Genomic DNA, 57,671 nt, shown 5'->3' on the forward strand with positions numbered 1-57,671 from the left:
CTTTTTATTCCCAAACTCTCCTTTGCCATAATCACCAATATTTACACCTGTAAGTACAATTTCCCGGATTCCTTGCTCAGAAATTTCTTTGGCATTTTTTAATACATTTTCCATGGTATCACTACGAGAGATTCCTCTGGCAAGTGGGATAGTACAATACGTACATTTATAATCACAACCATCCTGAACTTTTAAAAAAGCTCTTGTTCTGTCACCAATAGAATAACTACCAACGTAGAAATCAGCATCTTCGATCTCACAAGAATGTACTTCACCAAAATCATTTTTGGTTAAGTCGTTAAGGTAATCTGTAATCTTAAATTTTTCTGTAGCTCCTAAAACCAAATCTACCCCTTCAACATCTGCCAACTCTTCTGGTTTTAATTGTGCATAACAACCTATAGCAGCTACAAAAGCCTCAGGATTTATCTTTTGGGCCTGCTTAACAATAGTTTTAAAACGCTTATCAGCATTTTCAGTAACTGAACAGGTATTAATCACATAGATATCTGCTTTTTCCTTAAAGTCTACACGATTAAACCCTTCGTCTTTAAAACTTCTGGCAATAGTAGAAGTTTCTGAAAAGTTGAGCTTGCAACCTAAGGTATAAAATGCGACTTTTTTTGTTGGATTCATTCTTGTATTTTTACCAAGTTGGCAAATTTACAACTTATTAATTATATGCTAAAGCCCATTAGATTCTTATTCAAATACTTAACACTAATAACACTTAGCATAGTTTTACTTTCTTGCCAATCAAATAAAAAATCAAGTAAAGATCACCTCGTCTTTAGGTATAACGAGCATAAAAACATAGGCTCACTAGACCCTGCATTCTCAAAAGATCTGGCAGATATATGGGCAACACATCAGTTGTTTAATGGTTTGGTGCAAATGGATGATCAACTGAACGTACAACCTTGTATTGCAAAAAACTGGGCAATTTCTGACAGCGCTACAACCTATACCTTTATATTAAGAACTGATGTACTTTTCCATAAACATGAATTGTTTGGAAAGGATTCAACAAGAACTGTAAAGGCGTCTGACTTTAAATACAGTTTCAATAGACTACAAGATAAAGCTTTAGCCTCACCTGGAAGTTGGGTTTTAAATAAGGTCGAAAGCTTTTCTACTCTAAATGATTCTACGTTTCAAATTAGGTTAAAACAGCCTTTTCCTGCATTTTTAGGTTTGCTAACTATGAAATACTGTTCTGTTGTGCCAAAAGAAATTGTTACGCATTATGGAAATGATTTCAGGTCTAATCCCATAGGTACAGGACCATTTAAATTTAAGCGTTGGGAAGAAAATATAAAGCTTGTTTTTAGACGGAATAACAATTATTTTGAAACCGATAGTAAAGGAATACCTCTGCCATATCTTGAAGCTATAGCCATAACGTTTTTACCAGATAAGCAAAGTGAATTTTTACAATTTGCTCAAGGTAATATTGATTTTGTGTCGGGATTAGATGCTTCATATAAAGATGAAATTTTAACGTCTGATGGTAAGCTACGAGCGCTTTATACAGATGATGTTAATATGATTCGCGGTCCATACCTTAACACCGAATATCTGGCATTTTTTATAGAAACCGAAGTTAAAGAGCTACAGGCTCTAAAACTTAGGAAAGCAATTAACTTAGGGTTTGACCGAGCGAAAATGATGACCTATCTTAGAAATGGTATTGGTATTCCTGCGTCTGGTGGATTTATTCCTAAAGGATTACCAGGTTTTGATGATTCTATAGGTTTTAGTTATCAACCAGAAAAAGCAAAACAATTAGTCGCAGAATTTAAGTCTGAAACTGGAATCCAAAACCCTGAAGTGACCTTAACTACAACAAGTAATTATCTGAGTTTTTGTGAATTTATTCAACGTGAGATACAGAAAATTGGAATCAATGTTAATGTAGATGTGATACCAGCATCGAGTTTAAAAGATGCTAAAGCCAATGGGCAATTAGATTTTTTTAGAGCCAGTTGGATTGCCGACTATCCTGATGCGGAAAACTACCTATCCCTGTATTACAGTAAAAATTTTGCTCCCAATGGACCAAATTACACACATTTTAAAAGTAGTGAATTTGATGTTATGTACGAAGCGGCATATCTCGAAACGGACATAACAAAACGAGAGCAACTTTATACCCAAATGGATTCTTTAGTGATGGCCTCTGCCCCTATTGTGCCAATGTTCTATGACGAAGTGGTTAGATTTACCAGAAAAGAGGTTAAAGGGCTTGGGATTAATGCGACGAACTTGTTGGAGCTGAAAGGTGTTAGAAAGTTTAAAACTAGTAATTAAACATATTAACAAATAGTAATGATTTTTAGTAATCACTCCATTCATCGAGTTTTCCATTGTCTATAATCCAGATTTCCACATAATAACTTTCTTCTATGGATACACCGTCCATTTTCAAAATATCAAACTTTAAATCTTTTAATCCTTTTCGAACAGTTTTAAGACAATAATTATACTCTTTCCTATCCCAAAACTCTTTTATTTCATCTCTTGTTTGATATTCTGACATAATAACATCACTTACCTCTCCATCTTTTCCAATTGTTACAATGTATTTTTCTGAACAATCGAAATCTTTTTCGCTATTCCAATTCAACTTGCTAAGTTCATTATGCAATACCTTTGAAACAGTATCATTATATTTTCTATTAATTCTATCTAAGGCATCTACATAATTTTCAATTATAGAAATACTCATGATTTCTCCAGCACCAATATCAATAGATGTTTCTTTTTCAAATGTCTTATGAAAAACTCCATCCCACCTCAATAAGCTTTCTTTTGGCAAGTTCAAACTTCCAGAATACCAGTCTACGAAAACTCTATTATTATTTACTTTGTTTTTAAAAAACTCTTTTAGTCTCTTATTAGAGTCTTTTATGTTAAGCTTATTTCCATCAAATAATTCCCCACAATATATTATATGCTTGACGAATAGGCTGTCGTCATCAATTTCATATACAGCTTGGTATCCACGCCAACAAAATGTAGTAGAACTTTCCCTGAATTTAAGTCCAAATAATTCCCCATTGTTTTCTTTCTTAAGGTTGTCAAAGTATTTTTCAACTAATAGGTTGTAAACAGCTATTGTGTCTCTTTTGAAAATAATGTAATCAGGAACCTGTGGACTGTTAGCATTTACATTTTGTATTAAAGAAATAACAGCTACAATGGAAAAAAATATTTTCTTCATAATTCTTAAATTCTAAATTCACATCTAAATTACTTTTGATACTTTATAGTTAAAATTTAGAATGAGTGAACTATTAATATGAATTAGGTAAACGCCCTTTTTAATGCAGAATAAAAATTATAAACTAAAACTTCTCAAAATAATACAAATCATCACCACCTTCTCCTTTTAATCGTCTCGAAGACAAATAACCAGTCGTTAAATTATCATTTAAGAAAAAAGAAAAATCGTCTCCTCTACTGTTTACAGGTTCATCTAAAGAGACAGGAATCTGATCTTTATCCGTAGAATTTAAGTCATAGACGTAAATATCTAAACCTCCCTTTCCTCCTCGCCTATTAGATGTAAAATACAGCTTGTTATCTGCGCTTATAAAAGGAAAAATCTCTGTACGCGAAGAATTAATAGTCTCACCTAAACTGGTAATTTCTCCATAAGATTTATGGTCAGTAACAGATACCTTATACAAATCAGATTTACCTTTTGCTCCTTTTACATCAGAAATAAAATAGAGAGTAGAACCGTCTGGGCTTAGCGCTGGATGTGCATAATTATTATCTGGTGAGCAAAATGGTAAGGTTTCAAAATTTGTCCAGCCTTGTCCTTCAACATATTCTGCACGCTGAATCTGTAAATTATAGGTTTCAATACCTTTCAATTTGTTTGTACCTTTACCTTGATGATTGGTGGTAAAGTACATGTATTTACCATCTTTAGAAAATGTCGCAGAGGACATATTAAAACGGCCAAGCTCTGTCTTTTCTACAGGTTTTTCATTATTAATCTCTCCATCTTCACTCAATGGTGCTTCGTACATAATATAGATAAATCCATCATATCTATCCTTTATTGGCCTTCCACGTTTAGTCGTAAGATTATGACTAAAATATAGTTTATCACCAACAACACGTGCAGCAAAATGATCGAGTTTGGTATTAACCTTAAGCTTTTTTACCTCAACATCTTCACTTTGTGAAAATCCATAGGTTAAGGTTAATAAAAGTAGTGCTGTAAATTTGGTTCTTAACATAACTTATTCTCTTCTATATTGCTTTGTTTCTTCAAAAACATGCTCTAAAATAGCCTTATCTTTATCTGTAAACTCTTCTTTACGTCTGTCCATAACAACTTGCGCTACTTCAAAAGCTTTATTGGTTTTGTAGGTGACAAAACCTTTACTTCCTCCCCAAGAAAAGCTTGGTACAAAATTGCGGGGAAAACCACTTCCAAAGATATTAGCACTTACACCAACAACCGTACCAGTATTAAACATAGTGTTAATACCGCATTTACTATGATCTCCCATCATAAGACCGCAGAATTGTAATCCGGTTTTAGCAAACCTCCCTGCTTGGTAATCCCAAAGCCGTACTTCGGCATAATTATTCTTTAGATTTGAATTGTTTGTGTCTGCACCTAAATTACACCATTCCCCTAAAACAGAATTTCCTAAAAATCCATCGTGCCCTTTGTTAGAATAGCCAAACAATACCGAATTATTTACTTCACCGCCAACCTTACTATAGGGTCCGACAGTTGTAGGCCCGTAAATCTTTGTCGCTAATTTTAAGGTAGCATTATTACATAGTGCTAAAGGGCCTCTTACTACAGAGCCTTCCATAATCTCAGCATCTCGTCCTATATAAATTGGACCAGAACTGGCATTTAGTGTAGCAAAGTTTACAGTAGCCCCTTTTTCTATAAAAATATGTTCTGGGTTAATCGTATTTACCGTAGCGGGAATAGGCTCAGACTTTCTACCTTTTGTTATAAGCGCAAAATCTTCTTGAATAGCATCACCATTTTTTGAAAAAATATCCCATGTATGTTCTATAGTTAAAACATCCCCATCGAACTCTACAGCATCGAAGTTTGAAAAATCATTAACTTCCTCACCTTCTTTTGTAAAGAATGCAATAACATCTTCTCCTCTAAATAGTGCTTGGTTATGTTTTAAATTCTTTACCAATGCCACAACTTCCATATTAGGTAAAAAAGACGCATTTATCATAATATTATCTTCCATTTCTACCATAGGAAATTTATCGGAAAGATAATCTTCAGTCACAGTAGTTGTTGTATATTCTAAATACGATTCCCATTTCTGACGAATAGTTAAAATACCAACTCTAATATCTGCAACTGGTCTTGTGTAAGTAAATGGTAAAAGATGGTTACGATGTGGTCCGTCGAATAATATATAATTCATTATAAAGTTTGAAGTTAGAAGCCTTAAATTGACTCAATTATAGCATAAAAGTAGCCTAATTATAGAAAACAAAAAAGCCTTTCTGTTATTAGAAAGGCTTTTTCGATTATTGGTAAGCTATGCTTATTTTTTAAACTTAGCATATTTGCTTTTAAATTTATCAATACGACCAGCAGTATCTACTAATTTAGATTTACCAGTGTAGTATGGGTGTGATGTTCTAGAAATTTCCAATTTTACTAATGGATATTCAACACCGTCAACCTCAATAGTTTCATTAGTATCTGCTGTAGACTTCGTTAAAAATACGTCATCGTTAGACATATCTTTAAACGCTACTACTCTGTAATTTTCTGGATGTATACCTGCTTTCATCACTAAATGCTTTAAAATAATTCGATTTTTTCGAGGTGCAAATTTAAGTATTTTTTATAAATGTACAATCTTTTTAATAATTTTTATTTTCAAAATTTGATGTAACAAATCACTACCTTTGGTTACTAACTAAGCAATTAACTAAAAAACCATCTTAATTATGGAAAAATCATTAAAGTCTTCGTCACTAAATTACGGAATGTATCTGGGTTTAATATTATCTGCATTTACCATTATTGCTTATGCCCTAAATATAGAACTCCTTGTTAATTTTTGGATTATGCTTTTACTACTACCATTAGTAGCTATAGTTTTTGGTATTATATCTACTGCAAAAGCTAAAAGTATTCTCGGCGGTTTTATGAGTTTTAAACAAGCATTCTCTTCATATTTTATAACAGTTGCTATAGGCATGATTATAAGCTCATTAGTATCTATTGTTTTATTTGGATTTATTGACCCTGATGCAGCAACAATGTTACAAGAAATAGGCATGGAAAAAGCCAGGGCTTTTATGGAAAGTATGGGAGCGCCAGAAAGTGAAATAAACAAAGCAATGGCAAAAGCAGCAGAAGAAGATGCGATGAGCATTAGCTCTCAATTATACAATATAGCAAAAGGGCTTATTTTCTATGCTGTTATTGGTCTAATTGTAGCATTAATAATGAAAAAGAAAGATCCTGACGCTGCTTAAAAATTTTCTCTATTTTTGAAGTCTAGAATTTTGACCTCATCAATATGAATATATCAGTAGTTATACCGCTACTTAACGAAGAAGAATCTTTAAAAGAACTACACGATTGGATTGTATCAGTGATGCAATCCAATTCGTTTTCTTACGAAATTCTTTTTATTGATGATGGTAGTACCGACAATTCCTGGAAGGTAATCTCTGAGCTCTCTGGTGTTAACCAAAATGTTAAGGGCATTCGCTTTTTAAAAAATTTCGGGAAGTCACAGGCACTACATGCAGGTTTTGCTAAGGCCATAGGAAATGTCGTCATTACTATGGATGCCGACTTACAGGATAATCCAGAAGAAATCCCTGAGCTGTACAATATGATAACAGATAAAGGCTACGATTTGGTTTCGGGCTGGAAAAAAAAGCGTTACGATTCTGTAATTACAAAAAATCTGCCTTCAAAATTATTTAATTGGGCAGCCAGACGCACATCTGGTGTAAAATTACATGATTTTAATTGTGGGCTTAAAGCTTACAGTAATGCTGTTGTAAAACATATTGATGTTTATGGCGAAATGCATCGTTATATCCCTGTGTTGGCCAAAAACGCTGGCTTTACTAAGGTTGGCGAAAAAATCGTAAAGCATCAGGCTCGTAAATATGGTAAAACTAAATTCGGCATGAACCGTTTTATCAATGGGTTTTTAGACTTAATTACGATTTGGTTTGTTTCACGATTTGGTAAACGACCAATGCATCTTTTTGGTGCACTTGGTGTTGTTATGTTTATTATAGGTTTTGGATTTGCCTTATACTTAGGTTTAGACAAATTGTTTTTTAATCCAACTGGTCGTTTAATTACTGATAGACCACAATTCTACATTGCACTTTCTACGATGATTATTGGCTCGCAGTTTTTTATTGCCGGGTTTTTAGGAGAACTCATTCTACGCTCTAAACGTCAACAACAGCGTTATCATATAAAAGCACAGATTAATTTAGGGTAATATCTTTAAATTATAAGGCTAATTTTAAGCTTCAAAAATCGAAATGTTTACTTTTGTACTATAACTACGATTACAAATGATTTATATAAAACCTGAAATTTTAGAACGTGTCAATTCATGGTTAACTCCAACCTTTGATAAGGATTCTCAAGACCAAATAAAACATATGATTGCTTCTGACCCTAAAGGTTTAGAAGAGAGCTTCTATAAAGACCTGGAATTTGGCACAGGTGGAATGCGTGGTATAATGGGATTAGGGACCAACCGTATTAACAAATACACCCTAGGCAAAAATACACAAGGTTTAAGTAATTATTTAAAACAATCATTTCCCGATAAACAAGTAAAAGTAGCCATAGCTTACGATTGCAGACATAACAGTAAAACGTTTGGCAAAGTAGTTGCCGATGTCTTTTCTGCTAATGGCATACAAGTATACCTCTTTGAAGACTTAAGACCAACACCAGAGCTGTCTTTTGCATTAAAACATTTAGAATGCCATTGTGGTATTGTGTTAACCGCATCACACAATCCACCAGAATATAATGGTTACAAGGTTTACTGGCAAGATGGTGGACAGTTGGTTCCACCTCAAGATGCAGAAATTATCGCAGAAATCAACAGTTTAGATTATTCCGAAATTAAGTTTGAAGCTAATAATGATCTAATTAATTATATAGGAAAAGATGTTGATGATGTTTTTATTGAAAGTTCTGTAAAAAATGGAAGTTTCAACACTTCTTCTAAAGCTCGAGAGAACCTAAATGTTGTCTTTACATCATTGCATGGCACATCGATTATGTCTATTCCTGAAACTTTAAAGCGTGCTGGCTACACAAAGGTTAATATCGTTGAAGAACAAAAAGATCCTAATGGAGATTTCCCTACTGTAGTTTCTCCAAACCCAGAAGAACCTGAAGCATTAAAAATGGCCATGAAGTTGGCAGAAAAAGTGGATGGAGATATCGTTATTGGTACAGATCCAGATTGCGACCGCCTTGGAGTTGTGGTTAGAAACCTCGAAAATGAATTAGTGATTCTTAACGGTAATCAAACCATGATTTTGATGACGGATTTTCTATTAAAGCAATGGAAAAGTTCAGAAAAAATAAATGGTAACCAGTTTATAGGCTCTACTATAGTATCTACACCAATGATGTCGGTTTTAGCCAAGGCTTATAATGTGGAATGCAAAATTGGTCTTACAGGTTTTAAATGGATTGCTAAAATGATAAAAGATTATCCAGAGCTGGATTTTATTGGTGGTGGTGAGGAAAGTTTTGGATTTATGGTAGGCGATTTTGTTCGTGATAAAGATGCTGTAACTTCTACACTTTTGGCATGCGAAATTGCTGCGCAAGCAAAAGCCGAAGGAAAAACACTGTATAAAAAGCTAATCGATTTATATATTGAGCATGGGTTTTATAAAGAACGTTTAGTATCGTTAACCAAAAAAGGCATTGAGGGAGCTAACAAAATTAAACAGATGATGATTGATGCACGTCAAAATCCTTTAAGCGAAGTTAATGGATCTAAAGTAATACGTGTTGAAGATTACCAATTATCTATAGCAAAAGACAGGATTAATGGTATAGAAGAAACAATAAATATTCCTAAGTCCAATGTTTTAATCTATTACACTGAGGATGGAAGCAAAATTGCTTTAAGACCTAGCGGTACTGAACCAAAGATTAAGTTTTACATAAGCGTGAATACAAACCTTGACAATGTGTCTGCTTTTAAAGAAACGGAGCAATTGTTGGAAAGTAAGATTGATGCTATCCTTAAGGATATGAATTTATAATCAATGAATTACATAAAAAAGCTTATACCTTTTGCGTTACCATATAAGAAATATGCGTATCTAAATATTTTCTTTAATGTTCTATATGCTCTTTTTAGCACGCTATCTTTTATTGCCTTAATTCCTGTATTTAAAGTCATTTTTAGTGATCAACGTATAATAACCAAAGAACCTATATGGAAAGGATGGTTAAACTTAAAAAAATATGGCGAAGAATATCTAAATTATTTCATAGTAGATAACATAGAAAAATATGGTGACTTCAAAGTCCTTATGATGATGGTAGGCATTATAATAAGTATGTTTTTACTTAAAAATATTTCTAATTATTTAGCCATGTATTTCATTACATTTCTAAGAAATGGTGTACTAAAAGATATCAGAAATAAACTTTATGACAAAATAGTAAACCTTCAATTAGCATTTTACTCTGAAAAAACAAAAGGCGATACTATATCTAGAGTAAGTGCTGATGTAAACGAAGTAAGGAATTCCTTTTTGGCGATCCTTGAAATGATTGTGAGAGAACCATTAACCATATTGTTCTCTCTAATCACTATGCTTGTTCTTAGTCTAAAACTAACACTATTTGTTCTGATTTTTATACCTATTTCTGGTTTAATTATTTCTAGAATTGGCAAATCATTAAAAAAGGGGTCTTTAAAGGTTCAAAAAGAACAAGGAGTATTCTTATCCGTTTTAGAGGAAACTATGGGGGGTCTAAGGATAATTAAAGCTTTTAACGTTGAAAAAATGTTTGCTAAAAAGTTCGAAGACAGTAACAAAAGATACTACAAACATTCTAATAAATTATTAAACAGGCAAAATCTTGCTTCACCTTTAAGTGAATTATTAGGAATAATTGTCATCGGTGTTTTATTAGTTTACGGTGGTTATCTTGTTTTTGTAGATAAAACCATGGATGCAAGTTTTTTTGTAGGTTATATAACTTTAGCTTATAACATCTTAACACCTGCGAAAGCTATAGCAAAAGCGAGTTATAGAGTAAAACGGGGTGATGGAGCAGCAAACAGGATTTTGGAGTTTATTGAAACCGAAAATACAGTACTAGAAATAGAAAACCCTATTGAAAAAGAAAGTTTTGAAAATCAAATGTCTCTAGACAATGTTTCTTTTAAGTATGAAAATCAATACGTCTTAAAAAACTTTAATTTAATAATCCCAAAAGGGAAATCGATAGCACTTGTAGGACAATCGGGAAGCGGTAAAAGTACTATAGCAAATTTAGTGACTCGTTTTTATGATGTAAATAAAGGAAGTATTACTATTGATGGTGAAGACATAAAAAATCTTTCTAAAAAATCTCTCAGAGGTTTTATTGGCCTGGTTAATCAAGATTCAATATTGTTTAACGACACTATAGCAAATAATTTAAAGGTTGGCAAAGAAGATGCTACTGAAGACGAAATCATAGAAGCACTAAAAATTGCCAATGCGTGGGAATTTGTAAAAGACTTACCTAAAGGCATTCATACTAATATCGGTGATTCTGGAGGTAAAATTTCTGGTGGTCAAAAGCAACGTGTTAATATTGCTCGTGCAGTTTTAAAAAATCCACCCATCATGATATTAGACGAAGCTACTTCTGCTTTAGATACAGAAAGTGAGCGTCTGGTGCAAGATGCTTTAGAGAACATGATGAAAAATAGAACCTCTATTGTTATCGCTCACCGATTATCTACTATTCAGAATGCAGATTTAATTGTAGTGATGCAAAAAGGTGAAATCGCAGAGCAAGGTACGCACGCAGAACTCATATCAAAAAATGGTGTGTATAAGAAACTGGTAGAAATGCAGAGTTTTGACTAGTTCTTCTTTACCTGTTGAATTTCCATATAAGTTTTTCCTGAAAATCCATCGATATCAACAGCATTACTTTCTGCTCTGATTCTTACTTCAACAGTATTTGTGGCTGAGAGAAAAACTAAACAATCAACCTGTCTCATTACATCACCTGTATTATGATGATTATATGTAGATTCAGCTTCTAATGTACCATTAACATAAATAGCTATCCCATAATAATTTGTGTTAGATTGGGAAGTCGTATGATAACTTGCATTTATACGATAATAACCTGCTGTACCAGCAGTAAAGGTATTGGTTGCTGTATTAAACTCGCCATTAGTATCAAAATCTTCAGTATCAAAATCAATATTAGCCCAACCTGCACCTGTTGCGGATTGATTATAAGTCCCAGAAAGATGAGCTCTAACCAATGATAAATCAGAGTTATCATTTTTGTCCTCCCAAGTTACATTTCCAGTAGCATCAGTTTGCATAATTTGCTCATCTGTTCCTCTGCTTTCAGGCAAAATATAATTATCTGTAGTTGTTTGACCTATAGAAAACTTACCTCCTAAAAAGTACCCTGAATAAATATCGTCATTAGCGGCTGTTCCATTCACTGTACTATATACACCATAGATATTTGCCGTATTGCCGGCATTTGTTATATCTGCATATAGTCCATAGCTATTACTATTTACACCTGTAGACTGCCCAAGTGCTGCATAAACGCCATACATATCTGTTGTTGTTGCCCCAGAGGTGGGCTTAAATACCTCAGTAAATATACCGTAACGATTAGCAGTACCTGCGCCCGAAACATTATTATATATACCAAACTTCTCTGCTGCTCCTCCAATTGCAGGAGTACTTGAGTTTGTTAGATGAAGTGAAAAAGTGCTTTGAGTCGTAGATGCAGAAGTACTATTAACATCTACCTGTAATCCTTTTCGTTCTGATGTAGCCGTAGCGTCTGTAACTACATCTAACTGCGCACCTGGTGTTGTGGTACCAATACCAACTTGAGCAAAAATGAACATAGGAAACATCATTGAAAAAAGTAGGGAACGTATTTTCATCGCAATTAAATCTTATAATATAACAGCCTAATGTACAATATTTCTATTGTATACTAAAAATAAAATCGTGATAACTGCAAATATATCAGCTAAATAGATACCGTTTTAAAAATCAAAAAAGGGTGCACTTTTACATGCACCCTTCTCATTTTGTTACCAGATTTGGGGAAACTGATAACAGTTAATAGGTTAAGCTGTGTCAAACATATAATAAATAATGCTACTAAACAAGAAAAAAATGCTTTTTATCGTGTTTTTTTGCTTTTAATCGAATTAATTTTTTATAAAACACTGATAATCAATCAACAACATATTGCGCTTAATTTGAAATTTTTATACATTAAACTTTTAGTAATTTAACCAGTCTAAATACCAAAGCAAATTACTTGATTAACGAATCAGAATTCATATTACAACTTCAAGACCCAAAATCTAAAGAAGCAGCTTTTAGAGCGCTTATGAAACTCTATAAAGAACGCTTATATTGGCATATACGAAAGATTGTAATAACTCATGACGATGCTGACGACGTACTACAGAACACCTTTATTAAAGTATACCGAAGTATTGATAAGTTTAAAGGTGAGAGCAAACTGTACTCTTGGTTATATAGAATAGCTACCAACGAGTCTATTACGCATATCAATAAGAATTCTAAGCGCTTACATATTACAAATGAAGAGCATCAAAATTACGCCATTAACAATTTAACTGCAGATGTATATTTCGAAGGAGACGAGATTCAACTAAAACTACAAAAAGCTATTGCTACTTTACCTAAAAAGCAGCAAATAGTCTTTAACATGAAATATTTTGATGATTTAAAATATAGAGAAATAGCAGATATTTTAGAAACTAGTGAAGGTGCACTAAAAGCATCATACCATATCGCTGTAAAGAAAATAGAAACCTTTTTAAGGTCTGATTAAACTATTTTACTAATTTATAGTCATAGAATTATAAACATAAAAGATTTCCTATAATCAGGAAAGCGGCCATGAAAAAAGATAAACTACATAATATAAAAACTACTGGATATAAAACACCTGACGACTACTTTGAGTCCTTTGAAAATAAACTCTTTGAACGTCTATCTGAAGAAGAACCTATAGAAGGTGTTAAAGATTCTGGCTATACTGTTCCGAAGAATTACTTTGATTCTATTGAAGATAAGGTATTTAATACAATAAGCACTAAAGAAATACCAATTGTAAAGTTAAGAGCTAGAAAATATTTTTATTACGTTGCTGGTATTGCCGCATCTTTAGTGTTACTTTTTGCCATATTCTTTCAAGACACAGATTATGAATCGTTATCTATAGAAGTTGTAGAAACCTATTTAGAAGATAGAGATTTAGACAGTTATGAGTTGGCACAACTTTTATCTGATGTAGATTTGTTAGAGGATGATTTTATAATCACTGAAACACCATATGAAGAAGATAACCTGGAAAATTATCTTTTAGAAAATACAGATTTAGAATCCTTTTTAGAATAAAAATAAATACTATAATAATGAAACGATTAATCCCAATACTATTACTATTTTTTAGCATATCTAGTTTTGCTCAAGGAGGTGAAAAAATGAAAGAGCGTATTAAAACGCAAAAAGTGGCATTCCTTACTGAAAAATTAAGCTTAACTACTGAAGAGGCTCAACAATTTTGGCCTATTTATAATGCTTTTGAGACCAAAGTAGATAAAATAAAATCTGATGTTTTAAGGCCTATAAAACAAGAAATGCGAGGAGGTAATGTTTCAGATAAGCGTGCTGATGAGCTATTAGAACAATTAATTAAAACGGAAAACGATATGCATCAAGCCAAACTACAATTGGTTGAAGATTTAAAAAAAGTTATATCATCTAAAAAAATTATGCTACTTAAAGCCGCAGAAGACCAGTTTAACAGAAAACTTTTAGAAAGACTAAGAGACATGCGCGAAAAGCATAGACGTAATAGAAACTAAATAAAAGAGACCTAAAGGCTTCTTTTTTAGTTTCTAAAAGTTAGTTTGCTTATGCGTCCTTTGCCAGCTGCATAAGCGACAGAATCATTTAAAAATCGTATGGTATAAAAGGCCTCGTCACTTATGTGTCTCCAAGTATCTCCTGCATCATTACTGTAATCTATACCTTTAAATCCTATAGCTATTAATTTCCTGGCATTGCTATTTGGTACATATTGCACACAACTTCTATAACCTGGTCCTGTAGCATTTGCAACTACTTGCCAAGTTTTACCACCATCTTTAGTTCTAATTTTATTAGCCAAAGTATCATTGGGTTTGGTGTAGTCTCCTCCAATGGCAAAACCATTGTATTTATCATAAAAATCTACAGAATACATACCTGTGGTTTCCTTGCCTTGTACAATTGGTGTTTCAAAAACCTGCCATGTTTTGCCTTTATCTGGTGAGTATAAAATCCTACTTACTTTACCTCCTGTTGCTACCCAGGTATGATTACCAACAATAGCAATATTAGTATCGCTTGCAGCAAAGGCGGCCTCGCCTTCTTTAACTTTTGGTAAATTATCGCAAGATAGTTTTGCCCATCTGTTACCTCCATCTCTCGTTATAATAATACTCATACAACCGTCTGTTGGGTCTCCAATAGCAATCCCTTCTTTATCGTTCCAGAAGTCTATAGAGTCGTAAAACACCTTTTCGTTATTCTCAAAATAAACCAAGCTACCATCTTGAAATAATTTTGCTGGATTTCCAATTGACAAGGTATAAGTATAATCTCCCTGAAAAGCTATGGCTCTAAAATTACTTGGCACTATAGTATCCTCGGTTTGAGACCAGTAATTTGCTTCTTCAAAATCTGACATGTAGGACAAAATGCTTCGGAAAATCTTTCCTGAAGAGGTTGCAGCAACAACTCTTCCTTCATTTATTTCTAAAGCCCTTACATTTAAAAGAGAGTCTTCTACTAAAGTTTCAATTTCCACTTTATTAAAACCGCTATATAATCTATTAAAACGTTCCTCATATTTTCTTATACCACAACTTCCAAGTCCAATAATTGAGGCTATCAAAAGAATTAAAATTGATTTTTTCATTATTCACAATTTTCTCTAAAAATAGAAAAGCTTTACGAGAAACCCGTAAAGCCTTTCAAATTAACAGTAATCAATCAAATTTTAAATCTGCTATTAGTTATATATAGTTAATACACCACAGTATATTAATTTTACCAAACTGAAATAGTTTAATTTCTTCCTCCATGTTTGCCTCTATGTCCTCGCCTATCCATAGCATCACTTACAATTTTAGTGAAGCGTTCTTTTTGTTCTTCGTTACATAGTTCTCTAACCTTTTGAAGATGGCTAAATATTTCTAAATCCTTTTCTTTTTCTTTAGTAGCAATTAAATCTGTAATGGAATCTAAATACGATTGTGATACACTTTTATCTGAAACTTTTGAAAACATCTCCTTTTTTAAACTTCTTATGTTTTTAGAAATAGATTTCATCTTATCAAAGTGTAAATCACTCATAGAATGAAAATCATTCATTTGCTGCTGATCAAAATTCAATTTCTTGATAATAAATGATTCTGGTTTATGTCCTCTCCTATCTGGTTTACCTAGATAGCGAGCGAGAAAAAAGCCATTAGAAATAATCAAAAAGATTAATAAAACGTATAGTAAAGTTTGTTTTTTCATAATGAGATAAATTAAAAAATAAAGGTGTCAGTTTCTTCACCTAGACCATATGTCTCTGTAAACTCATCTATCGATGAATTATATGCTTCTGAGTTTATGTTGATATATGCATATACATTTAGCACCATAAACACTATTAAGGTTGCTAATTGAAGGCTTGGTGTAAACCATAACCAAGATGATTCCTGGCGATCCTCAAAAGCATCAATTTGATGCAATATTCTATCCTTTAGAAAAGGGGAAACCTTAACTTCATCTATAGATTGCATCGAATCTAAAGTTGCTTTTACTTTCTTATCAATTTCAGAATTAGACATCATATCATTTTGTTTTTTAGATGCATAAGTTGACGATAACTTGTGCTAAAATTCATTTTTATAATAATTATATAATACGTTTTGCAGATTTTTCTTAGCCCTAAACATTACAGATTCTATTGAAGACAGACTCTTCTCTGTTATCTCTGCAATTTCCTGATAACTTTTACCATCAACTTTGTGCAATGTAAAAACTAGTGACTGAGTTTCTGGCAAACTATTAATAGCCCTAAACAAGGCTTCATTTAACTCCTTTTTTTCTAATAAAAAACCTGGGTGATTAAACTCAGTAAAATAATTCGTTTTATCTATTGAAAAATCATCACTAAATAGAGGCTTTAAAAAACCTGAACGTTTCTTTGTATTACGCTTTCTAATAAATTCCAGACATTTATTAGTTGTTATTCTATAGATCCACGTCGATAATTTAGAATTACCTTTAAATTTATTAATAGAATTAAAAACTTCTACAAACACCTCTTGTACCAAATCTTCAGCATCTTCTTTATTTGGCACAAAAGATATGCAAGTGCCAAAAACTTTTTGCTGATAACAGTCTATAAGATGAGAAAACACTTGAGTGTTTTTCAACTTTAATTGTTCAATTATGGTCGCTTCTGTCAAACCTATTTTAGAATTACTACAATTTTGTTTAGATGCCATCACAACAAAAAACTTGCGCAAATAATTTTCAGCAAAAGGTAACACTTTATAACATCAACAGCTTCGTATCTCAACTTTTATATTACCTTTGCATGCTCTTTATAAGTCAGCAGTTTACCATCGCAATAAGCAATTGCCTATATCTACTCAACTAATGTTATATATTGGGAAACTCAGACTAAAAACAGAGATTGAAAATTAATAAAAAATGCGACTACACAGAAACCTATGCTTTGCAGTAATTGATGGTTTGCACAAAATCTTCAATGAAGGTGAATATGCAGATAAAGTTATACAGCAATTACTAAAACGTGATAAGCGTTGGGGAAGCAGAGATAGAAGTTTCGTAGCAGAAACGGTTTATAGTATTGTTCGTTACCAAAGACTCTATGCAGAAATCTCTAATGTAAAAGCTCCGTATGATAGAGATAATCTTTGGCGTATCTTTGCAGTTTGGGCAACGTTAAAAGGAATTAAACTACCCGATTGGAAATACTTTACAGACACACCAACCCGAAAAATTAAAGGCCGTTTTGATGAGTTATCTAAAATCAGGAAATATCGCGAAAGTATACCTGATTGGATGGATAACTTAGGTGTTGAAGAACTTGGCGAAAACATCTGGACAGAAGAAATCGCAATACAAAACGAACAAGCCGATGTTATTCTTAGAGTTAACACACTAAAAACGACGAAAAAAGATTTACAACTCAAACTTCAATCAGAAGATATAGAAACAGAAACTTTACCTGACCATCCTTATGCTTTAAAATTAAAAGAGCGAGCAAATGTCTTCAAAACCGAAGCTTTTAAAAATGGTTGGTTCGAAGTACAAGATGCTTCTTCTCAACTCGTAGCTGACTTTTTAGATGTAAAACCAGGTATGAAAGTTGTTGATGTTTGTGCAGGTGCTGGTGGAAAATCATTGCATTTGGCAGCCTTAATGCAAAACAAAGGCCAGGTCATTGCCATGGATATTTACGAAAGTAAATTAAAAAAACTCAAGATTAGGGCACGTCGTAACGGTGTACACAATATTGAAATGAAAGTCATTGACTCTACTAAACCTATTAAAAAACTATATGGTAAAGCCGATCGTTTATTAATAGACGCTCCATGTTCTGGTTTAGGTGTTTTAAGACGTAATCCAGATGCTAAATGGAAATTACAGCCTGAGTTTATAAAGCAAATAAAGCAAACTCAAACTGATGTTTTACAACAATACTCTAAAATGGTTAAATCTGGAGGAAAAATGGTGTATGCCACTTGCTCTATTTTGCCATCAGAAAATGAAAAACAAGTTGATAATTTCTTAACTTCGGAAAACGGAAAGGACTTTAAACTTGTAAAGGATAAAAAAATTTTAGCTCATACATCTGGCTATGACGGTTTTTATATGGCACTATTAGAAAAGAAATAACCCAAATCCATTAAGAAAAAAATACTATGAAACATATTTACATTTTACTATTAACAATATTAACAACAAGCCTTGGATTTGCGCAAATCCCTGCTGGTTATTACGATCATGCCACAGGAACCGGATACACCTTAAAAACACAATTAAAACGAATTATTAACGATATAGATGATCCAGAAATTAACAATACTATTGAAGAAGAACACGATCAACAAACTTACAATTCGTTAGACCCTTTTAATGCAACTTACGAAAGAGATTTCTATTACGAAGTAAATGGCGATAACACCATTTTAGATATGTATTCAGAAAATCCTAATGGAAGTGACCCATACAATTATACACCAGTAACTGATGAATGTGGAAACTTTAATAGTGAAGGTGACTGCTATAATAAAGAACATGTAATTCCGCAATCCGTATTTAATTCGCAATTGCCTATGTATAGCGATGCACACCACTTAATCCCAACTGATGGTCGTGTTAATGGATTTAGAAGTAATTTTCCCTTTGGACGTGTTAATGATAGTCAATTAGTAAATCAATCTGGTATTTCTAACCCTACTCAAAACGGTTCTAAACTTGGAAACAATTTAAACAGTGGGTATTCCGCTGGATATTCTGCAACTGTTTTTGAACCCATTGATGAATTTAAAGGAGATATAGCGCGTATTTATTTCTATTTCGTAACCCGCTATGAAGATCAAATTGCATCATGGGATGCTTATCCTATGTTTGATGGAAGCTCTGATAAAGCTATAGCAGATCCTTTCTTAAATATTTTAATTACATGGCATCAAAATGATCCTGTCTCTCAAAAAGAAATTGATAGAAATAATAATATTTACTACAATCACCAAAATAACAGAAACCCCTTTGTAGATAACCCTCAATATGTAGATTTAATCTGGAATACAACACCAGATACCGAAGCACCAACCGATCCAACAAACTTAGTTGCGTCTAACCCAACAGATAATACTATAGATCTAAACTGGACAGCTTCTACTGATAATGTTGCTATAGCCTCTTACGATGTATACGTTGATGGCGTATTTGCATTTAATACTGGTAGTACAACTCCAAGTACAACTGTAACTAGCTTGCTTGCAGACACAAACTATTGCTTTACTATAAAAGCCAAAGACACCTCGGATAATGAATCGGGTTTTAGCAATCAGGATTGTGAGACTACAACCAATAATGGCTCTTCTGGTGGTGATATTGATCTATTTTTCTCAGAATATATTGAAGGTTCTGGCAATAATAAAGTTTTAGAAATTGCAAATTTCACAGGTGCAACTGTTAATCTTTCAACTTATACCTTAAAACTTAGTACAAACGGAAATGCTAATTGGAGTACAACATATACATTCCCAAATAGTGCAACTATCACCAATGAAGATGTCTTCATTGTGGCTAATGGTGGTGCTATGGTTTGTACAATAGAATATGATGATCTTAATAACGCCATTACATCTTTTAACGGAAACGATGCAATTGGCTTATTTAAAAATGATGTTTTAATTGATATTCTAGGGGATTTTAATAGTAGTAGTAATTATGCTCAAAACACAACACTAGTTAGAAAACCTACAGTAGATAGACCAACCACAACTTTTAATATAAATGAGTGGAATAGTTTTGCGTCCAATAATTGTGATGATTTGGGCTCGCATACACAGACATTAAGCATTGACGATCTTACAATTGAAAATATATCTATTTATCCTAATCCGGTAAAATCTTTACTAAACTTCAACTTAAAATCTGATATAGAAACTCATATCGAAATCTATGATGTTTTGGGCAAGCGTGTGTATGTTAAGATAATCAATACATCTAAAGCATTAGATTTACACAACTTAAAAAACGGAGTTTATATTTTAAAAATTTCTCAAGGGCAATCTAATATTACAAAACGATTAATTAAAAGCTAACATCTTATCATATAACAATAAAAGGCAGCTACACTTTTACTAAAAATGGTCACTAGCTGCTTTTTATTGTTTAAAACTTGTTAAATACTTCATTATTTGGATTTCAATATTTGATTAGAATATCACAAAATGAATTAACTTTGTGTTTTTATTTTTCACACCAAATACAAAACCTAAATGACTCATTTCTTTGGAAACCAAAACAGCAAAGTTTTTGCTGTTCAAGCAACAAAAGAATTATCAACCGACACCATTTCTAAACTCACATGGTTATTTGGCAATCAGCCAAAAATAGAACAAGCATCAATTGATGCTTTTTTTGTTGGTCCCAGAGCAGCAATGATTACCCCATGGAGTACAAATGCTGTAGAGATTACCCAAAATATGGGCATTTCAAATATTTTAAGAATTGAAGAGTTTATGGCTATTTCTGAAAACTTTAAGGATTATGATCCAATGATTTCAGAAAAATTTCGCAATCTCGATCAAGACTTATTTACCATAAATATTCAGCCAGAACCTATCCAAGATATCGATGATATAGCAACTTATAATATACAAGAAGGCTTAGCGCTTAGTGATGAAGAAATAGACTATTTAAAAGATGTTTCTAAAAAAATAGGTAGACCTTTGACCGACTCCGAGGTGTTTGGTTTTTCTCAAGTCAACTCTGAGCACTGCCGCCATAAAATATTCAATGGCACCTTTGTTATTGATGGTATAGAAAAAGAAACTTCATTATTTAAGCTTATAAAAGAAACCTCTAAACAAAACCCTAACGATATTGTTTCGGCTTATAAAGACAATGTCGCTTTTATAAAAGGACCTATTGTAGAACAATTTGCACCTCAGCGTGCAGACATTCCTGATTACTATACGACTAAAGATTTTGAATCTGTTATTTCATTAAAAGCCGAAACACATAACTTTCCAACAACAGTAGAGCCTTTTAACGGTGCAGCTACAGGCTCTGGTGGAGAGATTAGAGATCGACTAGCTGGCGGCAAAGGATCAATTCCTTTAGCAGGTACTGCAGTATATATGACATCATATTCAAGGTTAGAAGAAGAACGTCCATGGGAAAAAGCATTTCCAGAACGCAAATGGTTATATCAAACACCAATGGATATTCTTATAAAGGCTTCTAACGGAGCTTCAGATTTTGGAAATAAATTTGGACAACCTTTAATATGTGGTTCGGTTTTAACTTTTGAACATCAGGAACAAGAAGATAAAATTGGCTATGACAAAGTTATAATGCAAGCCGGAGGTATTGGTTATGGTAAAGCAGATCAAGCACTAAAAGATATACCAAAAAAAGGCGACAAGATTGTAATTCTTGGAGGTGATAATTATCGCATTGGTATGGGAGGAGCTGCAGTATCATCAGCCGATACAGGCGAATTTGATTCTGGTATTGAATTAAATGCAGTACAACGTTCAAATCCTGAAATGCAAAAGCGCGCTGCTAATGCGGTTAGAGGTATGGTTGAGAGTGAAGAGAATTTTATTGTCTCTATTCACGATCATGGTGCTGGTGGGCATCTTAATTGCCTATCAGAATTAGTAGAAGACACAGGTGGAAAAATTGATTTAGATAAATTACCTGTTGGAGATCCAACTCTTTCAGCAAAAGAAATTATTGGTAACGAATCTCAAGAGCGAATGGGACTAGTAATTTCTGACGAGCATTTAAATACGCTCCATAACATAGCAGATAGAGAACGCTCACCAATCTATGATGTTGGTGATGTTACTGGTGAGCATCGCTTTACCTTTGAGTCTAAAACCAAAGGAGATAAGCCTATGGATCTGGCCTTAGAGGATATGTTTGGTAGTTCCCCTAAAACGATAATGAATGATACCACCGTAGAAAAAAACTATAGCGATCTTTCTTATGATAAAGATAATTTTCATGACTATTTAGAACAAGTGTTACAACTAGAAGCTGTAGCCTGTAAAGATTGGTTAACAAATAAAGTAGACCGTTGTGTTGGTGGTAAAGTAGCGAAACAACAATGCGTTGGTCCTTTACAATTACCTCTAAATAATGTTGGTGTTATGGCGTTAGATTATAAAGGTAAAGAAGGTATAGCGACCTCTATTGGACATTCTCCAATCTCTGGATTAATCAATCCAGTTGCGGGAAGTAGAAATTCAATTACTGAAGCCTTAACCAACATTATTTGGGCACCATTAAAAGAAGGTTTAAAGAGCGTGTCGTTATCTGCAAATTGGATGTGGCCATGTAAGAATGAAGGCGAAGACGCGAGATTGTACAAAGCCGTCGAAGCTATTTCTCAATTTGCGATCGACTTAGGTATCAATGTACCTACTGGTAAGGATTCTTTATCAATGAAACAGAAATATCCGGATGGTGACGTCATTTCACCTGGTACAGTAATTATTTCTGCTGCTGCTAACTGTAACGATATTACTAAAGTTGTAGAACCTGTTTTTCAATATGGAAAAGGCTCAATATATCATATTAATATATCGCAAGACTCTTATGAACTTGGAGGTAGTTCTTTTGCACAGATCAATAATAAAATAGGAAATACTACACCTTCAATAAAAAGTGCCACATACGTAAAAACTGTATTCAATACTATTCAGAAATTGATTAAAGACAATCAAATTGTGGCTGGACATGATGTGGCTTCGGGTGGATTAATTACAACACTATTAGAACTTTGTTTTGCCGATAATAATATTGGAGCAGAATTAGACATTACAAGTCTTAATGAAAAAGATGCATTTAAAGTATTGTTTGCCGAAAATGTTGGTATTATAATTCAATCTAAAGATGATTCAATTGAAACAGAGTTCCTAGATGCTGACATTAAGTTCCATAAAATAGGAGAAGTAACACAAAGCGATGTTTTAGGAATAATAAATGAAAACGAAGTCTTTACAATGAGTGTTTCTCGACTAAGAGATATATGGTATAAGACTTCACTTCTACTCGATCGTAAACAAACTTCAAATGGTTTGGCTGATACACGTTTTAAAAATTATAAGCAACAACCTTTACAATATAAATTTCCAGCACATTTTACAGGAAAATTACCAGAAGTAAATTCGATAAGACCAAAAGCGGCCATTTTAAGAGAAAAAGGAAGTAACTCAGAACGCGAGATGGCTAACGCTATGTATTTAGCTGGTTTTGATGTAAAGGATGTGCATATGACGGATTTAATTTCTGGCAGAGAAACCTTAGAAGATATTCAATTTTTAGGTGCTGTTGGTGGTTTTAGTAATTCTGATGTATTAGGTTCAGCAAAAGGTTGGGCTGGAGCTATAAAGTACAACGAAAAAGCTAATAAAATCATAAAAAACTTTTTCGCAAGAGAAGATACATTATCTGTTGGTATATGTAATGGATGTCAGCTTTGGATGGAATTGAATCTCGTTAATCCAAACCATGAAGTACACGGAAAAATGACTTATAATGATTCTCAAAAACATGAAAGTGCTTTTACTTCTGTAAAAATTCAGAAAAACGATTCCGTAATGCTATCAACTTTAGAAGGAACCACATTAGGTGTTTGGATTTCTCATGGTGAAGGAAAGTTCAGTCTTCCATATACCGAAGACAAATATAATATTGTGGCAAAATATGGCTATGAAGGTTATCCACATAATCCAAATGGGTCAGATTTTAATACTGCCATGATGTGCGATGAAACCGGACGCCATTTAGTAACTATGCCACACATAGAACGTTCAACATTTCAATGGAATTGGGCAAACTATCCTCAAGGACGTAATGATGAAGTATCACCTTGGCTAGAAGCTTTTGTAAACGCAAGACTTTGGATAGAAAGCAATTAACCTGGCATTAGTCCTGTAAGTTTAAAAATATTCAATAAAACAATCCCTCAAAAGATTACTTCAAGTACAATTATGTATTGTAAATACATATTATGTATAAAATTTCTTTGATTTATATGAATTGGTCATAAATTGTATTTACATTTGATCCGATACTTTTTTGCTAATAATATTGATTAATCACTTAGGGTTATTACTGAAATTTTGTTAGTAGTTAGGGTGAAAAGTATCAAAACTCGAAAGGGCTTTAACTTATTAAAGCCCTTTTTTATATTATAGTATACCCCTTTCAACACTGATTAATTTCTATACTACAAAATATTTAATCTTAATTTTCTTATTTTCGTAAAAACCCCTAATAATTTTCGCTGATTTTAGATTATGACAGAAGTAACGCGCCTTTTCGATTTCCCGTATTATCAACTTAAACATAAGCCTAGTCAAAGTGCTTTAGTAACCAAGTATAATGGTAAATGGACTCCTATGTCAACCAAAGAATACTTAGACAAAGCAAATTCCGTAAGCCGTGCGCTTTTAAAAATGGGTGTACAGAAGGATGATAAAATAGCTATTATATCTTCTACAAATAGAACAGAATGGAATATCATGGATATTGGAATTCTACAAACTGGAGCTCAAAATATTCCAATATATCCTACTATTTGTGCTGAAGATTATGAATATGTTTTAAATCATAGCGAATCGATTTATTGTTTTGTTTCGGATGAAGAAGTTCTTGAAAAAGTAAGAAAAGTACAAGCAAATACAAGTATCAAAGAAGTCTACTCATTTGACCATATCAAAGGATGTAAACATTATTCTGAGTTATTTGAACTTGGTAAAGACGAAAGCAATCAATCTGAAGTAGAAGCTAGAAAAGATGCCGTAAAGCCAGAAGATCTTGCAACCATAATCTACACATCTGGCACAACAGGCAAACCAAAAGGAGTAATGCTATCTCATTGGAATATTACAAGTAATGTCTTAGATAGTTCCCCAAGAGTGCCGCTTCCTCCTTCTGGAGAAACACGTGTTTTAAGTTTTCTTCCTATCTGTCATATTTTTGAGCGTGTATTAATTTATGTTTATCAATACGCTGGTACTTCTATTTACTTTGCTGAAGCATTAGACAAAATTGGAGATAATGCTAAAGAAATTAACCCTAACCTAATGAGTGTTGTTCCACGTTTACTAGAAAAAGTATTCGATAAAATAATGCTTAAGGGTGAAGAACTCAAAGGAATAAAAAAAGCTTTATTTTTCTGGGCCGTAGGACTAGGTGAACGTTGGGAGCCTTATGGCCGAAATGGATCTTGGTATGAGTTTCAGTTAAAAATAGCAAATAAGCTCATTTTTAGTAAATGGAGAGATGCTCTTGGTGGAGACTTGGGTACCATGGTATCTGGTAGTGCTGCCCTACAACCTCGATTAGCAAGAATATTTGGTGCAGCAAAAATGAAAGTTATGGAAGGCTATGGTTTAACAGAAACATCACCTGTCGTATCCGTTGGCATGTACGCTGATAATCATTATAAAATAGGAACCGTAGGAAAACCAATTAATAACGTTGAAGTTAAAATTGCAGAGGATGGCGAAATTTTAATAAAAGGACCAAACGTTATGTTGGGCTATTATAAAGATGCTGAAAAAACAGCTGGTGTTATGACTGGAGATTATTTCCATACAGGAGATAAAGGCGAAATTGATGAAGATGGTTTTTTAAAAATAACAGGTCGTAAAAAAGAAATGTTTAAAACCTCTGGTGGTAAATATATCATTCCTACATTACTAGAAAACGATTTAAAACAATCCTTATTTATAGAACAAGTGATGGTGGTTGGTGAGGGAGAAAAAATGCCTGGTGCCATTATTCAGCCCAATTTCGACTTTGTAAGGGATTGGATTGACCATAAAGGTCACACCATAGGCACTAGTGACCAGGAAATCTCTTCTTCTGAAATTGTGATTAAACGTATTCAAAAAGAAGTTGATAAATACAATAAGAATTTCGGAAAATGGGAACAAATAAAGCGTTTTGAACTTACACCAAATGCCTGGACAATCGATGATGGGCATCTTACTCCTACTATGAAAATGAAACGAAGTGTTATCAGAGAAAAATATGATGCCCTCTACGAAAAAATCTACAGACCTTAGAATATTTGAAGGAATAGCACGTTTTTAAAACTTTATTACTACCTTTTTCAGACTCATAAAATTTCTTAAATACTACAAGTGAAAGTAGCTTTGTAATATTAATTCTAAATTTTATCAATCATGAAAAAATCCATTCAATTATTTTTGTGCTTATTTTTATTTAGTGCTTTAATACAAGCACAACAGCGGCAACTTGATAGTTGCAATTCAACCTCAACCAACAGAACTATTCAGTTCGATGGCAGTTCTGAGCAGCAAGCAATAATTATTGATGTTTCTAAAGACACTAATAAAATGCATGTTAGCATAAATAGTACCGTAAAATCTGGATATTTAACCGTTGAGCTTTATGACCCAAAAGGAAATAAAAAAGGAAATTTTTCAATTGAAAGCCAAGTTAATACCTCAGAGAAAAAAGAACAAGTATGTGGCCAAATGCAAAAACATATAGAAGACCCTGTAAATGGAAAATGGACTGTTTTATTGGTTCCAAATAAAGTGATAGGCGACGTTTCAATTTGCACTTCGTTACATAATGAATAAAACAAAAATTTACATTAATCGTATTCACATAAAGTCTTATAAATTATTATTATTTATTCTTTTTGTGAATAGTTTAAATTGTTTTTCGCAATCTAAATCAAAAAACGAGCAATCTAAATCAATCAATGGTAAACTACAGTTAGACTCTATATGGGAACCTGTAGTTTACCTATCTCATATCCCAACTTTTAAGGATATGTATAAGATGTCCAATGAAATCATCATCGCAGAAGCAAAAGTAGATAGCTTAGGAGAGTTTCATTTTTCTACCGAATCTCTACCAAAAGCAGATCATCTTTATAGATTACATATTTCTAAAAAAACATCACCAGCAGCTTCATTGATTATTGGAGGTAAGGAAGAAAATCATATTTTTCTTATAGCAAATAAAAACTCAAACATATCTATCAGTAACAGAACTAAAGATAGTTTATTCTACAACTATATAATTAACGGATATCAACCAAATGTCGATTTTAAGACTATACACGGAATTATAAGCAACGATAATACAGGAGCTGTAAAAAGTAACTTAAAAAAAGAATTTATTAATAAAACAATCTACGAAGAACTTAGACATATTGCAGATACGTCTTCACACCCTATTGTTTCACTTTATGCCTTAACTAATAGCAAGTTTGAATCTACCTATTTAGAAAATCAAAAATTCTACAAAAATTACCTTGAGAAATGGAAAAGTGAAAACTCATCTTATTTTAATGAGCTTCGTTCTAAATTTCCAAAAGAAGAAAGTACTAATTCAAATTTATGGATTATAGTTTCAGCAATCTTCTTCTTTCTATTAGGGTACATCATTAATTATGTTATAGGTTCAAGAAGAAAAAAAGCGAACAAACAATTAAAATTGTTAAGTATTCAAGAACGAAAAATATATAATTTGTTAGTCGAGGGTAAATCAAACAAAGAAATTTCAGAAGAGTTTAACATAGGCGTTAGCACAGTAAAATCTCATGTAAGTTCTATTTACAATAAACTCAACATAAAGTCTCGAAAAGATATCGTTAGCGTCAACAACATGTAAGTCTTCACCTACTGAATAACAGTGTTTTACGTTTTTTATTATATATTTAAACATCTAACTAAAATTATATAATATTATGAACACAAAAACTTTTGTAATTGCAGGGCTTGTTGGTGGTGTAGTAGATTGGCTACTAGGATGGTTATTTTATGGCATTTTATTCGCTGATACTTTCCCACAACCGCAAGAAGGAACTAATGCAATGTTATTTATTACTCTTGGCTGTTTTGCATTTGGATTCTTCATCTCATATATTTATAACAAATGGGCTCAAATAACTACTTTAGCTGGTGGAGCAAAAGCTGGAGCCATTATTGGTCTATTTATGGGATTAATTACTATTCTCTTTGGAATGGCCAATCAAGCACAAATAGATTATGAAAGATATGGCATAGAACTCATCATATCTATTATCATGGCTACTGTTGTTGGTGCTGTTGTAGGTTTTATTAATGGTAAAGTAAAATAATTACACATTACATACATATTTAAAAGCGTTTCTATTGAGAAACGCTTTTTTTTATAAATGGATTTTAAATGAATTTATTATGCACGCATAGTATTTTTTATTATCTTTGGTGTTCAACAAAAAAAGCATGAAAGATAAAACTATAGATTACGTACTGAGAACTACCTGGTTAGCAGTTAACAAAATGTACAACGAAGAAGCTTCGAAGTTCGATACAACTATGGCAACAGGATTTGCTTTACTTAGTATCGACCCAGAAAAAGGAACTCCTTCAACTTCATTAGGGCCAAAAATGGGAATGGAGGCAACTAGCCTATCTCGTACACTAAAAATGATGGAAGAAAAAGGTTTAATTATACGAAAACCTAATCCTGAAGATGGTCGTGGTGTACTTATTTTCTTAACTGAATTTGGTAAAGAAAAAAGAGAATATTCCAGAGAACGCGTACTGACGTTCAACAATGCTATTCGTCAAAATGTTTCTGAAGACAAACTCAATCATTTTTATGAAGTAGCTGAAGTTATTAATAACATGATCTCTAATAAAAAAATATACAATCAAAAAGAACACATTTTAAAATAAGATGAGTAAACGTAGAATTAAAAAAATTGCCATTATTGGCTCTGGTATTATGGGAAGCGGTATTGCTTGTCATTTTGCCAATATTGGTGTTGATGTCTTATTACTAGACATTGTACCAAGAGAACTTAATGATAAAGAAAAAGCTAAAGGACTAACTTTAGAAGATAAAGCTGTTAGAAATCGATTAGTAAACGACGCATTAACAGCATCTATTAAATCAAAGCCTGCACCACTCTATCACAATTCATTTAAAAATAGAATTACTACAGGTAATCTTGAAGATGATATCGCTAAAGTTGCCAATGTCGATTGGATTATGGAAGTTGTAGTAGAACGACTGGATATAAAACAACAAGTCTTCGAAAAGCTTGAGAAGTATAGAACACCAGGAACACTTATTACAAGTAATACATCTGGTATTCCTATAAAATTTATGAGCGAAGGTCGTAGTGAAGATTTCCAAAAGCATTTCTGCGGAACACACTTCTTCAATCCAGCACGTTACCTAAAATTGTTTGAAATTATACCTGGACCTAAAACTGATGCATCTGTTTTAGAATTCCTAAATGCTTATGGCGAACAATTCTTAGGAAAAACGTCTGTAGTTGCAAAAGACACACCTGCATTTATTGGCAATAGAATCGGAATCTTTAGCATCATGAATGTATTTCATGTTGTAAAAGAACTAGATATGACTATTGAAGAAGTTGATAAATTATCTGGTCCAGTTATAGGTCGCCCAAAATCAGCAACTTTCAGAACTGTTGATGTTGTTGGTTTAGATACTTTGGTTCATGTTGCAAATGGTATAAAAGATAATTGCCCTAATGATGAACAATTAGAGTTATTTCAAATACCAGACTTCATCAATACTATGATGAAAAATAAGTGGTTAGGAAGTAAAACAGGACAAGGATTTTATAAAAAACACGTTTCGACCGAAGGCAAAAAAGAAATCCTTTCACTCGACCTAAATACTTTAGAATATAGAGAAAAGCAACGTGCAAAATTTGCCACATTAGAGCTAACCAAAACAATTGATAATGTTGCAGACCGCTTTAAAGTATTAGTAAAAGGAAAAGATAAAGCTGGGGAATTCTATAGAAAACACTTATCTGCTTTATTTGCTTATGTATCAAATCGAATTCCTGAAATTACTGAAGACCTATATAAGATAGATGATGCCATGAAAGCAGGATTTGGTTGGGGACATGGTCCTTTCCAAATTTGGGATGCTATTGGTGTTGAAGCTGGTATTAAAATGATGAAGGCTGAGGGATTAGAACCAAATGCTTGGGTAAATGAAATGTTAGCATCTGGAAGCTCAACATTTTATAGTGTAAAGGAAGGGGCATCTTATGCCTATAGTATTCCTGAAAAATCTCAAGAAAAAATTCCAGGTCAGGATAGTTTCATCATATTAGATAATATCCGAAAATCAAACGAAGTCTTTAAAAACTCTGGTGTTGTAGTTGAAGACTTAGGCGATGGCATTCTTAATTTAGAATTCCAATCTAAAATGAATACCATCGGTGGTGATGTTTTAGCTGGCTTAAATAAAGCGATAGATCTCGCTGAAAAAGATTTTGCTGGATTGGTTGTTGGTAACCAAGCGGCAAACTTTTCTGTTGGAGCAAACATTGGAATGATTTTTATGATGGCTGCAGAGCAAGAATACGACGAGCTCAACATGGCTATCAAGTATTTCCAAGATAGTATGATGCGTATGCGCTACTCTTCTATTCCAACGATTTCAGCACCTCATGGTATGACACTTGGTGGTGGATGTGAGTTATCAATGCATGCAGATAAAGTCGTTGCAGCTGCAGAAACATACATCGGACTTGTAGAGTTTGGTGTTGGTGTAATTCCTGGAGGTGGAGGTTCTAAGGAAATGGCACTTAGAGCTCAAGATACGTTTAGAAAAGGTGATGTAGAATTAAATGTACTTCAAGAATATTTCTTAACGATTGGAATGGCTAAAGTAGCAACCTCTGCTTACGAAGCTTATGATCTAGGTGTGCTTCAAAAAGGAAAAGACATTGTTGTTGTAAACAAAGATAGACAGATAGCTACCGCAAAAGCACACGCAAAATTATTAGCAGATGCTGGTTACACACAACCTGTAAGACGTAAGGATGTAAAAGTTCTTGGTAAGCAAGCCTTAGGTATGTTCTTAGTGGGCACAGATGCTATGAACGCTAGTAATTATATTAGCGAGCACGATCAAAAGATTGCTAATAAATTGGCTTATGTTATGGCTGGTGGCGATTTGTCTGAGCCAACATTAGTAAGTGAGCAATATTTACTAGATCTGGAGCGTGAAGCATTTTTATCACTTTGTACAGAACGCAAAACTTTGGAGAGAATCCAACACATGTTGAAAACTGGAAAACCTTTAAGAAACTAAGACAATGAAACAAGCATATATAGTAAAAGCATATAGAACAGCAGTTGGAAAAGCACCTAAAGGTGTATTCCGATTTAAAAGAGCTGATGAGTTAGGTGCTGAAACCATTCAGCATATGATGAAAGAATTACCAAATCTTGATGTCTCAAGAATTGATGATGTTATTGTTGGTAATGCAATGCCAGAAGGTTCTCAAGGATTAAACATGGCACGATTTATTTCTTTAATCGGATTAAATAGTGTTGATGTACCTGGTGTCACCGTAAATCGTTTTTGTTCTTCTGGAATAGAAACTATAGGTATTGCAACAGCAAAAATCCAAGCCGGAATGGCAGATTGTATCATTGCTGGTGGTTCTGAGAGTATGAGCTCTGTACCGATGACTGGCTTTAAACCAGAATTGAATTACGATACTGTTAAAGCTGGCCATGAAGAATATTATTGGGGAATGGGTAACACAGCAGAAGCTGTCGCCCAACAATTTAATGTATCTAGAGAAGATCAGGATGAATTTGCATTCAATTCTCATATGAAAGCTTTAAGAGCACAAGCCGAAGATCGTTTTCAAGATCAAATTGTACCAATTACAGTAGATCAAACTTATATAGATGAAAATGGTAATAAAGCGACTAAATCATATACTGTAACTAAAGATGAAGGGCCTCGTAAAGGGACAAATAAAGAGGCTCTAGCCAAGCTTAGAGCCGTTTTCGCGCAAGGAGGTAGTGTAACAGCTGGTAATTCATCACAAATGAGTGATGGTGCCGCATTTGTTATGGTAATGAGTGAAGACATGGTGAAAGAATTAAATATTGAACCTATTGCACGTTTAGTAAACTATGCAGCAGCTGGTGTTGAGCCTCGTATTATGGGAATTGGGCCAGTAAAGGCAATCCCTAAAGCATTACATCAAGCTGGCTTGCAGCAATCTGATTTAGACTTAATAGAATTAAACGAAGCCTTTGCATCGCAATCATTAGCCGTTATTAGAGAATTAGATTTAAATCCTGATATCATAAATGTAAATGGTGGTGCTATTGCACTAGGTCATCCTTTAGGATGTACAGGAGCAAAGTTATCAGTTCAGTTATTTGACGAAATGCGTAAACGCGATATGAAAGGGAAATATGGCGCCGTGACGATGTGTGTTGGTACAGGTCAAGGAGCTTGTGGAATATTTGAATTTTTAAATTAAAGAACTTAATACAATATTATATAATGGAAGTAACAGAAAAAGACATTTTACGTGGAGGTCAATTTCTAGTAAAAGAAACAAAATGTGAAGACGTTTTCACACCTGAGGATTTTTCAGAAGAGCAACAAATGATGAAAGAGGCGGTTATGGAATTTAACGACCGCGAGATCATTCCACACAAGGATCGGTTTGAAGCAAAAGACTATGCGTTAACAGAAGACGTAATGCGTAAAGCTGGTGAACTAGGCTTTTTAGGTGTTGCTGTACCTGAAGCTTATGGAGGTTTAGGAATGGGATTTGTTTCTACATGTTTAACATGTGATTACATTTCTTCTGGAACGGGTTCTTTCAGTACAGCTTTTGGCGCTCATACTGGTATTGGAACTATGCCAATAACATTATACGGAACTGAAGAACAAAAACAAAAATATGTACCAAAATTAGCAACTGGTGAATGGTTTGGAGCATATTGTTTAACTGAGCCAGGTGCTGGTTCTGATGCTAATTCTGGTAAAACTACTGCCGAACTTTCTTCAGATGGTAAATCGTATAAAATCAATGGGCAAAAAATGTGGATATCAAACGCAGGCTTTTGTAGTTTGATGATTGTTTTTGCGCGTATTGAAGACGATAAAAACATAACAGGCTTTATCGTTGAGTATGACCCTGAAAATCCTAATGGAGTAACTTTAGGAGAAGAAGAGCATAAATTAGGGATTAGAGCAAGTTCTACACGTCAGGTATTTTTTAATGATACTGTTGTGCCTATAGAAAATATGTTGGCTGGTCGTGGTGAGGGCTTTAAAATTGCAATGAATGCATTAAATGTGGGTCGTATTAAACTAGCAGCAGCTTGTTTAGATTCGCAAAGAAGAATTTTAACGACTGCTATAAATTATGCTAATGAGCGTAAACAATTTAAGACACCTATCGCAGATTTTGGTGCCATTAAAATGAAATTAGCAAAAATGGCTGCAGATGCTTATGCTGGTGAGTCCGCTACTTATCGTGCAGCAAAAAACATTGAAGATCGTATTGCAATTAGAGAAGCATCAGGGAACTCGCACCAAGAAGCAGAGCTTAAAGGTGTTGAAGAATATGCTATTGAATGTTCTATCTTAAAAGTAGCTGTATCTGAAGACGTACAGAACTGTGCTGATGAAGGTATTCAAATTTTTGGAGGTATGGGATTCTCTGAAGAAACACCTATGGAAGCAGCTTGGAGAGATGCGCGTATTGCTCGTATATACGAAGGTACAAATGAAATTAACCGAATGCTATCAGTTGGTATGCTCGTTAAAAAAGCGATGAAAGGTCATGTAGATCTATTAGGACCAGCAATGAAAGTACAAGAAGAGCTTATGGGTATTCCTTCATTTGAAACTCCTGATTATTCTGAATTATTTTCGGAAGAAAAAGCTATGATTAACAAACTGAAAAAGGCCTTTTTAATGGTTGCAGGTGCTGCAGTTCAGAAATTTGGTCCAGAAATGGAAAAGCACCAGCAATTATTGGTTGCTGCTGCCGATATCTTAATTGAAATCTATATGGCAGAATCTGCAATATTAAGAACTGAGAAGAACGCTAAACGCTATGGTGAAGCAGCACAATCTACACAAATAGCAATGGCAAAATTATACTTATACAATGCCGTAAATATTGTCGATGACAAAGGCCGGGAAAGTATCATATCATTTGCCGAAGGTGATGAACAACGCATGATGTTAATGGGATTAAAGCGTTTTACGAAATATCAGAATTACCCGGATATTGTTGATTTAAGAAGTGAAATTGCTGAAAAAGTAAAGGCAGAAAACAAGTACTGCTTTTAGATTAAGTTTAAGTTAGAATAAAAAAGCCAATTCTACCGACTACCATCGGATTTGAATTGGCTTTTTTTATGACTTGAATAGATATTTTAATCCAATTCAATCTTGCTTGCTTCTAAAATACCATCATAAATAGCCTTAGCTATCTCTTTCTGTTGACTGGTATTAACAAGCTTTGCTCTATCTTTTTTATTAGTTAGATAACCTATTTCTAATAATGTAGCCGGACTTTCTGTTTCCTTTAAAATCTTAAAGCCTTTAGTAGATTTAACTTTCATCTGAACATTACCTTGCTTCATTAAACTTGATGCCACTATATAACTGTATTTCATAGACTCTTTAAATCTTTGATTAAGAATCTCTTCTTCAAAATGATACGATTCTACTCCATATGTATCACTATTACTATGAGCATTGCAATGAAGACTTATAACAACATCTGCATTTTGCTTATTAATAAAATCTATTCTTTGATCTAATGTTAAGAATACATCCTTACTTCTCGTCGTAATTATTTTCAATTTTTTATCACTCAAGGCTTCTAATGCTTTAGAAATATTTAAGACAATATCTTTTTCTTTAATAGTGCCAGATAACTGACCCGGATCCTTGCCTCCATGAGCAGCATCAATGACTACAATTAAAGGCTTATCAGGGTTCTTAAATGAACTAAAAATAAATATGCCTCCAAAAAGTAAAAGGGTTAATAAGACTTTTGAATTTCGATGTAAAACTGTTGATTTTGATTGATGTAACATAATGATTCTGTTTTTGATTTGTATAAAATTAAAGCCGCTACTTAATTGTATGCGGTATTCTTTTTTACCTGAATTGATTATAGACTGTGAATAGTCTTCAATATCAACTCCCGATTGTATGGTAAGCTCATCAGCAATAAACTCATGATTCTGTGTAATTGCTCTTTTGTAAAGCCAAACGAATGGATTGAACCAAAAAAAGCAAGCAAAAATTTCAACTAAAATAACATCAAGAGTATGCCAATGTTTACAATGAATTATTTCGTGTTTAATAATACTTTTTAAATGACCATTATTATTGAGGCTATCAGGATTTATAAATAAATAATTAAAAAAGCTAGATGGGTTTTTTAAACCTTTAATTTCAATAACCTTAAGTGCTTCAACCGATTTTGTTGAATTTTTTGTGAGTTTAAATATGTGTATTAAATTTTTTAGAAACCTTATAATAAAGCATAGACATACCACAAAATATAAATACCATAAATAGTTAATTTCTGACCTAATAGGTTCTTGAAATTCTGATGTAACTGTTCCTATGGCCTCTTCATCAGTATCTAAAATAAAATTCTGACTATCTAATTTCACTTCGGTTAAGCTAGGTACAGTTTCAAAAATTTCAAATTCAATTTTTGGGGAGAGAAAACATAACACTAGAGTTAGTAACAGAAAAAATCTATTAAACTGAAACGTTTTTTGATATCTAAGTATTAGCTTATAAACTAAGTAAGCACAACCAAGATTAATAATCGTATAGAAAAAATAAGCCATTATTTGTTTCTTTTTTGTTTAATTTTTTCTTGTAAAAGTGCCTGTAATTCTTCTAGTTCCTCAACAGATAAATCCGTATTCTTAGCAAAGAATGAAGCAAATTGCGATTTAGAATCATTAAAAAAATGTTGAATCATTCCGTTAACCTGTTTTGAGAAATATTCATTTTTCTTTAAAACAGGATAGTATTGCTTATCTCTTCCTAAACGTTCAAAGCCTATATAATTCTTATCACACATACGCTTAAGTAATGTTGAAATAGTTGTATAAGCTGGTCTTGGCTCTGGAAAATGTTCTACAATGTCTTTCATGAACCCTTTTTTTAGAATCCATAAATACTTCATGATTTGTAACTCTGACTTATTTAGCTGTTTTATATCCACAATTATAGTTTTAATACTACAAATGTAGTAACAAAATTTTAAAATAAAAAATCCCAAGATTAAAAACCTTGAGATTTTTTCACTAACTAACTAAAAACATGAAGATTAAAAAATCACTTCACTATAATAATCTTTATTAATTACTAATTTTTAATTATTCTTTTTGTCATTATTTGATTTGAATCTGATGATTTAAACTTTAAAATATAGAGTCCATCTGTTAAGTTCTTTATATCTAAAATACCTTCACTATGGTAAACTTTAAATGTCTTAATTTTTTGTCCTAATATATTATATAAGTTAATATAACTTATCATGGTATTTGCCGTAAAATTGACAACTGATTTTGTTGGATTTGGCTTAACCTCAACTGAATTTATTGTATAGTTGTTAATTCCTAGTGAATTGTCTTCAACTGTTATACTTTGATTAGAACTATAATACCTATGAGGTAATGTAATTGGTGACGTAGGTCCTACAGAATACGTTATTGTATAATCTCCAGGCGTGGATTCTGAAAAATCAATTTCGCCTGTATTTTGATTTATTGACAATCCTAAAGGTGAACTTATATAAATTCCTCCAGTAACACCTGTTGTTAATGTAGGGGATTCGTCTAAATCCGATATATCATAAATGGATTGACTGTAACTAAACCCTGCAAAATCATTATAATGAAGGTTAATAAACTCTAATACCACATTAGCATAATCTTTTGCAAAAGGTTCTAAAGTACTACCTACATCCCTAACACGCCTATTTACTTCTGTCATTATACCGTCTACAGTTCCCGCAGCACTTACTTGTTGTACGATATAGCTGTTACCTACCTTATTTAGAACGTCAACATCAATATTAGCAGAGCCGTGTCTCTCATTACTATAGTAAAAGCCACTAAAGTAATTACTGTTATTAGGTCTTTGGTCATTACAACTACCACCACCAAAATTATAATCACTAGGTGTAGCCCTGTATCCAAAAGTATTATTTCTATTACAGCCAGGATAATCTAAATAAGCATAATGAGCACTTGTATTTGCAGTAGACCCAGATCCACTATATGGGTTATAATTTGCCCTATGGAACAAGGCTCCCAAACTATTTGTTCCTCTAACAAGATCTTCTAAAGAATAACTATTAATATTATTATTAGCTAAATTGGTTAGTGAAGAACCCGAAACAGTATTTAAATGATCATTTGATGCATCATTGATATCACTACGAGAAATTCTATAACCTATTTCAATCCTTGGAGTAGTGTGACTTTGTCCATGTAAATCTATATATAAACCCTTTCCCCAGTTAGATGTAACTGTGGCACTTGCTTCATCAATAAAATCGTGATATGCCTTCCAATAGTATAGGGCCTGGTTAGAGTCTTCAAAATTTTTATTAGTACTACATGTGGCTTCAATATATGCTCTATTTGGATCTAATTCTCTTCTGTGTAGCCTATTTATAATAACATGAGCATAACCTCCAGTTAAAGCAAATATTTCATCTTGAATGGCTTGTACCAAAATTGCAGTGTTATCGTCGGGCTCATTAGTACCACAAGATCGATTTGGTAAAATGCTAGAATTCATAGTTCCACCATGTGGTGCAGATATTATAATAGGTAAATTACCATTTTGGTATTCAATATAGTCATTACCACTATTATCAAATTCGATAGTTTGAGCACTAGTGAAACTAGTAATAATGTATAGCAGACTTAGTAGCTTTGCTTTCATAGATTTGGGTTGATAAAGTGAGGTACGCTACCAATTTAATGAATTAGTTGTGTTAAATCACTTAGGCAAATATATACATTTAATCGATAAAAACAACATTTTATTCGACAAAATGCATATTTTGTAGTTATTATCTTACAATACAATTAAATCAATAATATTAAAATGTTATGTAGACTAAGGTTTTGTAAAAATATAAAGCCAGAAGGTGTGACTCTAAAAGTCTGTTGATAATAATATAAAACAATTTAAGCCTTATTGCGGTTTAGATTAATGTAATAGTATCTTTTTAGAAACGGCTCCTTGCTCCGTCTCAATTTGTACTATATAAGCACCTTTAACAGGTTGGTCATTGAACTTAATTTCTTGCCTTTTCGAGGTTAGGTTTAGCGTATAGTTATATACTAATTGACCCGCTATATTATAGATTGATAATGCTTTTAATGTTGCATTAGACATATTATTTAGCACTAATATATTTGTACTACTATTATAATAAAACTTAAACTTTTCAATTTCGTTTTCTTCTACAGACAAGGATGCTGAAGAATCTTGTGACTCAGTAAAAACCAATTCGAAGCGATCTAAATATTCACCTGCTTCTGTATAAAACTGATAGTCGCTGTCTCTTAAATTATGATAAACCTCAAGCTCTTTATCATATAAGTAAAGGTTAAAGTCATTAGAAATATTTTCTAATGCGTCAATACCTATTGTACTTAAACCATTGTCATTTGTATGGAATCCTAATGGGAAATTTGAAGCTTCATTTACAATATTTGTCCCTTGAATTGTAAACATTTGCCCTTCAATTAACCAATACATATCATCATATTCTGTTGCATAATATGCAGCATCATAACCCCAATCAATGCCCGATGTTGCATTTTCATCTTCCGTTAAAAGCAACTGTCTATGTAGAGTATTAGGAGCAGTAAAACCTATTCTTATTTTACGTCTACTATCATCAAATGTATTTGGGGTAACTGAATTTTCATTTAACAATTCGGTAACCTCATGTAATGAAGTATTATTTGCAAATGACGTTCCAATAAAAACTACAGAAACTAATGCTGAAGTGAATGCAATTTTTAATGTAGTAGCTTTCATGTGTAGTTTATTTTTATTTATTCGAACTCTATACAAACCAACTGAAATTTCCCTGTGTATTAATATTGCTTCTACAAAACGTATGATAAATCGTTAAAAACCTAAATTTTGCACATATTTCCGATAAAAAACATATAACAATGACCTCAAATATTCCTTTTAAACTTATAATTTCATAATTTTAAATGCGACAAATAAGTATATATGAAAGTAATAACACTGCTAAGTCTTTTTTCTGTCCTTTTAGGTTTTGGGCAATCCAATAGTGAAATCTTTTTATTTGATATTAAGATTACTAACAATAAAATAGATGTATATAATGGTAAGAATATCTCTAACAATGAAGGTTATGATAGTCAACCCTCATTTTTAAATGAGGATAAAGTTCTTTTTGCCTCTACAAGAAATGAACAAACTGATATAGCACAATATAATATTAACTATAATTCAAAGATATATATTAATTCTACTGAAGGTGGTGAATACACACCATTAAAGATTCCGAATAAAAATGCGGTTTCTGCTGTGAGATTAGATAAAGATGGAAAACAAAGATTGTATACTTATAACTTAAGTAATGGAGAATCTACTGAGCTTATTAATGATTTAGTAGTGGCTTATTACACATGGTATGATGACAACACTACCGTTTCAGCGGTAATTGAAGACGATCAACTTAATTTGTTTGTTACCAATATTTCAGAAAACAAAAGCAGAAAATATGCAACTAATGTTGGGCGTTCGTTTCACAAAATACCAAATTCTAACTTAGTAAGTTTTATCTATAAAGAAAGTGATAAACAATGGCAAATAAGATCTCTTAATCCATTAACAGGCATAACTAAACTCATTGCCAATACTATTGAAGGTATTGAAGATATATGTTGGTTAAACAATAAAACACTTCTTTCTGGTAAAGATGGAGTCTTATATAAACTTACATTAAAACGCGATAATAACTGGAAGAAAGTTGCAGATTTATCGTCTTATGGCATAGCTAATATCACACGATTAAGTACTAATCCCGAAGGAACAAAGCTATTACTTACCGGAGATTTACTTTCAGAAACACCTAATACTGGCCAAGACACTAACACATCTAATAACAACAATAATCTCAGCCTATTAACTGAAGTACAAGCAGCAGCAGTAGTACAAAAACATGTTGAACCATTTAACAAAAGACAGCTAACAAATTTTGCCAATGCATTTGACTCCGATGTAGTTGTTAATCGTTTTCCAAAAGATTATATGTATGCTGGTAGAAATTCATTAAAAGAAAATTACAGGCAATTTTTTAGAAATAATAAAAAAGCTAATGTTAAAATTCTAAACCGAATCATCTTAAATAATTATGTTATTGACGAAGAGTTAGTAACTATTAATAATTTAACTATAAGACAAGCCACAATTTATGATGTCGATAAAGATGATATAAATGCCATGACATTTGTTAGAAATAAAAATGCAACATCCAATCCAGAAACTATTGTAAACAAGCAATTAGAAGCATATAACTCTAGAGATATAGACGAATTTGCAAAAACCTATTCTAAAGATATTAAACTTTACTTATTTCCAGATAATTTAACTTCAGATAGTAATGACGCATTAAAAAAACGCTATGAAACCATGTTTCAATCTGTACCAGATCTCAATGCCGAAATTATGAATAGAATTGTGCTTGGAAATAAAGTTATAGATAAAGAAAAAGTGACTATAAATGGAAAAACATTTTATGCTATTGCTATTTATGAAATAAAAGATGGGCTCATATCAAAAGTGACTTTTATTCAGTAAAATGTCTCTTTTTATTTTTGGCAACCGTCTTAATTATAAAACTAAATCATGAGACATTTAATAATAATCTTGCTTTTATCTATAACTTCTATAGTATACTCGCAAGAAAACACACTAGAACCAAAACTAGAAAATATAGCATGGATTTCCGGAACATGGCATGGCAATGCTTTTGGAGGACAAACTGAAGAAATCTGGAGTAAACCTTCAGGTGGCTCAATGATGGCTACTTATAAGTTAATAAATGACGGTAAAGTTATCTTCTATGAAATCGAAGTAATTCGCGAAATCGAAAACAGTCTTGTTCTTCAATTAAAACATTTTGGTCCAGATTTAAAAGGTTGGGAAACTAAAGATAGAACTGTTGATTTTCCTTTAAAATATATTACTGAAAATAAAGTTGTTTTTGAAGGTATGAGCTTTGAAAAAATCAGTGATACCGAAATGAATGTCTTAGTAGATATTAATGAAAAAGATAAAGTAGAAACTGTAAAATTCAATTATCATAAAAAAGAAAACACCAAACCCATTAAACAACTCATCGAAGTAAATCATACTGAAGAAAGTCCTACTATAGATGGTGCAGCTAATGAAGACATATGGAAAAAAGCCAAATGGCACTCAATAGATCAATTGTGGATCGGAAGTGCATTTAGTAAAGATGATTTTCAAGGAAAATATAAGTTGGCTTGGACAGAAGAAGCGCTCTATCTGTTAGCCGAAATCAAAGATGATAAATTAAGAGATGTATACAAAGACCCCTTAAAAAGTTGGTGGGATGAAGATTGCTTAGAAATATTTGTTGATGAAGATAACAGTGGTGGTGGTCACCAATATAATCATAATGCTTTTGCGTATCATGTAGATTTAGAAGGGAACGTCGTTGATGTTAATCATACAAAAGAAGGCAAACTATACAATTCTCATGTTACATCTGCTAGGCAGACTAATGGAAACACTACGGTTTGGGAAGTAAAGATTTTACTCTATGACGACGCTTACATTGACGATATGCAAAATAAACCCGTAAAACTAGAGGCCAATAAAAATGTTGGTTTTGCATTGGCTTACTGCGATAACGATAATAGCAAACATCGTGAAAATTTTATTGGGTCTGTATTTGTTGAAGGAGCTGACAAAGATCGTGGGTGGATAGATGCCAATATATTTGGAACATTAGTTCTTAAGGCAAAAGACAACTAAACATTGTGTTAACAAATATTTTAAAACATTGTGATTTCTAAGCTGTATTTTTAAACTCCTAACAAAAACCATCACAATGAAACTAATTTTTATAGCCATTACATTAGCGTCTACAGTATTACTTGAAGCGCAAACCGATCCAAAAATATATGATATCATTGATGCTGTTTCAGAAGAACGTTTACGATTAGATGTAAAAACACTTGCGGATTTTGGTACAAGGCATACCCTCAGTGATACAGTTTCTGACACACGTGGAATTGGTGCTGCCCGACGTTGGATAAAATCGCAATTCGATAATATTTCTAAAGACTGTAATAATTGTTTAGAAGTTTTTTATCAAAAAGATTTAGTAGAAAAAGGACGGAATCAACGCATTGTAAAAGATGTAATGGTGGTTAATGTTGTAGCTATTCAACGAGGTACAAAGTATCCTAATCGTTATATTATTATGAGTGGAGATATAGACTCAAGAGTATCCGACCCAACAGATTATACCTCTGATTCACCTGGTGCAAACGATAATGCAACAGGAATGGCTGGAGCAATTGAAGCTGCACACGTTCTCTCTAAATACAAATTTGAAAACAGCATTGTTTATTTAGGTCTATCTGGTGAAGAACAAGGCTTATTTGGTGGGCAAGGCATGGCTAAATATGCACAAGATAATGATTGGGATATCATTGGTGTTTTAAACAATGATATGATTGGTAATATAGCTGGAGTAGATGGTGTCATTGATAATCGTACATTCAGAATATTCTCTGAACCTATAACTACTGGAGAAAAAGATGCAGATAAATTAAAAAGACAAGCCAGAGCTCGACGTTTTTATGGTGGTGAAGTTGATGGAATTTCTCGTCAATTGGCTCGTTATGTATATAAAACTACAAAAACCTATATGCCAGAAATGAACCCTATGATAGTCTATCGTTTAGATAGATTTGGTCGTGGTGGACATCACAGACCTTTTAATGATGTAGGCTTTGCGGGAATTAGAATAATGGAAGCGCACGAAAATTACACACAGCAACATCAGGACTTACGAACCGAAAATGGTATAAATTATGGGGATACATTTGAGCATGTTAATTTCCCTTATTGTAAAAAATTAACTGCTGTTAATGCCATTACTATAGCAAGCCTCGCCTCTGCTCCACCTTCACCTAAAGATGTTGGTATTGGTGGCATTGTAGAAGCTTCTGCTAAATTGCAATGGGATAAGGTTGAGGGTGCCAAAGGTTATAAAGTGTATTGGAGAGATACTACATCTCCTACTTGGGATAATAGTCGCTATGTTGGCAATATCACAGAATTTACCTTAGATGGCATTGTTATTGACAACTTTCTTTTTGGAGTTGCTGCTATAGGTAACGATGGTCATGAGAGTATTGTAGTTTTTCCAAATAAAATTATCAGATAACAACTATGAGAATTGCAAAACTAAAGTCCTTAATACCTGAAATATTTTTAATCGTTTCGGTTATATATTATTGGATTTTAACGGCCAATCTTTTCAACCCAATAGCCATGGGCTTATTAGCTATTCTTATGTATCAGGTAATTAATAGAAAGCCTCTATCAGGCTTATTGATTTCGGGAGTATTTATAGGTCTTAATCTTTTTATGGTCTTAGCCTTAATTTCTGAATTATCTGAATTTGAAACTGTTAATCAAAACTATAAAAACCTCATCGTTTTTGGTTACTTATATCTCGGATGTAACCTATTAATCGGAAGTATAATGTTTATCAAATACTTAAAACTAAAAATCCATTAGATTTTGAAACACATATTATTCATCATTTTTATAGTATTATTTTCAACTGTCCAAGCCCAATTGCTACAAGACAAGAAAAACTTCACAAGACAAGATACCCTAAGAGGAAGTATCACACCAGAGCGTGAATGGTGGGATTTAAACTATTATGATCTTAATATTAAGATCCAGCCTAATAAAAAATATATTGCAGGTTACAACATTATACGCTATAAGGTATTAAAATCGTATAATGTAATACAGATCGATTTGCAAGAGCCATTAGAAATAACTGCATTTTCTCAAGATAATGAACAGTTAGACTATAACAAAATTGGTTCTGCCTATTTTGTTTTTCTTAAAAAGAAGCAAGTACCTGGAGAATATAATGAACTTTACGTACAATATGCAGGAAAACCTAAAGAGGCAGTCCGTGCTCCCTGGGATGGTGGTTTTTCATGGAAAAAAGACGAAAATGGAAAACATTTTATTGCAACATCTTGCCAAGGTATAGGTGCTAGTATTTGGTGGCCAAACAAAGATCATATGTACGACGAAGTAGACAGTATGCGTATCGCTGTAGATGTACCTAAAGATTTAATCGCTGTTGCCAATGGCAGACTTCGCGAAACTTACGAGTATGAATTTGGCGGCTATAAATTATACGAGTGGTTTGTATCTAATCCAATTAACAATTATGGTGTTAACGTTAATATTGGAGACTATGTGAATTTTTCTGAGGTTTATAAAGGAGAGAAAGGTCCTTTAGATATGGATTATTGGGTGTTATCTTACAATCTAGAAAAAGCCAAAAAGCATTTTAAAGATGCCCCAAAAATGATGGAAGCTTTTGAACACTGGTTTGGCCCCTATCCATTTTATGAAGATAGTTTTAAATTAGTTGAAGTCCCTTATTTGGGTATGGAACACCAAAGCTCTGTTACCTATGGCAATCAATATAAAAACGGCTATTTGGGCAATGATTTATCGCGTACGGGTTGGGGATTAAAATGGGATTTCATTATTGTACATGAAGGTGGACACGAATGGTTTGCCAATAATATTACTAACAAAGATGTAGCCGATATGTGGATTCATGAAGGTTTTACAGCATACTCTGAAAATCTATTTTTAGATTATTACTACGGTAAAGAAGCTTCCGCTGACTATGTAATTGGTACCCGTGCAAATATTAAAAACGACAGACCACTAATTGGCTATTATAACGTTAATAAAGAAGGCTCAAGTGATATGTATTATAAAGGAGCTAATTTACTTCATACACTTAGACAACTTATTGAAGATGATAATTTATGGAGGCAAATTCTCAGAGGTTTGAACTCAAAATTCTATCACCAGACTGTAACTACTAAACAAATAGAAGATTATATCAGTAAAAAAAACAATAAAGATTTATCCGCTTTTTTCAATCAGTATTTAAGAGATGTGCGTATTCCGACTTTAGAATATCATATCACTAACGGTAAACTTAAGTATAGATATATAGATATTGTAGAAGGCTTTGACATGCCTATTGAAGTTGAAATTGACGGAAAGACCGAATGGTTATTTCCAAATTCTGAGTGGAAAACAAAGGCTATTGAAAGTTCAGACTTTAAAGTAGACAGAGATTATTATATTTATTCAAAGAAATTATAAGTATTGTGGAATTTCCTGAGCTCTATTTTGAACGTAGTACAGATTGGTACGATTGGCTGCTGACTAATCATAATCAACACAAAGCCGTTTACCTCATATTTTACAAGCTAGAAACAGGAGTACCAACCATGCGTTGGGAAGAAGCTGTTAAAATAGCTTTATGTTTTGGTTGGATAGATTCTACGGTAAAAAGTTTGGGTAATGGAAAACGTAGACAATACTTCTCACCACGAAACCCTAAAAGCTCTTGGAGTGCACTCAATAAAAAATACATTATTGAACTTGAAGCTCAGGGATTAATTCAGGAGTCTGGTTATAAAATGATTACGTTAGCTAAGAAAACTGGCAAATGGACCGAAATGGATGATGTTGAAAATGGTGTTATTCCAAAAGATTTACAATTGGCTTTTGATAAAAACCCACGAGCTTACGAGAATTATTTAGGGTTTTCAAAAAGCTATAGAAAAGGCTATTTGTCATGGCTAAATAGTGCCAAACGCGAAGCAACCAAAGAAAAAAGAATCTCAGAAATAATAAGACTCTGTAACGCCAATATTAAAAGCCGTAATACCTGGTAGTTAATACATTAGTTTTTTAATATTTTTCATATATCCTCTACTTACTCTAACGACATCGCCATTTAGCATAGTAACATCATAGCTCTTGGTATATTTGTTTAATTCCTTTACAGCCTTAAGATTAATTATAGACGAACGGTGAACCCTTATAAAAATCGCGTCATTTAATTTCTCTTCAAGTGTAGAAATACCATAATTACTAACATAAATTTTACTTTCGGTTACCAATTTTGAATAATCACCATAAGCTTCAATTCTTATCACTTCTTCCACAGCTATAGTCACTAATTTATTTTGGCTTTGCACCAAAATACGTTCTGGGAATTTTGGTGCATCCATTAATAGACTTTCCGTTAGAGGTCTAGCTTTATTCTCATCAGTATTTTGCTTTAAACGGTCTACTGCAACCTTAAAACGCTCTTTAGTATAGGGCTTCAACAAATAATCAACAGCATGAACTTCAAAAGCTTTAAGTGCATATTGATCATAAGCTGTAGAAAATATAATCTGTGGTAATTCTTCAAGATGCGTAAGTACATCAAAACCTGTCATACCAGGCATTTGTATATCTAGAAAAACTAAATCTGGTTTAAACTCATTGATTATCTTCACAGCATCTACACCGTTATTAGCCTCGCCTAATAAAATTAACTCTGGGTAGTCTTCTAAATATTCCTTAATTAATTGACGTCCTGCAGCCTCATCATCAACTATAATTACTTTTCTCATATCGCAAAAGATATTTTTAAACCTTGAGGTTGATTATCTGATAAATTTAAGGTGCTTTGGTACATTTTCTCAAGCCTAAGCTTAGTATTGGTTAAACCGATACCCTTTTCAAAAACTGAAGTTTTGTCTTCAATACCTATACCAGTATCTGAAATTTCAAAATGTAATTTATCATGTTTCTTAAATATTGAAATGCTAATTTTTCCACCTTCAATCAATGATGACAAACCATGTTTAATAGAGTTTTCTACTAAAGGCTGTAACAGCATAGGAGGTACCATTTCATACTTCAAATTATCTTCAACATTTACTTCTACCTTCAGTCGTTCTTGAAAACGCTCCTTTTCTAAATCCAGATATTTATTAACAAACTCTAATTCTTCTTTAAGCGGTACTTTTTCTACTTGTGAGGCTTTTAACTGGTAACGAAACAAATCCGAAAGTTCAGCAATTAAATGTCTTGTTTTCTCATTCTTAGGTGGTACAGATGCACTAATAGTATTAAATATGTTGTACAAAAAATGAGGGTTCAATTGTGCTTTTATTGCAGATAATTCACTTTTTAGAGCTGCAGTTCTTAACTCTCCTTCTAACTTTAGTTTTCGTCGGTTTTCGACATAAAAGGTATAAGAATGCATAATACCAAACTGAAGAATATAAAATAATGCAGGTATATATATATCCCAAACACGACCTGTTCCTCCCAGATGATAAAAACCGATTTTTTCACAAATAATATAATATAGCTGCTGCCAAACGATAACAAAGGTTGGTAGTAAAACTATATGCAGAAGTAGCCTTTTAGACATTGACCAATGCCTAAGTTTTCTAAATAATAAATACCAAATAGGAATGGTAATTAAAAATTTAAGAAAATAATCTAAGCCACTATCATCAATAACTGTTATAAGATTAAAAAACTTATCATTTTTATCTGTATAACCTTGTCTATTAATAAACAATGTGATGTAGTAAAAAATTGCAAAAAAGAAATAGAAACCAATAAAACATAAGAGTTCGCCAACCTTTATTGACATAAACCTCTTATTGTAAAACTTCTTCTTCATATAAATAAGATTTAATATTCAAATATACTTTATATATAGGCTCTATACCATCAAAAAAAGGCGAGTTGACCTATATACCGACGAATAGGAATTCCTATTTATCGTCTTATATACCAACTCAACAGTTATGACGTGTGTAAAATATATAAGTATTTCAAATTTGTATCATAAATTTTAATTCAATTCTATGAAACCGTTTACACTACTCTTACTATTCCTTTTTGGATCCATTACAGCACAAAACTCTATTACAGGAAAAATCATATCAGAAGACCAACAACCCGTTCCTTCAGCTATTATATCATTATTAAATACTGAAACCAATGGGTTCGCAAAAGGTGAACTTTCTGATGACTCAGGAAATTTTCAATTTAAAAATATTAAAAATGGTTCTTATATGCTTTTAATAACCAGCCTTGGCTTAAAAGATTATAAGTCCGAAGTGTTTGTATTGAGTAATAGTGATAAAAACTTCTCTGATGTTATAATGCTTGAAGATTCTGCAGAATTAGGCGAAGTCACTATTGTTGCCGAAAAGCCAATGATAGAAGTCAGAGCAGACAAAACTATTTTTAATGTTGCGGGAACCATAAATGCCATTGGAGATTCTGGTTTTGAGCTTTTGCGAAAAGCACCAGGTATCATTATTGACAACTCAGATAGTATTATTGTTGAAGGTAAAACTGGCGTACTATTTTATATAGATGGCAGACCTTCTGTGTTGAGAGGGTCAGATTTGGTCAACTTTCTCAAAACTTTACAAGCGGCAGATATTGAGTCCATAGAAATTATAACTCAACCCTCATCTCGTTATGATGCAGAAGGCAATGCAGGTATTATAAATATAATATTAAAAAGAGATAAATCGTTAGGTACAAATGGCACAGTGGCATCGTCTTTAACCATTGGTGATTTTGCCAGAACCAGTAATTCTATATCCTTTAACAACAGAAATGAAAAAACAAGTATCTATGGTACTTATAGTAACTTCTTTGGAAAAAGTACCAGTTTCATCAATCTTAATCGCACACAAAATGGCACAAACTTTAATGCAAGAACAGAAAGTGTTTTTGACAGTAACCGCAACAATATAAGGCTCGGTTTTGACTATTATGCCAATAAGAAATCTACTTTTGGAATCATTATTAATGGTAATTTTAATAACTCCAATTCCGAAAGTGACTCAAGAACTCCTATTACACTAGGTAGTACTAATAACCCCTCAGAAGTTCTTGTAGCTGGTAGTGATTCTAAAAACAGAACTGCTAATCTATTTACAAACATTAACTACAGATTTAAAGATACTTTAGGGCATGCTTTAAATATAGATCTAGATTACGGAAAGTATGATAGCGAGCGCGAAAACCTGCAACCTAATCGCTATTTTAGCGAAGACGAAACACAAGTGTTAAGTGAAAATATCGTCTTCTTTGATACACCTATAGACATTTCAATTATATCTGGTCAAATAGATTACGAGCAAAACTTTTTAAAAGGGACATTGAGTCTTGGCGTAAAATATTCTAAAGTAAATACAGAGAACAGTTTTGATGCTTATGATAGAACTAATGGTAATAATGATTTAGATGAATCTCAATCCAATGATTTTAGTTATGATGAACAGATTAGTGCCGCTTACTTTAATTATAGTCGAAAACTTGATAAGTTTAATTTACAGTTTGGACTGAGAATGGAGAATACCATTTCAGATGGTCAATTAGAAAGCAATCAAGTGAATGCTAATAATCGTGTAAAACGCAATTATACCAATTGGTTTCCTAGTGGAGGAATCACATATCAAATGAATCAAAAAAATAGTTTAGCCCTTATTTATAGTAAGCGCATACAACGACCAAATTATCAGAGTTTAAATCCATTTCAGTATAGAATTGATGAGTTATCGTTTAGACAGGGTAATCCATTTTTACAGCCTCAGTATACGGATAATATAAAGTTATCACACACTTATAATTACAGACTAACCACATCATTAAGCTATAGTTTTATATCCGACTTTTTTGCTCAGGTTACTGAGGCTGTTGGCGATGATCAAAACTTTATTATTCAACGAAATGTAGCTAATCAAAAGATAATTAATCTCGGTATTTCATATCCCACAAAATTTAATGATTGGTGGCGTGTTTATTTTAGTGTAAACGCCTACCGAAGCATCTATGAAGCTACTAACCCGGATTTTGTATCAACCAGACGAAATACCTTAAGTCTGTATGCACAAAATACGTTTAAACTTCCTAAAGCGATTACGTTCGAAGTTTCTGGATGGTACAGTTCTCCTTCAGTTTGGGGAGGCACCTATGAAACCCAAAGTTTAGGGTCGTTAAACCTGGCATTTCAGAAAAAATTTCTGGATAATAAACTCACTGCCAGATTAGGTTTTAATGACATTCTCTTTACATCTCCATGGCGAGGTACTACACGTTTTGGAGACCTATTTATTGATGGTAATGGTGGAAGCGATAGCAGACAAGTACGTTTTAGTGCTACCTATAATTTTGGAAGAAATGAAATTAAAAAAGCACGTAAACGCAAAACAGGTATAGAAGCCGAAAAAAATAGAATAGATTAATAGTAAATATCTTATTGAAAAAAATCAGATACTTTAAAATTAAGTCCCCCCTCAATAATGGTTTAGCTTTGTGGATCTTTGAACCACAAAAAGAGTAATAAAAAAGGAAGCAAAATTGCTTCCTTTTTAGTTTACAACCCACTAATATAACTGCCATAAGGATCCTTAATTTGTAAGCCTTCAGAGTAACGATACTTACTTAATTTTTTAAACTGCACCAAGCCCCAAAGCACAAACTCTTTTTCAAAATAGACATCGCGTTGATCTATATCGGGTTGGTAATCTGCAAGTAAAGCATCTAGAGGGGTTACCTCATCTAACTTGGCTTTATAAGTAGCATCATCATAGTCATCTAACAACTCAAAGCCTTCACTATTAAAAAACCAAGACACTAAATCATCATAAGGTGTTTCTTCTCCTTGTTTTTCTAACTTTTCAATTTTAGGGAAATATTTAGGAAATAAGGTTTTAATAGCTTCATCCATTAACGTATTGGCGACAAAATCTGCACCTTCTTGCTCACCTTCGTACACCAATTCTACTTTACCAGTAATTGCTGGAATGACTCCAATAAAATCCGACAAACGCACTGTGGTTTTATCATCACCAGCAATTAAAGCACGACGTTCTGCAGTACTCAAAAGATTCTCAAAGGCAGTAATACTCATTCGTGCACTGACACCACTTTTAACATCGACATATTCACTCTCTCGAGCTTCAAAACTGATTTGTTCTAATAAGTCTTTTGCCAGATCAGGCACATAGACAGCATCTGCTTGACGCTCATCTAAATTTGCTTCTTGAGAAGTAATTGTTCTTGCCGTTTCTACAGTATCTGGATAGTGGGTTAAAATCTGAGACCCTATTCTATCTTTAAGTGGTGTAACAATACTACCACGATTGGTATAATCTTCTGGATTTGCCGTAAAGACAAATTGCATATCTAATGGTAAACGTAATTTGAACCCTCTTATTTGTATATCGCCTTCTTGTAAAATATTAAACAAGGCTACTTGAATACGCGCTTGTAAATCTGGCAATTCATTAATCACAAAAATGCAACGGTTAGCACGTGGAATCATTCCATAGTGAATCACACGATCATCGGCATAACTCAATTTTAAATTTGCGGCTTTGATAGGATCCACATCTCCAATGATATCCGCAACAGTAACATCTGGTGTAGCTAGCTTTTCTGCAAAACGCTCATCGCGGTGTAGCCATGCAATTGGTGTGTCATCTCCTTTTTTGGCAATTAACTCTACCGCATATCTTGATATGGGTTGTAATGGATCGTCATTAATTTCCGAACCTTCAACCAAAGGAATATACGCATCCAAAAGATTTACCATCATACGCGCCAAACGTGTTTTAGCTTGTCCTCTAAGTCCTAACAAGTTTATATTATGTCGGGATAAAATAGCGCGTTCTAACTCTGGAATCACTGTGTTTTCATAACCGTGAATACCTTCAAACGTTGTTACTTTGTTCTTTATATTTTCAATCAAATTATCTCTCAATTCATCTTTTATAGATTTTGATTGATAGCCTGATTTTTTAAGCTCGCCTAATGTTTTTATAGTTTTTATTTTCATTTCTATCCTTTAATTCTTCTTTTTCTATTGTTCTCGTAATCTTCAAAAATCATTTCGCCTAAACCTTTTAATCCTGTATAGAATGCTTTACCTCTATTGGCCTGCGTAAATTCTCTAATAAATCGCATTAAGTAAGGGTCTTCTGCAATCATAAAAGTTGTTATAGGAATATGCAAGCGTCTTGCTTGTTGAGCCATAGCATAACACTTATTTGTGATATATGGATCTAGTCCATTACTATTTTTATAATACTGACCATCTGGTAATCGCAAACAACTTGGTTTACCATCTGTAATCATAAATATTTGCTTGTTTGTATTACGTTTTCGACGAAGCATATCCATAGCTAACTGTAACCCAGCAACGGTATTGGTGTGATAAGGTCCAACTTTTAAATATGGTAAATCTTTAATTTTAATAGGCCATGCATCGTTACCAAATACTAAAATATCTAAGGTATCCTTTGGATATCGTGTTGTAATTAATTCAGATAAGGCCATAGCTACTTTCTTAGCTGGAGTAATTCGATCTTCACCATATAGAATCATGCTATGACTTATATCGATCATTAATACCGTACTCATTTGGCTTTTGTGAAGCGTCTCTTCTACAACCAAATCATCTTCGGTTAAACTGAAGTCGCCTATACCATGATTTATTTGAGCATTGCGTAAACTTTCAGTCATTGAGACTTTGTCTAATGCATCCCCAAACTGATAAGCTCTAAAATCACCTGTATGCTCATCTCCTAAACCTACTCCTTTACTTTTGTGATTACCAGAACCACTGCGTTTTATTTTACCAAAAATATGATCTAAAGCTTGCTGACGTATAGCACGTTCAGTTTTGGCAGTAATTGTAGTTTTCCCTTTACCATCACCACTACCCGTAGGGTCAATTTCTTCTCGTATATAGCCTTTATTTTTAAGATCTTCTATAAAGTCATCAATCGTATACTCTGGTGTAGTCAACTCATATTCTTTGTCGAGTTGCTTTAACCAATCAATGGCTTCATCAAAATCTCCAGAGGTATAAGTAATTAATTCTTTAAAGATTTCAAATAACTTATCAAAAGGGGATTGATGAGGTACTTCATGGGTTTTAAAAATGAAACCTAATTTTTTTCTTTTCTCTTCCATCGTTATGTAAAAATAATGCTTTTTTGAATTAAAAAACAGGCTTTAAAATACCTTAACACCACATTAAGATTTGTAAAATTTCTTTTCATTAATTTTAAGCTTTTCTGAACTAACCCTAAAATAATGAGAAGATATCTATCTCTGCTATTGCTTTTCTGCATAGCAACACTTTCTGCACAAGAATTTTCTATGGACATGGTAAAAAATATGTCGCCAAGAAATATCGGTCCAGGTGGTATGTCTGGTCGTGTCACTGCTATTGATGTTGTTCTTAATAATCCAGATATTATGTATGTAGGTACAGCTTCTGGAGGACTTTGGAAATCGACTTCTGGTGGTATAAAATGGGAACCAATTTTTGAAAAAGAATTAACAGCCTCAATTGGAGCCGTAGAAATTCAGCAGTCTAATCCTAGCGTTATTTGGGTTGGTACTGGCGAGGGTAATCCCAGAAACTCATTAAATGGAGGCTATGGTATTTATAAATCACTTGATGGCGGTAAAACATGGATGGCTATGGGTCTTGAAAAAACAAGGCACATCCATAGAATCATCGTTGACCCAACAAATCCTGATGTAGTTTATGTAGGTGCTATTGGTTCGCCTTGGGGAGAACATCCGGAGCGTGGAGTATTCAAAACCACAGATGGTGGGAAAACATGGAATAAGATCTTATTCGTAAATAACAAAACAGGAGTTGCTGATTTAGTAATGGACCCTACAAATCCAAACAAAATAATTGCTGCAATGTGGGAGCATAAGCGCGATCCCTGGTTCTTTAATTCTGGTGGAGAAGGTTCTGGTTTACACATGACTCATGATGGTGGAAACACATGGAAAAAAGTCACAGACGAAGATGGTTTTCCAAAAGGTAATCTTGGTCGTATTGGTATTGCTGTTGCTCCAAACAAGCCAAGTATTGTTTACGCTTTAGTTGAAGCCCAAAAGAATGCTTTATATAAAAGTGAAGATGGTGGCTTTAAATGGACAAAAATTAATGATAAAAACGACATAGGCAATCGCCCATTCTATTATTCAGAAATTTATGTGGATCCACAAAACGAAAACAGAGTATATTCCATTTATACTTATGTCAATGTTTCTGAGGATGGTGGCAAAAACTTCACACAGCTCATGCCTGCATATGGAGTGAGCAATGGAGTACATCCAGATCATCATGCCTGGTGGATTCATCCAGATAATGGTAATTTTATGATAGATGGCAATGATGGAGGCATGAACATCACTAAAGATGGTGGCAAAACATGGCGTTTTATTGGTAACCTACCTGTAGCACAATTCTATCATATTAATGTCGATAATGAATATCCATACAACGTCTATGGCGGTATGCAAGATAACGGCTCTTGGAGAGGACCAGCTTATGTATGGCGCGCACAGGGAATTAGAAATAGTTACTGGCAAGAGATTAGTTTTGGAGATGGTTTTGATGTTGTCCCGGATCGCGATGATTCTCGCTATGGGTGGTCCATGAGTCAACAAGGTTATGTAAGTCGTTATGATTGGCAAACAGGTAATAATTATGGTGTTAGACCTACACATCCCAATCCAGATGTAAGGTTGCGATTTAATTGGAATTCTGCCATAAACATTGATCCTTTTGATAATAGTACGATATACTTCGGTAGCCAGTTTGTGCATAAATCTACAGATAAAGGTGAAACCTGGAAAGTTATATCACCAGATTTATCAACCAACGATCCTGAAAAACAAAAACAATCTGAAAGTGGTGGTTTAACCATGGATACTACAGGAGCCGAAAATCACTGTACTGTTTTGGTTATTGAACCTTCACCACTCGAAAAAGATATGCTTTGGGCTGGCACTGATGATGGTCGTGTGCATTACACTACTGATGGTGGGAATACCTGGGTAGAAGTCACTAAAAATATTCTTGGATTACCTGGAGGCAGTTGGATAGCACAAATCAAAGCATCTAATAAAAAGAAAGGTGAAGCGCTTTTAATAGCAAACGATTATAGACGCTTTAACTATACTCCTTATGCATATAGAACCAAAAACTATGGTAAAACCTGGGAGCGTATTGTAGACGAACGCGATGTACAAAGTTATACTTTAGCCATTGTAGAAGATTTAGTAGAAGCAAACTTAATATTCTTAGGCACTGATGACGGTTTATACATTTCACTTAATGCCGGAGAAAAATGGACTAAATGGACAGAAGGCTTCCCAACAACATCTGTAAAGGATTTAGTTATTCAACCTAGAGAGCACGATTTAGTAATTGGCACATTTGGAAGAGCTGCCTGGGTTTTAGATGATATACGACCTTTAAGAGCTATGGCTAAAAATCCATCAGTAATGAATTCAAATATCGAATTATTTAATCCACCAACCGCTTATCAAGCTGCATATCAACAAGCCACAGGAAGTCGTTTTGGAGGAGATGCATTGTATAATGGTGAAAATCGTGGTTATGGCGCACATTTCGCATATGTATTTAATAAAAAAGAATTGGAAAAATCCGACGTGAAATCTGATTCAAAAAAAGGTGATAAGACTGTTAGTGATAAAAAAGGAAATATAGAAAAAGACAGTGTAAAATGGGATTCATTAACTTTAAAACTATACGATGGTAATCGTTTAATAAGAACTCTAAAACAAAAAGCCCCAAAAGAAAATGGCATCCATAAATGGACTTGGTTTATGAATGAAGTTGGTATAAGCAGACCATCAAGAACGATTACAAAGCAAACCAGAGAGCCCGCTGGTGTATCAGTAAAACCAGGCATTTACAGAGCTATTTTATATTATGGTGACTTAACATCGGAAACTACAATAAAGGTAGCTTCAGATCCAAGACTAAATATATCACAAAAAAACATAGATGAAGTATATGCTACTGCTAAACAACTTGAGGAACTACAAAAAACCGTTACAAATGCCGTAAAGCAATTAGTTGAGAGTAAAGGCATAGCTGAAACTTATAAAAAAGAACTGTCAAAACTCGACAAAGAACAATACAAAGACCAGATTGAAGCGTCTAAAGAAACTGTAAAAGCTTTAGATAGTTTAATAGACAAATACTTAGGGAAAGTTGATAAACGTCAAGGAATTACCAGAAATCCAGAAGTGACCCCTTTACAGCGTTTAAGAACAGCTCAGAATTATGTATTTAACAGTCAAACAGGTATCACCTCAACTGAGACGATATTAATTGAACATGCTAAAAATGCTCTAGCTGAGCTTTTAGGTGAAACAAATACTTATTTTAATACGGAATGGAAAGACTATGAAACTCAAATGAAGCAAGTTAAAACCAATCCTTTTAAGGAAATAAAAACTTTTAGAATAGATTAAACAAAAAACGCTCTGAGATTCAGAGCGTTTTTTTATTCTATCCACTTAAGACTAGTATAATCTTCTATCTTTATTCGCTTACCTGAAGTAGAGATTAGACCTTGCTTTTTAAACTGTGAGAGTATTCTAATAGCAGACTCAGTAGCAGTACCTACAATACTCGCATAATCCTCACGAGATAATACAATACTTAGATACCCTTCATCATCAGTCCCAAAATTATCATGTATATACATAAGGATTTCTGCCATTCTGCATTTTACAGACTTCTGCGCCATATTAACTAAAGACTCATCCGATTCCTTTAAATCATGAGCCATTTCTCGCAATACATCCATGGTGAATTTCGGGTTTTTTGATAAATCATTCATTATTTCACTCTTAGGAATAAAACACATTTCCATATCATTAAGAGCAACAGCACTTAAATTGGTCTTTTGTTCAGAAACCAAAGAGCGTTTTCCTAAAAGTCCACCTTTAACAACTAATTTAACGACTTGATCTTTTCCATTTTCACTTAACTTAGTGAGTTTGCAGACACCATCTCTTACACAATAAACTCCATTTAGCGTTTCACCTTCTTCAAAAATCACCTGCCCCTTTTTATAAATTTTTCCTGTTTTACAGGCAGAAACACGCATTAACTCATCTCTGGTTAAAGATTTTAAAGCGTTAAATTCTTTAATAATACACGATTCACATTTACCCATTTTTATTGTTTTTAGCCGTATCTCAAAGATACGAAGAACATGACAAATATCATATTTTAAACGTTAATGTTGTGTCACCTTTGTTACAGGTATAAATGAGCAAATAAAAATGGAAAGCACTACTTGTTTTCATTGTGGTGATGATTGTGGAAATCATACAATTACATTTCAAAATAAATCATTTTGTTGTAATGGCTGTAAAACTGTTTTCGAGATTTTTAACGAAAATGATTTAACCTGTTATTACGATTTACAAAATTCCCCTGGAGCTATTCCAAAAGAAATTGAAGGTAAATATGATTTTCTTTCACAAGAAAACATCATTGAAAAACTTACGGAGTTTAGAAGTGAATCTATTGAGATTGCAACGCTTTATATTCCACATATTCATTGTAGCTCTTGTATTTGGATATTAGAAAATCTCAATAAATTAAACCCTAATATTTCTGATTCTCAAGTCAACTTCGGAAAAAAAACTGTTAGAGTTAC

Annotated in this window: 47 protein-coding genes (2 of these 47 cut by a window edge); 28 read left to right on the forward strand and 19 right to left on the reverse strand. The window is 33.2% G+C overall.

Translation table 11 applies throughout. The features are described 5' to 3' along the window. On the reverse strand, positions 1 to 636 hold the 5' portion of the coding sequence (gene mtaB / locus Q0912_RS15050; protein WP_299116596.1) for a tRNA (N(6)-L-threonylcarbamoyladenosine(37)-C(2))-methylthiotransferase MtaB. 699 nt of this gene lie to the left of the window's left edge; only the first 636 of its 1,335 coding nucleotides appear in the window; its start codon is at positions 634 to 636; its stop codon lies beyond the left edge, outside the window. A 45-nt stretch (positions 637 to 681) separates the two neighbouring features. Here mtaB and Q0912_RS15055 point away from each other — a divergent pair, with 45 nt between their 5' ends. Then, entirely contained in the window at positions 682 to 2,310 is a 1,629-nt protein-coding gene (locus tag Q0912_RS15055; protein WP_299116598.1) for an ABC transporter substrate-binding protein, read from the forward strand. 25 nt (positions 2,311 to 2,335) lie between these two features. Here the strand turns inward: Q0912_RS15055 and Q0912_RS15060 are convergent, their stop codons facing one another. The 4 genes from Q0912_RS15060 to Q0912_RS15075 all read right to left on the reverse strand — a co-directional run bounded on the left by Q0912_RS15060 (position 2,336) and on the right by Q0912_RS15075 (position 5,807). After that, positions 2,336 to 3,223 carry a hypothetical protein gene (locus Q0912_RS15060; protein ID WP_299116599.1) on the reverse strand — a complete coding sequence of 296 codons (888 nt, stop codon included), beginning with the start codon at positions 3,221 to 3,223 and terminating at the stop codon, positions 2,336 to 2,338. A 124-nt stretch (positions 3,224 to 3,347) separates the two neighbouring features. Beyond that, positions 3,348 to 4,253 carry a hypothetical protein gene (locus Q0912_RS15065; RefSeq protein WP_299116600.1) on the reverse strand — a complete coding sequence of 302 codons (906 nt, stop codon included), beginning with the start codon at positions 4,251 to 4,253 and terminating at the stop codon, positions 3,348 to 3,350. A gap of 3 nt (positions 4,254 to 4,256) precedes the next feature. Then, on the reverse strand, positions 4,257 to 5,432 hold the full coding sequence (locus Q0912_RS15070) for a GlmU family protein (RefSeq protein WP_299116602.1): 1,176 nt from the start codon (positions 5,430 to 5,432) through the stop codon (positions 4,257 to 4,259). Between the two features lie 123 nt (positions 5,433 to 5,555). Next, entirely contained in the window at positions 5,556 to 5,807 is a 252-nt protein-coding gene (locus Q0912_RS15075) for a type B 50S ribosomal protein L31 (protein ID WP_299116604.1), read from the reverse strand. Positions 5,808 to 5,967: 160 nt separating this feature from the next. Between Q0912_RS15075 and Q0912_RS15080 the strand changes: the two genes are divergently transcribed. The 4 genes from Q0912_RS15080 to Q0912_RS15095 all read left to right on the forward strand — a co-directional run bounded on the left by Q0912_RS15080 (position 5,968) and on the right by Q0912_RS15095 (position 11,130). After that, positions 5,968 to 6,501: a DUF4199 domain-containing protein gene (locus Q0912_RS15080; RefSeq protein ID WP_299116606.1), complete on the forward strand. Its 534-nt coding sequence runs from the start codon at positions 5,968 to 5,970 to the stop codon at positions 6,499 to 6,501. Positions 6,502 to 6,545: 44 nt separating this feature from the next. Further along, complete coding sequence (locus Q0912_RS15085; protein ID WP_299116608.1) at positions 6,546 to 7,496, forward strand: glycosyltransferase family 2 protein; 951 nt, start codon at positions 6,546 to 6,548, stop codon at positions 7,494 to 7,496. Between the two features lie 76 nt (positions 7,497 to 7,572). Next, positions 7,573 to 9,300 (forward strand): phospho-sugar mutase, encoded by a 1,728-nt coding sequence (locus tag Q0912_RS15090; protein WP_299116610.1) that lies wholly within the window; start codon positions 7,573 to 7,575, stop codon positions 9,298 to 9,300. 3 nt (positions 9,301 to 9,303) lie between these two features. Further along, a complete protein-coding gene (locus tag Q0912_RS15095; protein WP_299116612.1) occupies positions 9,304 to 11,130 on the forward strand; it encodes an ABC transporter ATP-binding protein in 1,827 nt (608 codons plus the stop codon). Here the strand turns inward: Q0912_RS15095 and Q0912_RS15100 are convergent. Next, on the reverse strand, positions 11,127 to 12,188 hold the full coding sequence (locus Q0912_RS15100) for a hypothetical protein (RefSeq protein WP_299116614.1): 1,062 nt from the start codon (positions 12,186 to 12,188) through the stop codon (positions 11,127 to 11,129). The genes Q0912_RS15095 and Q0912_RS15100 overlap by 4 nt on opposite strands. Positions 12,189 to 12,574: 386 nt before the next feature. Here Q0912_RS15100 and Q0912_RS15105 point away from each other — a divergent pair, with 386 nt between their 5' ends. The 3 genes from Q0912_RS15105 (at position 12,575) to Q0912_RS15115 (ending at position 14,156) form a co-directional block, all read left to right on the forward strand. Then, on the forward strand, positions 12,575 to 13,117 hold the full coding sequence (locus Q0912_RS15105) for an RNA polymerase sigma factor (protein WP_299116616.1): 543 nt from the start codon (positions 12,575 to 12,577) through the stop codon (positions 13,115 to 13,117). Positions 13,118 to 13,185: 68 nt separating this feature from the next. Further along, positions 13,186 to 13,686 carry a hypothetical protein gene (locus Q0912_RS15110; protein ID WP_299116618.1) on the forward strand — a complete coding sequence of 167 codons (501 nt, stop codon included), beginning with the start codon at positions 13,186 to 13,188 and terminating at the stop codon, positions 13,684 to 13,686. Positions 13,687 to 13,703: 17 nt separating this feature from the next. Further along, on the forward strand, positions 13,704 to 14,156 hold the full coding sequence (locus Q0912_RS15115) for a sensor of ECF-type sigma factor (RefSeq protein WP_299116620.1): 453 nt from the start codon (positions 13,704 to 13,706) through the stop codon (positions 14,154 to 14,156). 26 nt (positions 14,157 to 14,182) lie between these two features. On the opposite strand, the gene Q0912_RS15120 is transcribed toward Q0912_RS15115, so the two are convergent. The 4 genes from Q0912_RS15120 to Q0912_RS15135 form a co-directional block, all read right to left on the reverse strand. After that, positions 14,183 to 15,253 carry an oxidoreductase gene (locus Q0912_RS15120; RefSeq protein ID WP_299116622.1) on the reverse strand — a complete coding sequence of 357 codons (1,071 nt, stop codon included), beginning with the start codon at positions 15,251 to 15,253 and terminating at the stop codon, positions 14,183 to 14,185. A gap of 149 nt (positions 15,254 to 15,402) precedes the next feature. Further along, positions 15,403 to 15,858, reverse strand: coding sequence for a hypothetical protein (locus Q0912_RS15125; RefSeq protein ID WP_299116624.1), 456 nt, complete (start codon positions 15,856 to 15,858; stop codon positions 15,403 to 15,405). A gap of 11 nt (positions 15,859 to 15,869) precedes the next feature. Next, positions 15,870 to 16,178 (reverse strand): hypothetical protein, encoded by a 309-nt coding sequence (locus tag Q0912_RS15130; protein WP_299116626.1) that lies wholly within the window; start codon positions 16,176 to 16,178, stop codon positions 15,870 to 15,872. A gap of 42 nt (positions 16,179 to 16,220) precedes the next feature. Continuing rightward, positions 16,221 to 16,838, reverse strand: a complete 618-nt coding sequence (locus Q0912_RS15135) for an RNA polymerase sigma factor (protein ID WP_299116628.1) — start codon at positions 16,836 to 16,838, stop codon at positions 16,221 to 16,223. 208 nt (positions 16,839 to 17,046) lie between these two features. Between Q0912_RS15135 and Q0912_RS15140 the strand changes: the two genes are divergently transcribed. The 11 genes from Q0912_RS15140 to Q0912_RS15190 all read left to right on the forward strand — a co-directional run bounded on the left by Q0912_RS15140 (position 17,047) and on the right by Q0912_RS15190 (position 34,263). Then, positions 17,047 to 18,258 (forward strand): RsmB/NOP family class I SAM-dependent RNA methyltransferase, encoded by a 1,212-nt coding sequence (locus tag Q0912_RS15140; RefSeq protein WP_299116630.1) that lies wholly within the window; start codon positions 17,047 to 17,049, stop codon positions 18,256 to 18,258. Between the two features lie 26 nt (positions 18,259 to 18,284). Then, complete coding sequence (locus Q0912_RS15145; RefSeq protein WP_299116632.1) at positions 18,285 to 20,198, forward strand: endonuclease; 1,914 nt, start codon at positions 18,285 to 18,287, stop codon at positions 20,196 to 20,198. Positions 20,199 to 20,375: 177 nt separating this feature from the next. Further along, positions 20,376 to 24,032: a phosphoribosylformylglycinamidine synthase gene (gene purL / locus Q0912_RS15150; RefSeq protein WP_299116634.1), complete on the forward strand. Its 3,657-nt coding sequence runs from the start codon at positions 20,376 to 20,378 to the stop codon at positions 24,030 to 24,032. A gap of 381 nt (positions 24,033 to 24,413) precedes the next feature. Continuing rightward, on the forward strand, positions 24,414 to 26,189 hold the full coding sequence (locus tag Q0912_RS15155) for a long-chain fatty acid--CoA ligase (protein ID WP_299116636.1): 1,776 nt from the start codon (positions 24,414 to 24,416) through the stop codon (positions 26,187 to 26,189). Between the two features lie 120 nt (positions 26,190 to 26,309). Continuing rightward, positions 26,310 to 26,732: a hypothetical protein gene (locus tag Q0912_RS15160; RefSeq protein WP_299116638.1), complete on the forward strand. Its 423-nt coding sequence runs from the start codon at positions 26,310 to 26,312 to the stop codon at positions 26,730 to 26,732. Continuing rightward, positions 26,725 to 27,774, forward strand: coding sequence for a LuxR C-terminal-related transcriptional regulator (locus Q0912_RS15165; protein ID WP_299116640.1), 1,050 nt, complete (start codon positions 26,725 to 26,727; stop codon positions 27,772 to 27,774). The genes Q0912_RS15160 and Q0912_RS15165 overlap by 8 nt, the downstream gene beginning before the upstream one ends. Before the next feature lie 76 nt (positions 27,775 to 27,850). Next, positions 27,851 to 28,243, forward strand: coding sequence for a hypothetical protein (locus tag Q0912_RS15170; RefSeq protein WP_299116642.1), 393 nt, complete (start codon positions 27,851 to 27,853; stop codon positions 28,241 to 28,243). A gap of 127 nt (positions 28,244 to 28,370) precedes the next feature. Continuing rightward, positions 28,371 to 28,826, forward strand: coding sequence for a MarR family transcriptional regulator (locus Q0912_RS15175; RefSeq protein ID WP_299116645.1), 456 nt, complete (start codon positions 28,371 to 28,373; stop codon positions 28,824 to 28,826). A 1-nt stretch (position 28,827) separates the two neighbouring features. Beyond that, positions 28,828 to 31,236 carry a 3-hydroxyacyl-CoA dehydrogenase/enoyl-CoA hydratase family protein gene (locus Q0912_RS15180; RefSeq protein WP_299116646.1) on the forward strand — a complete coding sequence of 803 codons (2,409 nt, stop codon included), beginning with the start codon at positions 28,828 to 28,830 and terminating at the stop codon, positions 31,234 to 31,236. Between the two features lie 4 nt (positions 31,237 to 31,240). Continuing rightward, on the forward strand, positions 31,241 to 32,431 hold the full coding sequence (locus tag Q0912_RS15185) for an acetyl-CoA C-acyltransferase (RefSeq protein ID WP_299116648.1): 1,191 nt from the start codon (positions 31,241 to 31,243) through the stop codon (positions 32,429 to 32,431). 23 nt (positions 32,432 to 32,454) lie between these two features. Beyond that, entirely contained in the window at positions 32,455 to 34,263 is a 1,809-nt protein-coding gene (locus Q0912_RS15190) for an acyl-CoA dehydrogenase family protein (protein ID WP_299116650.1), read from the forward strand. A gap of 86 nt (positions 34,264 to 34,349) precedes the next feature. On the opposite strand, the gene Q0912_RS15195 is transcribed toward Q0912_RS15190, so the two are convergent. The 4 genes from Q0912_RS15195 to Q0912_RS15210 form a co-directional block, all read right to left on the reverse strand. Further along, a complete protein-coding gene (locus tag Q0912_RS15195) occupies positions 34,350 to 35,789 on the reverse strand; it encodes a M56/M15 family metallopeptidase (RefSeq protein WP_299116652.1) in 1,440 nt (479 codons plus the stop codon). Beyond that, a complete protein-coding gene (locus Q0912_RS15200; protein ID WP_299116654.1) occupies positions 35,789 to 36,172 on the reverse strand; it encodes a BlaI/MecI/CopY family transcriptional regulator in 384 nt (127 codons plus the stop codon). The genes Q0912_RS15195 and Q0912_RS15200 overlap by 1 nt, the downstream gene beginning before the upstream one ends. 143 nt (positions 36,173 to 36,315) lie before the next feature. Further along, on the reverse strand, positions 36,316 to 37,905 hold the full coding sequence (locus tag Q0912_RS15205; protein ID WP_299116656.1) for a T9SS type A sorting domain-containing protein: 1,590 nt from the start codon (positions 37,903 to 37,905) through the stop codon (positions 36,316 to 36,318). Between the two features lie 270 nt (positions 37,906 to 38,175). Next, entirely contained in the window at positions 38,176 to 39,015 is an 840-nt protein-coding gene (locus Q0912_RS15210) for a T9SS type A sorting domain-containing protein (RefSeq protein ID WP_299116658.1), read from the reverse strand. Between the two features lie 204 nt (positions 39,016 to 39,219). Between Q0912_RS15210 and Q0912_RS15215 the strand changes: the two genes are divergently transcribed. The 6 genes from Q0912_RS15215 (at position 39,220) to Q0912_RS15240 (ending at position 46,013) form a co-directional block, all read left to right on the forward strand. Beyond that, the gene (locus tag Q0912_RS15215; RefSeq protein ID WP_299116660.1) at positions 39,220 to 40,815 is read left to right on the forward strand and encodes a nuclear transport factor 2 family protein; all 1,596 of its coding nucleotides are present in this window, start codon (positions 39,220 to 39,222) and stop codon (positions 40,813 to 40,815) included. Positions 40,816 to 40,863: 48 nt separating this feature from the next. Continuing rightward, positions 40,864 to 42,018: a DUF6265 family protein gene (locus Q0912_RS15220; RefSeq protein ID WP_299116662.1), complete on the forward strand. Its 1,155-nt coding sequence runs from the start codon at positions 40,864 to 40,866 to the stop codon at positions 42,016 to 42,018. Positions 42,019 to 42,094: 76 nt separating this feature from the next. Next, on the forward strand, positions 42,095 to 43,441 hold the full coding sequence (locus Q0912_RS15225) for a M28 family metallopeptidase (protein WP_299116664.1): 1,347 nt from the start codon (positions 42,095 to 42,097) through the stop codon (positions 43,439 to 43,441). Positions 43,442 to 43,446: 5 nt separating this feature from the next. Next, positions 43,447 to 43,797 carry a hypothetical protein gene (locus tag Q0912_RS15230; protein WP_299116666.1) on the forward strand — a complete coding sequence of 117 codons (351 nt, stop codon included), beginning with the start codon at positions 43,447 to 43,449 and terminating at the stop codon, positions 43,795 to 43,797. Between the two features lie 3 nt (positions 43,798 to 43,800). Then, positions 43,801 to 45,435: a M1 family metallopeptidase gene (locus Q0912_RS15235; protein ID WP_299116668.1), complete on the forward strand. Its 1,635-nt coding sequence runs from the start codon at positions 43,801 to 43,803 to the stop codon at positions 45,433 to 45,435. Positions 45,436 to 45,440: 5 nt separating this feature from the next. Then, complete coding sequence (locus Q0912_RS15240; protein WP_299116670.1) at positions 45,441 to 46,013, forward strand: YdeI/OmpD-associated family protein; 573 nt, start codon at positions 45,441 to 45,443, stop codon at positions 46,011 to 46,013. Here Q0912_RS15240 and Q0912_RS15245 read toward each other — a convergent pair whose 3' ends face one another. Next, positions 46,014 to 46,742 (reverse strand): response regulator, encoded by a 729-nt coding sequence (locus Q0912_RS15245; RefSeq protein ID WP_299116672.1) that lies wholly within the window; start codon positions 46,740 to 46,742, stop codon positions 46,014 to 46,016. Beyond that, positions 46,739 to 47,809, reverse strand: coding sequence for a histidine kinase (locus Q0912_RS15250; protein ID WP_299116674.1), 1,071 nt, complete (start codon positions 47,807 to 47,809; stop codon positions 46,739 to 46,741). Before Q0912_RS15250 ends, Q0912_RS15245 begins: the two co-directional genes overlap by 4 nt. Before the next feature lie 187 nt (positions 47,810 to 47,996). Here Q0912_RS15250 and Q0912_RS15255 point away from each other — a divergent pair, with 187 nt between their 5' ends. After that, positions 47,997 to 50,396 (forward strand): TonB-dependent receptor, encoded by a 2,400-nt coding sequence (locus tag Q0912_RS15255; protein ID WP_299116676.1) that lies wholly within the window; start codon positions 47,997 to 47,999, stop codon positions 50,394 to 50,396. A 131-nt stretch (positions 50,397 to 50,527) separates the two neighbouring features. Here the strand turns inward: Q0912_RS15255 and Q0912_RS15260 are convergent, their stop codons facing one another. Then, entirely contained in the window at positions 50,528 to 51,991 is a 1,464-nt protein-coding gene (locus tag Q0912_RS15260; RefSeq protein ID WP_299116678.1) for a magnesium chelatase, read from the reverse strand. 2 nt (positions 51,992 to 51,993) lie between these two features. Beyond that, complete coding sequence (locus Q0912_RS15265) at positions 51,994 to 53,130, reverse strand: VWA domain-containing protein (RefSeq protein ID WP_299116680.1); 1,137 nt, start codon at positions 53,128 to 53,130, stop codon at positions 51,994 to 51,996. 123 nt (positions 53,131 to 53,253) lie between these two features. Here Q0912_RS15265 and Q0912_RS15270 point away from each other — a divergent pair, with 123 nt between their 5' ends. Then, positions 53,254 to 56,472, forward strand: coding sequence for a hypothetical protein (locus tag Q0912_RS15270; protein ID WP_299116682.1), 3,219 nt, complete (start codon positions 53,254 to 53,256; stop codon positions 56,470 to 56,472). Positions 56,473 to 56,504: 32 nt separating this feature from the next. On the opposite strand, the gene Q0912_RS15275 is transcribed toward Q0912_RS15270, so the two are convergent. Continuing rightward, entirely contained in the window at positions 56,505 to 57,182 is a 678-nt protein-coding gene (locus Q0912_RS15275) for a Crp/Fnr family transcriptional regulator (RefSeq protein ID WP_299116684.1), read from the reverse strand. A 109-nt stretch (positions 57,183 to 57,291) separates the two neighbouring features. Here Q0912_RS15275 and Q0912_RS15280 point away from each other — a divergent pair, with 109 nt between their 5' ends. Continuing rightward, positions 57,292 to 57,671: the beginning of a heavy metal translocating P-type ATPase metal-binding domain-containing protein gene (locus tag Q0912_RS15280; protein ID WP_299116686.1), read on the forward strand. The gene runs 1,996 nt beyond the window's last position; 380 of the gene's 2,376 nt are visible here — the first part of the coding sequence; the start codon lies at positions 57,292 to 57,294; the stop codon falls past the right edge of the window.

It is taken from the genome of uncultured Winogradskyella sp., assembly GCF_947498345.1.
Classification (GTDB): domain Bacteria; phylum Bacteroidota; class Bacteroidia; order Flavobacteriales; family Flavobacteriaceae; genus Winogradskyella.

Coding starts and splice junctions, on each gene's coding strand:
- Q0912_RS15245 (WP_299116672.1), bottom strand. CDS start 46,742: ATGAGAAAAGTAATTATAGTTGATGATGAGGCTGCAGGACGTCAATTA.
- Q0912_RS15205 (WP_299116656.1), bottom strand. CDS start 37,905: ATGAAAGCAAAGCTACTAAGTCTGCTATACATTATTACTAGTTTCACT.
- Q0912_RS15185 (WP_299116648.1), top strand. CDS start 31,241: ATGAAACAAGCATATATAGTAAAAGCATATAGAACAGCAGTTGGAAAA.
- Q0912_RS15120 (WP_299116622.1), bottom strand. CDS start 15,253: ATGAAAAAATCAATTTTAATTCTTTTGATAGCCTCAATTATTGGACTT.
- Q0912_RS15130 (WP_299116626.1), bottom strand. CDS start 16,178: ATGATGTCTAATTCTGAAATTGATAAGAAAGTAAAAGCAACTTTAGAT.
- purL (WP_299116634.1), top strand. CDS start 20,376: ATGACTCATTTCTTTGGAAACCAAAACAGCAAAGTTTTTGCTGTTCAA.
- Q0912_RS15110 (WP_299116618.1), top strand. CDS start 13,186: ATGAAAAAAGATAAACTACATAATATAAAAACTACTGGATATAAAACA.
- Q0912_RS15135 (WP_299116628.1), bottom strand. CDS start 16,838: ATGGCATCTAAACAAAATTGTAGTAATTCTAAAATAGGTTTGACAGAA.
- Q0912_RS15175 (WP_299116645.1), top strand. CDS start 28,371: ATGAAAGATAAAACTATAGATTACGTACTGAGAACTACCTGGTTAGCA.
- Q0912_RS15225 (WP_299116664.1), top strand. CDS start 42,095: ATGAAACTAATTTTTATAGCCATTACATTAGCGTCTACAGTATTACTT.
- Q0912_RS15160 (WP_299116638.1), top strand. CDS start 26,310: ATGAAAAAATCCATTCAATTATTTTTGTGCTTATTTTTATTTAGTGCT.
- Q0912_RS15070 (WP_299116602.1), bottom strand. CDS start 5,432: ATGAATTATATATTATTCGACGGACCACATCGTAACCATCTTTTACCA.
- Q0912_RS15190 (WP_299116650.1), top strand. CDS start 32,455: ATGGAAGTAACAGAAAAAGACATTTTACGTGGAGGTCAATTTCTAGTA.
- Q0912_RS15165 (WP_299116640.1), top strand. CDS start 26,725: ATGAATAAAACAAAAATTTACATTAATCGTATTCACATAAAGTCTTAT.
- Q0912_RS15275 (WP_299116684.1), bottom strand. CDS start 57,182: ATGGGTAAATGTGAATCGTGTATTATTAAAGAATTTAACGCTTTAAAA.
- Q0912_RS15100 (WP_299116614.1), bottom strand. CDS start 12,188: ATGAAAATACGTTCCCTACTTTTTTCAATGATGTTTCCTATGTTCATT.
- Q0912_RS15065 (WP_299116600.1), bottom strand. CDS start 4,253: ATGTTAAGAACCAAATTTACAGCACTACTTTTATTAACCTTAACCTAT.
- Q0912_RS15210 (WP_299116658.1), bottom strand. CDS start 39,015: ATGAAAGCTACTACATTAAAAATTGCATTCACTTCAGCATTAGTTTCT.
- Q0912_RS15265 (WP_299116680.1), bottom strand. CDS start 53,130: ATGGAAGAGAAAAGAAAAAAATTAGGTTTCATTTTTAAAACCCATGAA.
- Q0912_RS15140 (WP_299116630.1), top strand. CDS start 17,047: ATGCGACTACACAGAAACCTATGCTTTGCAGTAATTGATGGTTTGCAC.
- Q0912_RS15080 (WP_299116606.1), top strand. CDS start 5,968: ATGGAAAAATCATTAAAGTCTTCGTCACTAAATTACGGAATGTATCTG.
- Q0912_RS15085 (WP_299116608.1), top strand. CDS start 6,546: ATGAATATATCAGTAGTTATACCGCTACTTAACGAAGAAGAATCTTTA.
- Q0912_RS15095 (WP_299116612.1), top strand. CDS start 9,304: ATGAATTACATAAAAAAGCTTATACCTTTTGCGTTACCATATAAGAAA.
- Q0912_RS15215 (WP_299116660.1), top strand. CDS start 39,220: ATGAAAGTAATAACACTGCTAAGTCTTTTTTCTGTCCTTTTAGGTTTT.
- Q0912_RS15270 (WP_299116682.1), top strand. CDS start 53,254: ATGAGAAGATATCTATCTCTGCTATTGCTTTTCTGCATAGCAACACTT.
- Q0912_RS15230 (WP_299116666.1), top strand. CDS start 43,447: ATGAGAATTGCAAAACTAAAGTCCTTAATACCTGAAATATTTTTAATC.
- Q0912_RS15145 (WP_299116632.1), top strand. CDS start 18,285: ATGAAACATATTTACATTTTACTATTAACAATATTAACAACAAGCCTT.
- Q0912_RS15155 (WP_299116636.1), top strand. CDS start 24,414: ATGACAGAAGTAACGCGCCTTTTCGATTTCCCGTATTATCAACTTAAA.
- Q0912_RS15180 (WP_299116646.1), top strand. CDS start 28,828: ATGAGTAAACGTAGAATTAAAAAAATTGCCATTATTGGCTCTGGTATT.
- Q0912_RS15055 (WP_299116598.1), top strand. CDS start 682: ATGCTAAAGCCCATTAGATTCTTATTCAAATACTTAACACTAATAACA.
- Q0912_RS15060 (WP_299116599.1), bottom strand. CDS start 3,223: ATGAAGAAAATATTTTTTTCCATTGTAGCTGTTATTTCTTTAATACAA.
- Q0912_RS15220 (WP_299116662.1), top strand. CDS start 40,864: ATGAGACATTTAATAATAATCTTGCTTTTATCTATAACTTCTATAGTA.
- Q0912_RS15260 (WP_299116678.1), bottom strand. CDS start 51,991: ATGAAAATAAAAACTATAAAAACATTAGGCGAGCTTAAAAAATCAGGC.
- Q0912_RS15170 (WP_299116642.1), top strand. CDS start 27,851: ATGAACACAAAAACTTTTGTAATTGCAGGGCTTGTTGGTGGTGTAGTA.
- Q0912_RS15250 (WP_299116674.1), bottom strand. CDS start 47,809: ATGAAGAAGAAGTTTTACAATAAGAGGTTTATGTCAATAAAGGTTGGC.
- Q0912_RS15075 (WP_299116604.1), bottom strand. CDS start 5,807: ATGAAAGCAGGTATACATCCAGAAAATTACAGAGTAGTAGCGTTTAAA.
- Q0912_RS15115 (WP_299116620.1), top strand. CDS start 13,704: ATGAAACGATTAATCCCAATACTATTACTATTTTTTAGCATATCTAGT.
- Q0912_RS15125 (WP_299116624.1), bottom strand. CDS start 15,858: ATGAAAAAACAAACTTTACTATACGTTTTATTAATCTTTTTGATTATT.
- Q0912_RS15090 (WP_299116610.1), top strand. CDS start 7,573: ATGATTTATATAAAACCTGAAATTTTAGAACGTGTCAATTCATGGTTA.
- Q0912_RS15255 (WP_299116676.1), top strand. CDS start 47,997: ATGAAACCGTTTACACTACTCTTACTATTCCTTTTTGGATCCATTACA.
- Q0912_RS15195 (WP_299116652.1), bottom strand. CDS start 35,789: ATGGCTTATTTTTTCTATACGATTATTAATCTTGGTTGTGCTTACTTA.